The sequence below is a fragment of the Kocuria sp. 2SI genome (genome assembly GCF_005502825.1).
GTDB classification, from domain to species: domain Bacteria; phylum Actinomycetota; class Actinomycetes; order Actinomycetales; family Micrococcaceae; genus Kocuria; species Kocuria palustris.
Genome location: NZ_SCNB01000008.1, coordinates 1 through 57,671, shown reverse-complemented (window position 1 = coordinate 57,671; position 57,671 = coordinate 1). Strand labels below are relative to the sequence as shown.

The following is a 57,671-nucleotide window of genomic DNA, read 5'->3' as shown; positions in this document are numbered from 1 at the left end:
CCGCCGCTGCCGTCACATGGCCTTTGCGGGAGGGCAACAATACCCTGCTGCCTCGGCCCCGCTCAGACCAGGCGGCGCCATCGCCTCAGGGGCGCGGTCGCCGGCCGAAGATCGCGCGCCCCGCCCGCACGCAGGTGGCCCCCTCGGCGATCGCCAGCTCGAGGTCGCCGGACATGCCCATGGACAGCTCGCCATCGCCCACGAAACCCGGGCCGTCCTCGCGCGCCCGATCGCGCAGCTGACGCAGGAGCCGGAAGCAGCCGCGCACCCGCTGCTCGTCCTCGGAGTCCATGGCGATGGTCATCAGCCCCGTGACCCGCAGCGTCTCGAACTGCTCCAGCTCGCTCAGCAGCTCGGGCAGCTGCTCCGGGGCCAGCCCGGACTTGGACTCCTCGCCGGAGGTGTTGACCTGGACCATCACCTCGAGGCTGCGCCCCTCTCCCTGCAGGCGGCGCTCGAGTGCCTCTGCGGTGCGCAGGCTGTCCAAGGACTGCAGCTCGTGGGCGAAGGCCGCCACGTCCTTGGCCTTGTTGCGCTGAAGATGCCCGATCACCGACCAGCGCAGCTCCAGGTCGGCGAGCTCGGCGGCCTTGCCCGCGGCCTCCTGGACCTTGTTCTCCCCCAGCTCCCGGCACCCGGCGGCGACGGCGGCGCGCAGCCGCTCGGCGGGCACCGTCTTGGACACCGGCAGCAGGCGGATGCCCTCCGGATCGCGTCCGGCTTCCCGCGCCGCCGCTGCGATGCGCTCGCGCACGCCCTCGAGGCCGGCGGCGATCTCGCGGGCCTGTTCCTCCGCGGAGGAGTCGTGCGTCCGGTGAGGTTGCTGAGTCGTCGAATCCATGAGCCCCACGGTAGGCCAGCATCGGTCGAGCCGCTTCCCCGACCCATGAGTCGGCCAGCGTCACATCCGATCCATCTGCATCGGATCGTGACGACGCGACCGTCCCCGCTCACCTGGGGACAGATTTCGGCCCAGATGTGATCGACAACACCCGGCAACTCGCCTTGTCCCAGTTCAATACACACCCGTTCGGGGACGTCGAGGTCACTGCTCCCTCTCTGTAATGCCGCGTCACGCACTCTGACCTAAGGCATTGATTGCTTTTCAAGCGTTTCGACATGCCGTGCACAGCGCGGCTCGAGCGGCCTTGCCGTGCGCTTCCCGCATCGAGTGGCTCCGCAGTGTCGTCTCCCCTATCGAGTGGCATGGTGGTGTGCGTTTCGATGTCGAAACGCACACCACCACGCCACTCGATGACAGCGGGTCCTCGATCGCACGCCGCGACGCCACTCGATGGGGCGAGCGCCGAAGCGGCGGCGCATCAGACAGCGTCAGCGGCCTGCGGATGACGACGGGACGGGTCAGCTGAGGGTCCGGGTGACCACGTCGACGACGGCGGAGCCGTAGCGGTCCAGCTTCCTCGCGCCGATGCCGCTGACGCCGTGGAGCTCGGAGGTGGTCTCCGGGCGGCGCTGGGCGATCGCGATCAGGGTGGCGTCGGCGAACACGACGTAGGCGGGGACCTCCTGCTCCTTCGCCTGGGCCGTGCGCCACTTGCGCAGCGCCTCGAAGATCTCCATCTCCTCCGGCGTGAGCTCGCTGCGTGCTGCGGCGGCCGTCGTCCGCGATCCGCGCGCAGCCGAACCACGACTGCGCTCCGAATCCTTGCGCAGCTCCAGGGTGGTCCGCCCGCGCAGGACGCCGTCGGCCTCGGGTCCCAGCGCCAAGGTGGCGTAGTCGCCCACCGCGGCCAGGACGTCACGGGCCAGCAGCTGCCGGACCAGGCCCTTCCACTGCTGCGGGCTCAGGTCCTGCCCGATGCCCCACACGCTCAGGGCCTCGTGATTCGACTCGGTGGAGCGCGGGTTCGGCTTGCCGCGCAGGATGTCGATGAGCTGCCCCGAGCCGAAGTGCTGGCGTCGTTCGCGGTCCAGGCGGATGATCGCCGAGAGGATCTTCTGCGCGGGGACGGTGGCGTCCCAGCCCTGGGGCGGGTTCAGGCAGTTGTCGCAGTTGCCGCAGGGCTCACCGGTCTGACCGAAATAGCTGAGGATCTGCACGCGGCGGCACGTCATCGTCTCGCACAGCGCCAGCATGGCGTCCAGGTGCTGGCGCTGCGAGCGCTGGTGCTCGGCGGTGCCCTCGGACTGATCGATCATCCGCCGCAGCTGCACGACGTCCTGCAGCCCGTAGGCCAGCCAGGCGGTCGAGGGCAGCCCGTCACGGCCTGCGCGCCCGGTCTCCTGGTAGTAGCCCTCGATCGACTTGGGCAGGTCCAGGTGGGCCACGAAGCGGACGTCGGGCTTGTCGATGCCCATGCCGAAGGCGATCGTGGCGACCATGACCACGCCGTCCTCGCGCAGGAAGCGTGCCTGGCGCTGCGAGCGCTCGGATTCGGTGAGACCCGCGTGGTAGGCCTCGGCGTCGATCCCCTGCTTGGACAGGAACGCGGCGGTCTGCTCCACGGACTTGCGGGACAGGCAGTAGACGATGCCGGCGTCTCCGGGGTGCTCGTTGCGGATCAGGGACAGCAGCTGCTGGCGCGGCTGGTCCTTCTCGACGATCCGGTACTGGATGTTGGGCCGGTCGAAGCTGGCCACGAAGTGCTGGGCATCCTGCAGGGACAGCCGCTGCGTGAGCTCCTCATGGGTGGCCTGCGTGGCCGTGGCGGTCAGGGCGATCCGGGGGACGTCGGGGAAGCGCTCGGCCAGCACGGACAGTCCCAGGTAGTCCTTGCGGAAGTCGTGGCCCCACTGGGACACGCAGTGCGCCTCGTCGATCGCGAACAGCGAGACCTGCACCCGCGAGAGCAGCTGCAGGGTGCGCGGCTGCACGAGCCGCTCGGGGGCCATGTAGACCATGTCGAGCTCACCGGCCAGCAGCCTCCGCTCGATCTCGTCGGCCTCCTCGAAGGACAGCGACGAGTTCAGGTACGCAGCGTTCACCCCTACCGCAGCCAGGGCGTCGACCTGGTTCTCCATCAGGGCGATCAGCGGGGAGATGACCACGCCCGTGCCCAGCCGCATCAGCGCGGGGATCTGGTAGCACAGCGACTTGCCGCCGCCGGTGGGCATCAGCACGACGGCGTCGCCGCCCGCGGCCACATGCTCCACGATCTCCGCCTGCTTGCCGCGGAAGGACTCGTAGCCGAAGACCGATTCGAGGATCCGCAGGGCCTGGGTCTCGAGCTTCGGTGATGCGGAGGTCGTCACGCGGAACCCGGCCTGCCTCTCGTGCTCGCGGATCGGTGTCGTCGGGTCCGGACCCGACGAGATGCCCGAGCAGTCTAGCCCTCGGTCCTGCCACGCAGGGTGGCTGCGGGTTCAGCGACGACGCCGCGGGTCGGCCCGCGTGCGGTCCTTCCAGTAGCCGTGGATATCGAGCTGGTGCTTGTTCAGCCGCACCCGCTCGGCGATCCGCCCGCGCAGGGCCTTCATGGCGTGCGACTCCCCCGCCGCGAAGACGAAGAGCTCCTCGGGATCCCCGAGATCGAGCTCGTCCACGGTCGGCTCCAGGAGACTGAGGCAGCCGTCGGGAAGGGGTGTGGAGTCGCGGTGCATCCACCGGATCTGCACGTCGGCCCCGGTGCGGGAGGCCAGCTGCTGCTCCTCGGCGGCGTCGGCCACCTCGATCACAGCGCTCACCCGAGACTCAGCCGGCGCCTCCTCGATCAGCCGGGAGATGGCCGGCAGGGCGGTCTCATCGCCCAGGGCCACGTAATGCGCAGCAGCTGGGAGCTGACGGGCGCCCTTGGGGCCGAGCACACCCAGTTCGTCACCCGGAGCCGCGCGGATGGCCCAGCTGCCGGCGATCCCGTGGTCGTGGAGCACGAACTCGATCAGCAGCTCGGCCTTCTCTGGGTCGAAGCCGCGCACGGTGTAGCTGCGGGTCTCGGGCTTGCGACCGCCGGGCCAGCGCAGGCCCTTCTCCGTGGACTCCGGCATGGGCAGCACGCCGGTGGACGGATCCGGGAAGAGCAGCTTGACCTTGTCCGAGGGCGCGAACTCCCGGAACGGGAAGCCGTCGAGGTCCTCCCCCGTCAGCACGATCCGACGCAGCCTCGGGGTGATGTCCTCGACGCGGACCACGCGCAGACGGCGGATGCCGATGCCCTCGCGCTTGCGCTCCGGGCGCTCCTCACGACGATCGCGCGTGCTCTCGGACATCGACCCGCGACGGTGCTTCGACATGACGGCCTCCTGGGAACGAGATCAGACTCGCCACGCTAGCCATGGGATGGGGTATGCGCCACACGCAGCAGGTCTGCGACAGGCGCCGTCGTCGTCCCGGATGCTGAGCGGCGACCGCACCCCGGCTCACAGCTGCAGGGCCGAGCCCTCCCCTGCCGCGGCTTCGCCGGCGGGCCCGTCGGCCTGAGAACCGGGCAGCGTCTCGCCCGGGCAGGTCGCGGAGAACGCGGCCAGCAGGGCGGCATTGGCGTCCGGGGCCGGGCCGCCCGGAACCCACGAGCGGCCGGACCAGGACATCGCCATCCGGCGGGAGGCGTCGACCGTGGAGAACGACAGCGTCTGGGTGCCGAACCCGGCACCGTCATGGCCGATCAGCCGCTCGGGCTGCCCCGAGCTGTCCAGACAGGGGCTCATGGCGACATAGAGGCCGAAGCCCATCCCGAACTGAGCTGCCGCCCCCTGCGGCGTGATCATCTGCTCCACCAGCTCGGGGTTTACCAGCTCCCCGCGCAGCAGCGCTCCTGAGAAGCTCGTGAGGTCCTCGGCCGTGGCGTAGACGCCGCCGGCGCCGGAGAAGATCGACGGATCGATCGTCTCCAGCGCCACGAGCCCCTCCTGGAACCGTCCGTAGGGCATGAGGTGTCGCCCGCGCACGACCGTGGAGTCCTCCAGCCGGGAATGGTGCATGCCTGCAGGCCGGAGCACCCGGTCTCGGATCAGGCCCTCGATCCGGGTGCCGGAGACCTCCTCCAGCATGATCGACAGCACGACGTAGCCGGTGTTCGAGTAGGCGAGCCCCTCCCCTGGCTCGAACAGCCAGTCCAGTTCGCGAGCCGCGCGCACGATCTCGCGCTCGGGGTAGTGCCGGGCGATCGCGGCCTTCAGCTGCTGAGAGGTGACGGCCTCCTGACCATCCCCGACGCCGAGCAGGGTGTAGATCCCGTCGGGCATCCCGGAGGTGTGGTTCATCAGCTGGGCCACGGTGACGTAGCCGTGGCCCGGGTACAGCCCCGGCACGACGTCGTCGATCGTGGTGTCCAGGCTCCAGCGCCCGGCCTCGATCTCCTGCATGACCATGGTGGCGACCATGCCCTTGGTCACCGAGGCGACCCGTGCCCGGTCCTGGGGCTTGGCAGAGTCCCGTCCGATCTGCCGCAGGCCGGCCGCCGTCTGGAAGCCTCCGGAAGCGCCGACGACGGAGGCGACGACGCCCACCGCGCCGTCGTCCACCATGGCCTCGAGCGCGTCCTGGATCGCATCACGGCGGAAGCCGATGTCCTTCGCCTTGCCCTTGCCTCCGGGGGCGGCCTGCGCGGGTGCGGCGACGGCGGCGGAGGCCAGAAGGGCTCCGGTGATCAGCTGACGACGGGACGGGCGAACGAGGTGCGACGGCGAGGTCATGGCGGAAGCCTTCCAGTGGCGGCAGGCACCGGCGACGGACCGAAGCATGCTCGGGTGGTCAGGTGAGCACGACCCTATCGCCCGCTCCGAGGGCGCCTCAGGACGACGCCCCCCCTGCCCGGATGCGGCGAATCCCACGACGTTGTTGAATGGAGATGCTGCGGAAGCCCCATCGGCCGCCCCTTCCTCCGGCCGAGATCCGCGCAGATGACAGGAGATCCATGAAGCTCGCACCCCGTCACCTCGCCCTCACCGCGGCGCTCGCCCTGACACTGACCGCCTGCGGCTCCGACGACGACAGCGCTGAGGCCACGACGCCGGCCGAGGAGACCTCGCAGGCTGCGAGCTCCCCGGAGGCCGCCCCCTCGACGGAGTCCGAGCGGCCAGCTGAGTCCGGGCAGTCGTCGGGACCGGCGGAGGCGACGGCCGAGTCCACGAGCTCCCCCGCACCGCACTCCGCCCCGGTCCAGGAAGGCGTCGTGCCCGCCAATCCGGGGCCCGCAGACATCCCCGGCTTCACCGAGGAGCCGGGGGCCGGTCAGGCCCCGGTGCAGCAGGGCCAGGCCGATCAGCCTGCCTCAGGAGGCCAGCCTGGCCAGACGGGCGCCACCGGACAGGACCAGAGCGCCCAGAACCCCGTGGGGCTCTCCGACGAGGCCTTCGCCCACTTCCAGGCAGGCGGCGCCTGCTACTCGGATTTCTTCCCCGCCGGCATCCCCAGCGCCTCGGCCCTGCAGGAGATCAAGGACTACTGCGCCACCACCGACCCGGCGGACTGGGATGTCACCGATGGCGTCCCCAACCCGTTCGGGGTGCCCGACCCCGTCATGTGATCCGCTCCTGCTGGCCCAGGCGCTCGCGGATCAGTGCCATCGTCGCCGCGGCGCGCGCGGTCGGCTCCGCATCGGGCGACCAGGCCAGGACCACGGGCTCCACGACGGCGTCGCGGGCCAGCGGCACCGTCACGATCGGCAGCCCCTCGCGGCTCAGCGGCACGGGGCCGGCAGGTACTGGATGCTGAACCCGATGCCGCGTGCGACCAGCGAGCGCATGAGCTCGAAATCGGCCGTGCGGCGGGCGATCCGCGGACTGAGCCCGAGCCGCCGCAGCTGCGTGAGCGTGGACTGACCGCTGGGCGGCTGATCGAAGAGCACCAGCGGCTCCTCGGCCAGCTCCGAGGCCTCGATCCGCTGCCGATCCGCCAGCCGGTGGCTTCCGGCGAGTGCGACCATCGGCTGCGCCAGGAACAGCTGTCGCCGGGGCAGGTCGGCAGGAAGGGCCAGCTCGTAGGCGATCAGCATGTCCAGGGATCCGTCGCGCACCAGCTGGGCGAGCTCGGTCCCGGAGCCCTCCCGCACGGACAGCTCCAGCTCCGGATGCCGCTGCGCCAGTGCCGTCCACAGCTCGGGGACCGCGGTGGGTGCGAGCGTGGTGTAGCAGCCCACTGAGACCGGCCCGCTCAGCGCGTCCCCGCTCAGGCCGCGTGGCAGCTCGCCGGCACGACGCAGCCGCGGCCATCCCGACGCACGACGCGGCCCGCGCCTGGGCGCAGGGCGCGGTCGAGGAGCTGACGGGGGTCGCGCTGGGCTGAGGGTGAGGGTGGGAGTGAGAGGATGCCTGCTGTCTCTCGCCCGGAAGGATCCCCATGGCCCCGCGCTCAGCCGTCCCCTCGCCCGCTGCTGCCCCGCGGCCTGCGCACCTGCGGGCGGGCGCGATCGCCCTGGTGCTGGTGGGCGGGACGCTGGGCACGGCCGCCCGCGAGGGTGTCTCCCTGATCCTCGGCACGGACTCGGAATTCCCGCTGGGCGCCCTGGCCGTCAACCTGCTCGGCGCCTTCCTGCTCGGGCTGCTGCTGGAAGCGCTGGCCCGCTGCGGGGCCAACGAGGCGCCGCTGAGACACCTGCGCCTCCTGCTGGGCACCGGATTCATGGGCGGGTTCACGACCTACAGCACGCTGGCCCTGGACGGGGCGCAGATGCTCGGCTCCGGGGCACCCGCGCTGGGTGCGGTCTATCCGCTGGGCAGCGTGATCGCCGGCGGCATCGCGGCATTGGCGGGCATCGCGGTGGCCGCGGCTCTGCGGCCTGACGCAGGCGCGGAATCCTGCCCTGAGGCCGACTCTGACCTCATGGCCACATCCGACGCGGGCCCCGCAACCCACCCCAGCACCGACCCTCGTTCGGGTGAGGCCCGATGATGACGCCGCTGCTTTTCGTGGCGATCGCCGCGGCCGGCGGCGTGGGAGCGGCCGGCCGCTTCGTGCTCGACGGACTCCTGACGTCCCTCTCAGAGGCCGACTTCCCCTGGCCCACCGTCCTGATCAACATCACGGGCTCGCTGCTGCTGGGCCTGATCACGGGATTCGCCGTGAGCGGGCTGCTGCCCGAGGCCTGGCGCCTCGTGCTCGGCACGGGGTTCCTGGGCGGCTACACCACGTTCTCCACGGCCAGCGTGGACACCGTCCGACTGCTGCAGCAGCGGCGCTGGGCGGCAGGCATGGTGCACGGGTTGGGGACGCTGGTGATCGCGGTCGGTGCGGCAGGGCTCGGGCTGGGCCTGGGCCTGTGGCGCGAGCCAGCGGCCTGACACCGGCCTCAGCCGGTCCCAGGCGGCTTCCCCACTCAGCCGGGAGGGCCGGTCCGGCCGCCCCGCTCAGTCAGCCGAGCCCGTTCGGTCTCCCCTCTCAGTCCGCCGGGTCCGTTCGGCTTGCCGTCTCAGCAGCCCGGTCTGCTCCCCGCTCAGCAGCCCGCGCCAGGATGTTGCGCGCCATGGACGGGAAGATGAACCCGTGGAACGGGTACACGCCCCACCAGTAGGCCTTGCCTGCCGCTCCCTGCGGGAAGAAGATGGCGCGCTGGCGGTACTCTGTGCCCCCTCCGTGCTCAGGCACCGCGGACAGCTCGAGCCAGGCCTGCCCCGGGGCCTTCATCTCGGCGTGCAGCAGCAGGGTCCGGGTTCCGTCGGGCCCGTTGGTGATCGACTCCACGCGCCACCAGTCCACGGCCTCGCCCACGGCCAGGCGGTCGCGGCTGCGCCGGCCCCGAGCCAGTCCCACTCCCCCGGCCAGTTTGTCCATGACCCCGCGCACCGACCAGGCCAGCGGCCACGAGTACCAGCCGTTGTCCGCGCCGATCGCCTGGATCACGGCCCAGACATCGTCCGGTGAGGCCGAGCCGGAGCGGCTGCGTTCATCCACATAGACCCTGCGCCCCGCCCAGTCCGGATCCGAGGGCAGCGGGTCCGAGGGCGGAGTGTTGGCCGCAGAGGCCCAGGTGGTCTCGACCTCGTCGGCTGCCAGTTTGCCCAGCGCCAGGCGCACGGCCCGGCGGTAGCCCGTGAGCCCGTCGGCCGGCGGGGCGATGTGCTGGTCGATGTCGTGGTCATCCGTCACGGCGTCGTGCTGCAGGGACTGCACCAGCGGCACCGCCAGCGGGCGCGGGATCGGCGTGGTGAGCGCGACCCACCAGCCGGCCAGCCGGGGCGCGGGGATCGGCAGGGCGTAGACCCGGCGCTGGGCCAGACCGGCCTCGTGCGCGTAGCCGTACATGATCGCCCCGTAGGTCAGGACCTCGCGCGAGCCGATCCCGAAGCGGCGGTTGGTGCCCTCCGGGATCTCGGGGGCGTGGACCAGGTAGTGCAGCAGGTCCCGCACCGCGATGGGCTCGATCCGGCGCAACACCCAGCTGGGCGCCGGCATGACCGGCAGGTTCTCGGTGAGGTGGCGGATCATCTCGAACGATGCCGAGCCGGAGCCGATCACCACGCCGGCCTCGAAGACCACCGCGGGGACGTCGCCCGCCAGCAGCGCATCGCCTACCGCGGTGCGCGAGCGCATGTGCGGGGAGAGCTCCACGCCCTCCGGGTGCAGCCCTCCCAGGTAGACGATCCGACGCACTCCGGCCCGGGCGGTGGCGGCTGCGACCGTGCGCGCCATGGCCAGCTCCTTCGCCTCGAAGTCCGAGCCCGAGGACATCGAGTGCACGAGGTAGTAGAAGGTCTCCACGCCGCGGGAGGCCCTCTCCACGGTCTCGGCGTCGCCCAGATCGCCCTGGACCACCTCCACATCCTGGCGCCACGGCACCCCCTCAAGGCGCTGCGGCGAGCGCACGAGCACCCGCACCGCATAGCCGGCCTCCAGCAGGCGCGGCACCAGGCGCCCGCCCACATAGCCGGTGGATCCAGTGACGAGCACGCGATGAGTCATGCACCACACACTACGCCGGAGCACCGACGACGCATGCGCCACAGCCCGAGTCGTCCCCGAACGATAGGGTCCCGTGCATGCAACAAAACCCTCAGGCCACTGACGATCTGGCCATGCGCCTGGGCGAGGCCCTGATCCGCTCCGGCGCCAGCTCGGCGAGCACCACCTCGTCCCTGCTAGCGCTCTACCGCAGCTCCGAGCTGCATGACGTCTCCGTGGCGATCACCATGGGCCAGATCACCATCAGTCGGCCGGGACAGGATGGAGCAGCCCCGAGCACGCGCGTCCACGAGACGGCCGCCGGGACGCTCGACATCCATCTGCGCTCCCAGGCCAATCGGATCCTCGAGGACGCGGTCCTGGGGAATCTGGAGGCGACACAGGCTCTCGAGGCCCTGGACGAGCTCGAGACGCAGCGCAGCCTGGCGTCGCACTGGCCCTCCGCCCTCGGGTTCAGCGCGATCGGCGTGGGGTTCAGCATGATCCTCGGAGGAAACGGCATCACCACGATCGCGGCGGGACTCCTGGCCGTCGTCGTCTATGCCTCCTTCGCCGCCCTGGAGCACCTGCGCGCCCCAGGGATCTTCAGCCTGGGCGCCGGCGGCCTGATGGCAGTGGCCGGGGCCAGCGGGCTCGCCGCCGTCGTCGACGGCGCGCAGACGGCGGTGTGCATCGTCGCGGCCCTGGCCGCCTGGCTGGCAGGCGTCGCGGCCTACGGCGCTGTCCAGGACGTCATCACCGGCTGGTACCTCTCCGCGACCGGGCGGCTCATGGACGTGCTGACACGCACTGCGGGCCTGGTGTTCGGCGTGGCGCTGGGAATCCATCTGCTCGAGCCGCTGCTGGGCCGGGACCCCGGCTTCCTGGAGACGCTGCAGACCGACGGCTCACGCTGGGTCCCCTCCATCGTGGGCGCGGTGCTCGTCTCCAGCGGCTTCGCGTTCTCGGCGGGCGGGCGCGGTCGAGTGCTGGCCTCTCTCGCGGTGTTCGGCGGACTGGTCCAGGTGGGCGTGCTCAGCCTGGGCGAAATGGGCGTCAGCTCCTATGCGGCAACGCTGGCGGCGTCGGTGATCACCGGGGGCATGTGCGTGGTGCTGACTCGAGCGCTGGGCGTCTCCTCGAACGCGAGCATGACCGTGGTGCTGCTGCCCCTGTTCCCCGGCATGTACGTCTACCAGGGGGTGCTCGGGATCATCTTCTCCGTCGAAGGCGCCGCGGACGCCCTGCTGCAGGGCGCCATCACGGCCTTCTGCCTGTCCGTGGGAGGCCTGCTCGGGCAGTACCTGGCTTCGGAGGCGCTGTGGGCCACTCGCGCCCGCCAGTTCGCCAGGGCCCACCCCGGGCGCACCTTCCGCAAGGAGATGCCGGTGGAGCAGAACGCCCGCGACATCATGGTGCCGGTCTTCTCCCGGCCGTTCTCCCAGTAGGTCTCCTGGGCCATGAGGCCCTCTTCACGGATGGGGCGCTGAGGTGCGGCGTCTCCGCCTGCCCCCACGCCCCGCCATCCCCCGCGCCTACGTGGCCGCACGCGCATGAGGAGGCACATTGCGCGTTTCCGCACGTAGGCCCGGGCTAGCGCGACAGGCGGGGCGTCGTCAGGAGCGGGAAAGGCGCAGTCCAGACGATTCACACTCCGCCCGCCGGTGCTGAGCACCGCTGGCCCAGCCCCTGCGCCGGGGGCGTCGCTAGCGTCCTGGCCATGCCTTCACGAGACGACGACGCCTTCCGCCTGGCCGTGCTGCTGGGCGAGGCGCTGATCCGCGGCGGGGCCAGCTCCGCCGCCACGACCACGTGCCTGCAGCGTGCACTGCGCAGCGCCGGAGTGGACGACGCCACCGTCGGGGTGACCATGGGCCAGATCATCCTCAGCCGCCCCGGTCGCGGCACGAGTGCTGCGATCACCCACGTCTCCGAGGCGCCGCCGGGCTCCCTTGACCTCGAGCTGCGTCGGCGCATCACGGCCATGCTCGACGACCTCGCCCAGGGCCGGCGCACCGTGCGCGAGTGCCTGGCCGAGCTCGAGTCCCGGGAGGCCGACGGCCCCGGCAGCGCTCAGCACACCGGTGCCCGGCATGCGATCCCCGCAGCCGGGCTCAGCCTCCTGGGCGTGGGGTTCTGCCTGCTCATGGGCGGCACCGCGGCCACGACGCTGTGCGCCGGCATGCTGTCGGTGGCCGCCTATGCCGCCTTCGCCGCGATGCAGCACCTGCGCTCCCCCGGCATCTTCTCCCTGGCCGCCGCGGGTCTCACCGCAGTGCTCGGGGCCACCGCCGCGACCGCGGTGATCGACGACGCCCAGACGGCCCTGTGCATCGTGGCCGCACTCGCGGCGTGGCTGGCCGGGATCACCGCCTACGGCGCGGCCCAGGACATGATCACCGGCTGGTACCTCTCCGCCGCCGGACGCGTCATGGACATCGCCTCGCGCACCGCCGGGCTCGTGGCCGGCGTGGCGCTGGGGATCCACCTGATGGCGCCGTTCGTCGGGGAGTCGGTGGCCTACATCGAGGCTCTGCGCCCCGACGGCGTCACCTGGGCCACCGCCATCTCCGGCGCCGTGCTGGTATCCGGCGGCTACGGGCTGGCCAGCAGCGGGCGAGGAATCCGCTTGGTCGCGCTCGCGGCGCTCGGCGGTCTCGTGCAGCTGATCGTGCTGATCGCTCAAGCGGTCGGGCTGAGCTCCTTCGTGGCGATCCTGGCTGCCGCTGTGGTGGTGGGGGCGATCTGCGTGCGCGTCGCTCCTTCACTGGGGCTGCCGTCGAACGCGTCCATGATGATCGCGCTGCTGCCGCTGTTCCCGGGGTCGTACATCTACCAGGGGATGCTCGGCACGATCTTCGGCGTGGACGGTTCCGGGGACCAGCTGATCGCCGGAGCCGTCACCGCCTTCTGCCTGTCGATGGGCGGGCTGCTCGGCCAGTTCCTGGCCTCGCGCTCGCTGACCGCCGCACGTGCGCTCGGGCTCGACGATCACCCCGACGACGACCCGCACGACGATCCCGCCGGTGCCCGCCCCGAGGCGCGTCAGCTTCCCGCGGACACCCTGCAGCACGTGCGGCTGTGAGGCCTCACCGCGAGCGCACGTCCCCTCACCGGCTCAGCAGCAGCGCGTCGCCCTGCCCGCCGCCGCCGCACAGGGACACCGCAGCCTTGCCTTCGCCGCGTCTGCTCAGCTCGTAGGCGGCTGTCAGCGCCAGGCGCGCGCCCGAGGCGCCGATGGGGTGGCCCAGGGCGATCGCCCCGCCGTGGATGTTGGTCTTCTCGAGCGGGTAGTCGAGATCTGCCAGCGACTGGCACACGACGGCGCCGAAGGCCTCGTTGATCTCGATGAAGTCCAGCTCCTCTGCGGTCCACCCGGCCTTGGACAGCGCGGCCTTGATGGCGTTCGAGGGCTGGGAGTGCAGCGAGGTATCCGGTCCGGCCACCTGTCCGGCCCCGGAGATCGAGGCCAGGATCTGCAGTCCGTGCTCCTCCGCGTAGGCCCGCGAGGTCACGAGCACCACGGCCGCCCCGTCCGTCAGCGGCGAGGAGTTGCCGGCGGTGACGGAGGCGTCCTCGTCCTTCGAGAAGGCCGGGCGCAGCTTGCCCAGCGACTCGGCGGTGGCATCGGCGCGCACGCCCTCATCGGCGCTCACCTTGACCGGATCGCCCTTGCGCTGCGGGATCTCGGTGGGGACGATCTCGTCGTCGAAGATCCCGTCCGCCTGGGCGGCAGCTGCCCGCTGGTGCGAGGCTGCCGCAGCCTGATCCTGCTCGGCGCGCTTGAGGCCGCGTTGCACGTTGCCCTGCTCGGTCAGCAGGCCCATGGACTCGCCGGTGTCGGCGTCGGTGAGGCCGTCGTGGGCCACGGAGTCCAGCAGCCCCACGGTCCCGTACTTGTGCCCGGTGCGAGAGCCCGGCAGCAGGTGCGGAGCGTTGGTCATGGACTCCTGGCCGCCGGCGACCACCACCGAGGCCTCCCCCAGGCGCACCAGGCGGGCGGCGTCGATGATCGCGGCAAGTCCCGAGAGGCAGACCTTGTTGATGGTCATGGCGGGCACGTCCCGGCCGATGCCCGCGGCGATCGCGGACTGGCGCGCCGGGTTCTGACCGGCGCCGGCCTGGACGACCTGGCCCATGAGCACCGTGTCCACGGACTCGGCCCCTACCCCGGAACGCTCGAGCGCCCCGCGGATCGCGGCGGTCCCGAGCTCGACGGCGCTCAGCGAAGCCTGTGCCCCGAGCAGCCGGGTGAACGGCGTGCGAGCGCCTCCGACGATGACGGGGTCGGTGGTGGCGGATGCGGCGGTCATGGGGAGGTCTCCTTCTGCTGTGATTCCTCTCACCATTGTGGAGCGAGGCTCCGACAGCTCAAGCCCTACAGACTCACGTCCACTGAACAGCCGTAGCGTTCCTCGAAGCACCCACCCCGCAGCGAAGGAGCCTGGCCATGAGCGACACCCAGCCCGAGTGGTTCACCGCCCAGCAGATCGCCCAGCGCATCTCCCCCGACCGCGCCCGTCGCCTGATCCGGCAGGCGATCCTCGACGGCTTCGATCCCTCCGAGGACCCGCACCGCATCGGCGTCCCGGCCGGGTCCGGGCACGTGCTGCTGATGCCCTCGACGCTCGACGCCTGGACCGGCGTGAAGGTCGCCAGCGTGTCCCCCAAGAACGAGCAGCTCGGCCTGCCGCGCATCCAGGCGACCTACCTCCTGATGGACACCCGCACCCTCACGCCCACGGCCCTGCTCGACGGTGCTGCGCTGACCACTCTGCGCACCCCGGCCGTCTCGGCGGCCGTCGCCGAGGACCTCGCTCCGGCCGAGGCGAAGCATTTGGTGGTGTTCGGCACCGGCCCGCAGGCCGAGGCGCACGTGCACGCCATGCTGGCGATCCGCCCGCTCGAGCGCGTCACGATCGTCGGGCGGAGCCCGGAGAAGGTCGAGCATCTGGTCGCCGAGCTGGGCCAGCTCGGCCCGCAGGTCGTCGCCGGCACCGCCGATGCGGTGGCCGAGGCGGAGATCGTCGTGTGCGCCACCTCCGCTGCCGAGCCGCTGTTCGACGGCTCCCTGGTGCCCGATGGCGCCTGCGTGATCGCCATGGGCTCGCACGAACCGGATCGCCGCGAGCTCGACTCGTCGCTGATGGGCCGGTCTCTGGTCGTCGTCGAGGATCCGGCGGCGGCACTGCGCGAGGCGGGCGATGTGGTCATGGCCCTCGACGACGGCGCCCTGGCCGAGTCCGACCTCGTCCCCCTGCGCAGCCTCCTCACGGGCGAGGTCGCACGGCGCGACGACCGCCCGAATGTCTTCAAGGGCACGGGCATGTCCTGGGAGGACCTGGCCGTCGCCGTCGGGGTGTTGGAGGACTGAGGGACACAGACGAGCGGGGCGTGCACCGCTGAAGTGCACGCCCCGCCGTCGTCGGGCTGATCAGGCCGCGGAGGCCCGCTCCTCCGGAGCAGCGCTCTCCCGAGCCGCCAGCCGTTCATCCCAGACCTGCAGCACCTCGGGATCCGTTGGCCGGGTGGCCAGCGAGACAGCCACGAACACGACCGCCGAGACCGCCAGGCCGATGTAGATCGGCGCATTGGCCATCACGCCGAAGGCGAGCATCCCGATCACCACGGCGATCGCACCGGCGACCATCGAGCTCGCCGCACCCACCGCATTGCCGCGCCGCCAGGTGAGACCGCCCAGGATCGCGACCAGCAGCCCGCCGACCAGCAGGTCGTAGGCGATCGTCAGCGCGGTGACCACATCGGGGACCAGGACCGTGGAGATCGCGACGCTGGACTGGGTCCACTGGCGGAACACAGGCCGGCTCCACAAAGGACTCGGAGTACCGGACACCGGTCGAGGTCGAGACTGCTTGCACTGAGCCCGCGGTGACCGCGCGCTCGGTGCCCTGACCTCGGAACGAAACCCAGGGCTCTTAATCCGTAAAGAACCGTCAGAGCTTCCACGCTTGGGGCACTGAAACTGCATAGTCCGGCACACCGATCGCCTCGAAGTGTCGCTTCGCAGACTTGATCTTGGCGTTCTCTGTCGGGCGGCGCTTGGTCTCGTCTTCCGTGCTCTTTGTCTCGCGGATCATGTAGACGCGTTCCTCACCGTCCTCCTGCTTCACGATCGCCCAGTCCGGGTTGTACGGGCCGACCGGGGTGTCGATCTTGAACTTGTCCGGCAGCTTCATGAAGAACTTGACGTCCTCGCGCCCGTCGAGCAGTTCCGCGAACTGGCGCTCGGGGTCGGAGTCGTAAACGACGTAGTCGAAGTTCGACTTATCCGCGTTCTCCAGCTTGTACATCTGGTCGAGGAAGCGTTCCTTCTCCTCCTCGCCGTCCTTGCGCAGCTCACGTAGCTCGTAGACGGAACCTGCGATCCTCTCGTACTGCACGCCGTCGACGACAAGCTTCGCGAGCTCGGTCTGCATGAGGCGCTTCGCCATGACGATGAAGTCGTTCGGGTTCGCGATGAAATCGCCCAGCCGGCCACTACCGACGAGGACGTCGACGATGGTCTTGCGGGTGAGGGATGTGGCCTCCTGCAGCTCTCCGATGATGTCGGGTAGGTCGTAGCTACCGCGGAGGCCCTGCTGACGGGACCCAAGCTCCTGACCCTTCGCGCCACCGCGGAGCACCTTCACGCCCGCGCGGGTGACCTGGATGCGCAGCGGATCGATGTATGGTGCTTCCTTGATCGCCTTGACCGAGTTTTCGATGATTGTTTCGCGCTCGACCTCGACGCGGTACGTCGTGCGACGATTGATCGTCTCCCAGAACTTTTCGAACTCCGGGTTCGCGAACAACTCCTTGTTGAGCTTGCGCGAGCGGCGTTTGCTCTTCGGCTTGACGTGCTTGTCGATGTTGGCGCGGCCGGCCAGTTCGATAACGAGCGGCTCGGTCCATACGAGGTCGACCGGAAGGTTGAGGCTGAATCCCTGAGTGTTGGGTTGAAACTTCGACTGTACGGCGCCCTCCGTGTCGATAAATTCTTGCGCCAACAGTTGCTCCCAGATCCTCACAGATCTCTCGTAGCCAAGGTTCTCATCGGCGAGAGACCCGTCCGGGTTCTGCATCGGAATTTTCGAGAACTCCGCTTTGCGTACACGCCCGATCTCGATACCCGCTTCCTTGTACTCCTTTTGGAGCGCGTCAGCAAACTGCTTGTACGACTCGTTCGCCACGACGGTTAGCGTTGCGATGCCGCGGTCGGCCACACGCTCGTAGCCACCCTCGCGCTTCGCGACCGGAAGGCGCAGGCCACGCCCGAGCGTCTGGCGTCGCTCTGTCTCGGCACCCACCTCGCGCAGGGTGCAGATCTGGAAGACGTTCGGGTTGTCCCAGCCCTCGCGCAGGGCAGAGTGGCTGAACACGAACCGCGTCGGCTCGTTCTCGTCGAGCAGGCGTTCCTTCTGCTGCATGATCAGTTCATAGGCGTCGTCATCGGCCTTGGTGGTGCCGGACGTGTCCTGGAACTTGTCCGCCGCGCCCTTCTTGCCCTTGAGGACAGAGAAGTAGCCGCGACGCAGCTCAGCCGGGTCCTGCGGAAGCAGCTCCTGCCACTGCGGTGACTTGGCACGCTCTTCACGGAACAGCTCGTCGAACCACTGCACGAACTGCCCGTTCGCATCGTTGTTGTTCGAGCCGTCACCGAGGAAGCTCTCGACCTTGTCGATGAAGAACAGGCTGAGCACCTTGATGCCCTTGGCGCGCAACTGCGTTTCCTTGCGCAGGTGCTCTTTGATCGTCTCGCGGATCATCTCCTTGTAAATCGCGCCCGACGATCCGCCGATGCTCTCGCCCTGATACAGGTAGCCGTGCAGCGTCAGGTCGACGTACGCGGGTTCGATGCCCATCTCGTTGACGCGCCAGCCGTCGTAATTCGCGTTGTTCGTCAGGCGAGGATCGGACAGTTCCTGGTTCTGCTTGACGTTCACCACGCGCCGCTCGAGCGAACCGTCCGCCTTCCGGCAGGACAGCTCCAGCCGGGCGACCCAGCCCTTGTCGTTCTTGACCTCGACCAGCTTGATGTACGGCGTCGCGTCCGCTCCTTGCTGCTGCACGTCGGCCACCACGATCTGCTTCACCAGACCGAGGTCGTGTGCGTCGACCGGGTCGAGCCGGTAGACGACGTTCCGGAGCTTCTTGTGGGTCGCGCTGTAGCGCAGCGTAAACACGGGGTCGAGTTCGCTCACGGCCGACTGAGAGAGCAGGGACTCCATGTTCTGCGGCTCGTCCATGATGACGACCGGGTGCGTCGCCTTCAGGTAGTCGATCGGCTTGAGACCGTTCAGCTTGTCCCGCGTCTGGTGGATGATGCGCGTCGCCGCGTTGCCACGGATCGAGTCGATCGTCATGACCATGATCTGCACGTTGGTCGACGTCGCGAACGACTGCACCTCCTCGGCCGTCTTACCGCTGTAGACCGACGAGTCGAAGGTGATGTTGCGCTTCTTGTACAGGTCCTCGAAGTGCGAGCGCATGAGCCGGATGCTCGTGTTCACGCCCTCACGGATCGCGACGCTCGGCACCAGGATGACGAACTTCGTGAAGTTGTACTGTGCGGCCAGCTCGAAGATGGTGCGGAGGTACACGTACGTCTTACCTGTACCCGTCTCCATCTCGATATCGAAGTCGAGCGCCGAGTCATCAAACAGCTTCGAGGCGACCTCGAGGCCGTTCTTGTCCTGCACGCGCTGCAAGTTGGCAAGCACCGTGTCGCGGTCGAGCACCAGGCGGTTTCCGACGGCGCCGACCTCCTGCGAAAGGTCGAGGTCGAGCGCGGCGTTCTCCGTCTCGTCGAAAGCGGCTACCTGGCCGCGCAGCGTCGTCTCGAGCTTCTCGGCATCCCTCGGCTGCCCGTCGAACAACTCGACGACCGAGTTGATCGCGTCGAGCTGGTACGGCTGACTGGCGTCGAACCTGAATCCGCTCCTCGCTGTGTTGTCTCCCATGATCAGGCCGTCCAGAGCTCGATGCCCTTGCTCTTACAGAGCTGAGCCAGGTTGGTCTTGAGCTGGTCATCGCCTTGGAACGCATCCTCCAGGACGATCAAGCGAGCAGGGTCCTCATCCACGACGGCGCGCAGCTGCTCGAGCGTCGGCTTGAAGTGCTCGTTCAGGTAGGCGAGCACGATGCCGTCACCCACCGAGCGCAGATTGAGGCCGGCCACATCGACAGGAGCGATCTGCTCAGTCAGCGAGTAGCCCTGCTTCAGGAGGATCTCTGAAAGGAGGTCATCGGCAGAGGCTTCGTCGGCACTGCTCGACTCGCGCAGATCGAAGAGGTGCTGTTCGAGTTCAGTCCGATCGACGTCGCTCGAGACCTTCCACTTCGAGAAGTTGGTATCGGCAAGCGTGTAAGCGCGATAGCCCAAATCTACGGGCCCCCCGGATTCTGCCAACGCCCTCTCAACTTCATCTATTCGCGCGCGACTAATATCCGCGATAGTTCTAAACCCCGCACTCCACGCCTCACTTTGCGTCGCCAGCGGCTCAGGCAACTGAACCTGAATTACTCGACGACGCGCACCGTCTTCAGCGTTCAACGCCATAACAGCATGTGCTGTCGTGGCCGACCCTGCGAAAAAGTCGAGAACAATGTCGTCTGCAGATGTCGTCGTAAGCAATAGTTGGCGAATCAATTTCGTAGGCTTCGGATAGTCTACGAAGACTCCAGCGCCGAGGAGGTCATCAACTTCTCGCTTCGCCGTGGCGGTGTCCCCGGCGACCATCCGCGATAGCAACGTCACTGGGACCAGGCCCGATTGAACTTCGGACAAGTACCTCTTCACCATCGGAAGCGAATCACCGGCGCCCCAGACGACTGCCCCCTCAGCAACCTTTGCGTTCCAAGACGCCTCGCTGAACACCCAGTACCGATCCTTCGGACGCTTGAGGATGGTTCCGTCCGGCTTCGTAATGGCATAATCAGCGGAGTAAAAGTTGTGCGCAGTGACAGGATCCAGCTTCCACGGCCCCTTGGGGTCATTGTCCGGATTCTTGTAGGCGTCGGCCGCCGCGCCATCACGAGGAAGCAAATGCCGGTCCCACGACTCCTTTCGCTTCGCGAACGCGACAATGTACTCGTGCTGACTACTGAAGTACTTTGAGGAGTTCTTGCGCGTGTGAACCTTCTCCCAAGCGAGGTTCGCAAGGTGGTTTGATTCGCCGAATAGCTCCTTCATGAGCCTGACTAGTGAATCGACTTCATTATCATCGATGCTGACGAAGATCGCTCCATCCTCGGTCAACAAGTTCCGCGCCAGCTTCAACCGCGGGTACATCATGTTGAGCCAATTGGAGTGGTAACGCCCCTCGGTGTCCGCGTTGGTAGAGAGCTTCTTGCCCTCCTCGTTGACCTGGCGCGTCCACTCGAGGTAGGTGTCAAGACCCTCCTTGTAGTTGTCCGGGTAGACGAAGTCCTTGCCGGTGTTGTACGGAGGATCGATGTAGATCATCTTGATCTTGGCGTGGTAGTGCTTCTGCAGGATCTTGAGCACCTCGAGGTTGTCGCCCTCGATGAACACGTTCTTGGTGGTGTCCCAGTCCTTCGAGTTCTCGAAGTCGGGGCGCAGTGTCGCCGTGGTCGGCTCCTGCGCGGCACGCAGGGCGCGCTTCTTGCCGGGCCAGAACAGGCCGAAGCGCTCGCTGGTGTCGGCGGCGTCGCCGTCCAGCAGTTCCTTGAGCTTCTCCACGTCCACCTTGCCGTCGGCAATGACCTCGGGCATCAGCTCAGCAAGCTGCGCTGCCAGTTCGGTCTGGAAGTTCGGTGTGGTGGAAGGTGTTTCGTGGATTTCTTCGCTCATCGGGTATTTCTCTTTCCTCAGTTTAACAATTTTGATGTCTTTTGTGAACGCTGACCGTTACGCGACGATGCGCCAACGGATCGCGAACAGGTGCTCGGTGTCCTGGGTGCCTTGCAGGGATTGCTCGATCATGTCGAGCTTCTCGTCGATCTCTGCCTGCAGCTTGCGGCGTGCATCACGGAAGTCGTCGTCGGCCTCGTCCGCCCGGCGCTCCCACTTGCGGGCCTCACGCTTGAGTTTGAGCTGCTCCATAGGGTCGTCCGCTTGCTTCGCCGCCTTGCGGGCTTCTTTTTCCTTGGTGCGGTACTCGCGGATCTTGCCTTCGTGCTCGGCCTTTCGGTCCTGCTGGTTGCGGTAGAGCAGTTCCTCCTGCTGGTCGTAGTAGCGAGAGTTGCGCCCCTGGACTTCTTTCTCCAGCTCACCGAGCCGCGCTTTGAGCTGTGGCTCGACCTTGGCGACGTCGACCGCGACGGGTTGTTCACCCACGCCTTGGCAGGCGAGGTCGAGGATGTCAGCGACGTACTCCTCGTCCAGGTACTGGCCGTCGTCGGTCATGCCACCGGCGAGCATGTACGACTCGGAGATGTCCTCGTCGCGTGCTCGCATCGTGAAGGTCAGCAGGTTGACCGTCAGCTCGCCGCTCTTGCCTTCGAGCGCCTTGACAGCGTTGCTGGCCCGCTTCGATTGGCCGAGCGAGAAGGTCAGTTCGCGCTGCGGCGTCTCGTGCGCCTTCGCGGTGTCTGCGACGTGCTGCGCGAGCGGGCTAGCGTAGCGATACTGGTGCGCGTTCGGGAGCGGTTTGGACTTGAAGAAGTAGCGGCCCGTCGGCGCGTCCTTGGTAGGAGCATGGTTTAGCACGAACGTGCGGCCGTCGCCCTCGAACGTCGCGACATCGCGGAGTTCGTGCTGGGTGATCGCAAGCAGGAGACGCTCGAACTTATTGAGAACGTCGCCCGACTGCTCGTCGTACGCCTTGAGACGATCCTGCACGTGCGGGTCGAGGTGGTCGAAGACCTTGGCCTTGGCGCTGGCCATCTCTTTCGAGATCTCGCCTGCGAACTGATCCTCGAGCTTCTTGAACGCTGTTTCGATCTCGTCGGCCGTCTTGCAGCGGGTGAGGATGTCGCTGATCCGCTTCTCGAAGTCGAGGCCGTCCTCCACCGCGCCAAGCACCTCATCGGAGGCGCCGAACACGCTCGAGAACAGTTGGAACTTGTTCGTCAGCAGCTCCAGGATGCGCTGCTCGGCGACGTTGCCCTTGTTGCTGAAGTTCACGACAACGACGTTGTGCTTCTGGCCGAAGCGGTGCACACGACCGATGCGCTGCTCGACGCGCTGCGGGTTCCACGGCAGGTCGTAGTTGACCAGCATCGAGCAGAACTGCAGGTTGATGCCCTCAGCCGCCGCCTCGGTGGCGATCATGATCGTGCCTTGCTCGCGGAAGTAGTCAACGAGCGCTTTTCGACGATCGACCGCCGGAATGCCCGTGATCAGATCGCCGTCCTTGTTGGCGGTCAGCCACGCCTGGTAGATCGCCGTCTGCTCAGGTGAGGTGTTCGATCCGTTGAACAGCACGATGCCCTCGCCGCGACCAGCGTCGGCCAGCGTGCGGGCGATGTACTCCTGCGTCTTCGTCGAGTCAGTGAAGATGATCGCCTTCTCGGCGGCACCCAGCTCACGCAGGCGCTCAAAGCCCATATCGAGGGCCTCGTTGAGCTTCACGGCCTTCTGGTTGACGGTGATCGAACGAGCAAGTGCCGCATACTCGCGGAGCTCATCCACCTCGGCGCGCATGCGCTTGAGGGTCTCGGCATCGAGCTGCGCGCTCGACGACTGAGCCGTCGTCTCCTCGGCCTCCTCGACGATCTCTTCCTCGAGTTCGTCACCAGACTCAAAGTCGGCCAGGAACAGCCCACCTCGGTTGTCACGGAGCTTGCCAGCGGCCACCTCGTCTGCCAGGCGGTTGGCGATGTTGTCCAGGGTGCTCGCCACGGCATATGTCGACGAACCGAGGCGCTTACGAATGATGAGCGCCGAGAGATGGCGCTGCGATCCCGCGAACGCGAACAGCTCATCGCGCTGCAGGTAGTCGTTGACCAGGTCGTACAGGCGCACCTCGTCGGGCGACGGCGTGAACTCCACCGTCAGCGGCATGCGCTTGGTGAACCGGATGTACTTGTTAGCGTCCTTGCGGAGCGTGCGCTTAGAGATCGCCGCTACACGCTCGACCAGGTCGTCGTCGCCGGTCAGGTCGCGGCTCTTGATGTAGCGCTCACGGAACGCGTCGAGCGAGTAGAAGTCGTCGGGGTCGAAAATCGACACGAGCCCGTACAGCTCCTCGAGCTTGTTCTGCAGCGGTGTCGCCGTGAGCAGCACCGTTTTGTGCGCGCTGCGGGCGACGTGCGAGACAGCCTCCGCCACCTTGGCCTTGCCGTTCCAGTAGCTGCGCAGGCGGTGCGCCTCGTCGGCCACCACCAGGTCCCACGACTTCAGCAGTGCGGTCTCGTGGCGGAGGGCGAACTCATACGAGCAGATGAGCACCTCAGCGGCGCGGGTGTCCGTCCTCGCGAGCAGCGCGTCTTTCGACCTGGCGTCGAGGATCGTGGATGGGGTCAGGAACTTTTCGTACAGCTCCTGCTTCCACTGCTGGCGCAAACTCGAGGGCGCAATGATCAGGACGCGCCGCTTGCGCTCGGCCCAGTACTGCGAGATGACGATGCCCGCCTCGATCGTCTTTCCGAGGCCGACCTCGTCGGCCAGGATCACGCCTGGCAGAAACGGGGTCTGTAGCGCGAACAGAGCCGCATCGATCTGGTGGGGCTTAGGCTCGACCTGCGCGTCGAACAGCAGACCAGCGAGCTTGCCCACGTGGTCGTTGGCGAAACTGCGCTGTAACTCATGCGCAAAGTACTTCGCCTGGTAGTCAGTGAGGGATTGAATCAACGGGAATCACCGCATACGGTCGCAGGCAAATGCCTCGGTTTCCGATTCCCCGCTGACGACCTGCAACAGGTCTGCATCTCCATCCCACACCTCATTCCGTCACGCTCCTCTGCGCTCGGGACGCACCTCGCAGTGTATTCATACTACTTGAACGGGGCCTCGAGAAGGTCCCACCTCGCTAGGTGACGTTGAGTCCTGGGTCTACTGTGCTTCGCAGTCCACGTCCACCAAGCCCCGTTGCGCTGAACCTATGTCCCGACCGGAATACCCTACGGCCTTGACGGAGATAACGACCCATACGAAAAAAGCCTGAGTCGCGACATCGTTTGTCAACGATGTCGCGACTCAGGACAAAAAGTCGGGATGACAGGATTTGAACCTGCGACCCCCTGACCCCCAGTCAGGTGCGCTACCAAGCTGCGCCACATCCCGTGGACGTCGCCGTCCACTGCACCCGGATCGCTCCGAGCACTCGCAGTACTGTACCCCACCGCCGGGCCAAGTTCACATCGACGCACCCGGCGACGTCGGCCGCAGGAAGTACTCGTAGAGACTGTCGTCCAGCGGCGCCTCGAGGTCCAGCTTCATGGTCACCACCGGCAGCATGGCCCCGGACCCGCCGGGCATCTGCGTCTGCTCGGCCTCCCGAGGGGCGGCCTGGCCCAGGTAGAAGAAGTCGGTGCCCTCGGCATCGTCCTTCTTGGCGAACACGTGCAGCGGGACCTCCTCGGCGGCGATCCGCCGCTCATCCACCGAGTTCAGCGTCTTGCGGCTGCGCGTGAACCAGCGCACCGTCGACGGATCGAGCAGCTCATCCTCGTACTTGGTGGACGCGGAGACGTCGTCGTCCTTGTGGTAGGTGATGAAGATCGGGCAGGTCTGCGTGGCGGCGTCGATCTTGTACCCGAAGATCACGCCCTGCTGGTTCGACTCCCACCCCAGCAGCCGGCACACGTCCTTGCGCGAGTACCGCTGGCCCTGCTGCAGCTCGCTGCGCCAGCCGTGACGATGCCGGGCCAGGTATAGACCTGTCTCGATCGCATCATTCACGTGGGCGCGGAACGTCTCGTCGTCTCCCCATTCGGCCAGGAACGCCTCCGAGAGCCGGTACCGCTCCCTCGTCGTCTCGACGACGCCCGCGCCGCCGTACTTCGTCGTCTCCTGCTGCGTGAAGAACCGGTAGGACAGCACCCGTTCGCTCGACAGCACCGTGCGGGCGTCGTCGGCCAAGTCCTGGGAGCGCAGCAGGTCACGGAACTCAGGGCGAGTCAGGGATTGACCATCGAGCAGCGTCTGCAGCAGCAGGAGCTCGTGCGGGCGCTTGCCGGGCAGCAGCTCGTGGTCCAGGAACGCCAGGAACCCGCGCTGCTGCCGGGTGGGTGCCGCATCGGCGGCTTTGGCCTTCACCAGGAAGTCCCAGTACGACGTCGCCCGGGCCGTCGCCAGCACCACCGGGTCCACGGTCTCGAACCGGGCGAAGTCCATGAGCCACGGCTGCTGCCCCAGCCGCTGATGCATCTCGCGGTACGCGGTCTTGAGGTTGGCCAGCGAATCGAGGTTGGTGTCGGAGATGGAGCGCAGGATGGCGTCGCGGGAGATCTCGTCGAAGTTCACGGACGACAGCCCGGAAATCGCCCCAGCTGTCTGCGCCCCCAGTACCTGACGCCGCAGCTGGTCCTTGCTCAGCGACGAGTCCCCGAACAGCGCCATGGGGATCATGTAGTTGTTCGTGTAGTTGCCGATGAAGTCGATGACCCGCAGATGGTCCTTGCCCTCGGCCAGCCGCAGCCCGCGCCCGAGCTGCTGGGTGAAGATGATCCGCGACTGCGTCTGGCGCATCATCACCACCTGATTCACGGACGGGATGTCGATGCCCTCGTTGAAGATGTCGACCGTCAGGACGTAGTCGAGCTCGCCGCCTTCCAGGCGTTCGACGACGGCCGTCCTCTCCTGCTGCGACTGCGCACCCGTGAGTGCTTCCGTCCTCAGCCGCTTGCCGTTGACCGCGGAGAGATTGAGCAGCTCGTTGAGCTCGTTTGCTTCTTCCACGCGGCTGCAGAAGATCAGCCCGCGCACCGGTCCCTTCTGCCCGTAGGTCTCGATCATCCGCAGCAGGTGGTGCACGCGTTCGGGAGCCACGAGCCGGGAGAGCTGCGCGGTCTCGTCGACGGTCGTGCCGTCCTCGTACTGGAAGTCCTGCACGCCGTAGTAGTGGAACGGCACGAGCATGTCGGCTTCCAGCGCTGCCTGTAGGCGGATCTCGTAGGCCACGTTGTGATCGAAGAGCTCGAAGACATCGACGGCATCCGTGCGCTCCGGAGTGGCGGTGAGCCCCAGGAGGAAATCCGGGGTGAGCCGATCGATCATCTCCCGGTAGGTGCGCGAGCCGGAGCGATGCACCTCATCGATCATCACGTAGTCGAAGCCGGCGGCCTCGATCTCCTCCAGCGCCCCAGGACGGGAGATCGACTGGATCGTGGCGAAGACATATCGCCGGTCCAGTTCCCGTCGTTGCGCCACGAACTTGCCGAACTGATCGGCAGGCTCTTCGAGCACGCGTCGGAACTCGCTGAGCGCCTTGTCCACGATCTGCTCGCGGTGCACCACGAACAGCATCTTCCGTGGTTTAGCCTGGCGCACTTCCAGCGCGCCCAGGATCGTCTTGCCGGTGCCCGTCGCGGAGATGACCAGGGCCCGCCGCTCCCCCGCCAGGCGAAGCCGCTCGATCCGCTCGAGCGCTTCCTCCTGCATGGAGTTGGGCACGATCGTCGTCGGGATCCCCGACGACGCCGGTGGGAGGAAGCCGTCGACGGGTGCGGCCACGAGCTGCGGACGCTGCGCATACTCGATCGCGTAGGCGTCGATGAGCTCGTGGGTGAGCACGACGGCCTCGTCGATCTGCCGGTCCACCGCCGTGCGCAGCTGCTCGGCGATATCGCCCTCGGGCAGCGCGGAGAAGCGCAGGTTCCACTCGCGATTGCGCAGCAGCGCGTTCGACGTCAGGTTCGAGCTGCCGATGATGGCGGTGGTGCCCAGGTCCTGGTCGAAGACGTAGCCCTTGGAGTGGAAACCGCGCTTGGGATCCAGGTGGGCATAGACCTCGATGCCGGGCAGGGCGAGCAACTCGCGCAGGGCGTCCGGGGCATTGAAGTTGAGGTAGGTGGAGGTGACGATCCGCCCGGTGCCGCCGGCGGCCACGAAGTCGAGCAACGGCTGCTTGAGCATCGCCAGGGCATCGGTGGTCACGAACGCGACGGAGAACAGGAAGCTGCCGGAGCGGCGCAGCTCGTCGAGAATGCCGCGCAGCATCGTGTTCTCGTCGTCGTTGGAGATCAGCACCGGGTGGTGCAGCTGCTCCGAGGCGGTCTGCCTGTCCAGGAAACCGAACGCGGTGTCGGCGCGAAGCGCCTGGCGTTTCATGCCTGCAAGTCCTGGATCACGCGCTCGACGGCCGGGATGTCCGCCGGCGCCCAGTTCAGCTCGCGCAGCTCGGCCGCCGGCACCCATCGGATCTCGGAGTGCTCGGTCAAGCGGGGCGTGCCTTCGCGCAGTGTGCAGTAGTAGGTCGCCAGGGAGACGATGATCTTCTCGTACTCGAAGACCGTCGTCTCCACGTGCTCGCCAATCTCGGCGGTGCACTGCAGCTCCTCGACGAGCTCGCGAGCCAGCGCCTCCTCGGGCGTCTCTCCCGCCTCGATCTTCCCACCGGGGAACTCCCACATGCCGGGCAGGCTCATCTGCTCGCTGCGCCGCGCGGCCAGCACCGTCTGCCCATCCACCAGCACTGCGCCTACGACCTCGACCTGCTTCTTCACACTCGCTCCTGCTCCGCTCGACTGCATCGAGCCAGCCTGGCTCGATGATTGCAGCCTACGAGGTGAGGCCGCCGTCAGATGACACCTACGGCATTATGGCCCTCGACCCGGACTTGAATTGGCGCTTCTCAAATGAGGGGTGAATATAGCTTGGTTGCCACGACGCCACCTACCACGCACCGAACTATCGGAGACCGTCACTGCGGATTGATCGGGCAATGAAAAATTAGATCGTCATCAGGGTCCAATATTATTGAGCATAGAGCAAGTATATTCTATTTGAGCACGAAATTTACTTCAATAAATAGTCAATGCTCACATATTTCTAACCATCAACCCGTTCTGACCTGTTCTCGGCATATCTAGCACCACCTCTAATAACACCAATAACGCTGAAGACCAGCATTGCGCACGTTACTACCGATTCAAGTTTCGATGGTTGTGTAATTTCTCCTTCGATATCGAAACTCGGTCTTATGCCACCCCAATCCGGCATGCCACTCACATTCCAGATATCGGGTATTTTTGCTCCGATCGGAGGGCCAAAGTTTGCCACAAACTCGTCCACGTATGCCATTTTTAAATTTCTACCGCCGCGCATATCCGCCCACGATTCAAGGCCCTTGACGTGATCACTTCTCAAATATTTTTCAAAGGTTGCAATTATTATCCATGGGTTTGAGTTTACCAGTCGCTGGTGCCCAAATTCTGATGCTGACGCAAGCACAGATAAATACTTTCGCCTTAGGTCTGCGGATATCAGCGCAGCAACCTGAAAAAAGAACATACAAAAAATCGCGAAACCAATGAGCACCGCCGAAGCAGAGAGCGCCATGAGGATGAGAGCTAAAACTAGGAAAAATGAAAAATATGCCCAGTTTGTCCGGCGACCATCTGCCCCCATTAGCTTAATAGCACCGAAAGCATTAAGGTAATTTTGAGCAACCACCGCTCTCTCGATCAGTGATCTTGATATTTCGACATCTTCTACCGAGGACAGCCGGCCCAGGTCTGTATTCAATCTCTTTTCCCAATATTTCCTAGACTCCGGAGACCCCTCCCCTCCGTTCCAGCGATCTTTCACTCTCTTGGCTGCTAAGAAAAGAAATGACACTACAGGGACTACCCACCCCCATCCAATATTTCCGATTATATCGCCGGCGACCCTTAAGGCGTCCAAGTGTGCTCCATATTGCTAAAAACGGACAAACTTTCAAAACCGAGATGACACTGAGAGCCATTCGTCCCAATTACAATTCTTACAGGATCACTCCGTCTCGATCTCCACCACCAGATCCCCGCCGGCGACCTGCGCCGGCCCCTGGACGACCACGCGCTTGACGGTGCCGCCCACGGGAGTGGTGACCGAGGCCTCCATCTTCATGGCCTCGATCGTCGCGATCTTGTCGCCGGCCTCGACCTTGTCGCCCTCGGAGACCGTCGGCGTCACCGCACCCGCGAAGGGCGCAGCCACGTGCCCCGGGTTGGACTTGTCCGCCTTCTCGGCCTCCACGAAGTCCGTGGCCACCGAGTTGTCGCGGACCTCGAGCATGCGCATCTGCCCGTTGAGGGTGACCATGACGGTGCGCATGCCCTTCTCGTCGGCCTCGGAGATGGCCTGCAGGGTGACCAGCAGGCGCACGCCGCGGCCCAGGGAGACGATGTGCTCCTTGTCCGGCAGCAGGCCGTAGAGGAAGTCGCGGGTGTGCAGCACGGACATGTCGCCGTACTCCGCCTGACGCGACTCGAACTCCTGGGTGGGGCCGGGGAACAGCAGCCGGTTCAGGGTCGAGCGGCGCACAGCGGCATCATCCGACTGCAGACCGGCGCGGTCCTCCTCCGACAGCGGAGTATCGGCCGGCGTCTCGTGCCGCCCCTCGAGCGCCTTGGAGCGGAACGGCTCGGGCCAGCCGGCCGGCGGAGTGCCGAGCTCGCCGTTGAGGAAGCCGATCACCGAATCGGGGATGTCAAAGCTCTGCGGGTTGGCCTCGAACTCGGCCGGGTCCACGTCCATCCCCACGAGCTGCAGGGCCAGATCGCCCACGACCTTGGACGACGGCGTCACCTTGACCAGGTGCCCCAGCATCCGGTCGGCCGCGGCGTACATGTCCTCGACCTTCTCGAATTTCTCTCCCAGCCCGAGCGCGATCGCCTGCTGGCGCAGGTTGGACAGCTGCCCGCCCGGGATCTCGTGGCGGTACACGCGCCCGGTGGGCCCGGCCAGCCCGGACTCGAACGGCGAGTAGATCCCGCGCACGATCTCCCAGTACGGCTCCAGGTCGAAGACCGCGTCCAGGGACAGTTCGGTCTCGCGCTCCGTGTGCTTCAGCGCGGCCACCAGGGCCGAGGCCGACGGCTGAGACGTGGTCCCGGCCATCGAGGCTGCGGCGACGTCCACGGCATCCACCCCGGCCTCGACGGCGGCCAGCAGCGTGGCCACCTGCCCGCCGGCGGTGTCGTGGGTGTGCAGGTGCACGGGGAGGTCGAACTTCTCGCGCAGCGCGGTGACCAGACGGCGCGCGGCCTCCGGGCGCAGCAGACCGGCCATGTCCTTGATCGCCAGGATGTGCGCCCCGGCGTCGACGCACTGCTGAGCCAGGTCCAGGTAGTAGTCCAGCGTGTAGACGGTCTCGTCCGGATCCAGCAGATCGGAGGTGTAGCACAGTGCCACCTCGGCCACGGCGGTCCCGGTCTCGCGCACGGCCTTGATCGCCGGCTCCATCTGGGACACGTCGTTGAGGGCATCGAAGATGCGGAAGATGTCCACGCCGGTGGCCGCGGCCTCCTTGACGAAGGCGTCGGTCACCTCCACCGGGTACGGGGTGTAGCCCACGGTGTTGCGCCCGCGCAGCAGCATCTGGATCGGGATGTTCGGCATGGCCGCGCGCAGGCGGGCCAGCCGGTCCCAGGGGTCCTCGCCCAGGAAGCGCAGCGCCACGTCGTAGGTCGCCCCGCCCCAGGCCTCGACGGAGAACAGCTGCGGGACGGTGTGCGCGTAGGCGGGAGCGGCGGCCAGCAGGTCGCGGGTGCGGATGCGGGTGGCCAGCAGGGACTGGTGGGCGTCGCGGAACGTGGTGTCGGTGACGGCCACCGAGGTCTTGGAGCGCAGGTGCGCCGCGAACTCCTCCGGGCCGTGCTCGAGCAGGTAGTTGCGCCACCCTTCCGGGTACGGCGCCTCGGAGGGCCCGTCGAACGGCGAGCGGTCCGGCTCCTCCGTCTTGTCGCCGGGGTGGCGCGGCAGCTTCTCGCGGGGATCGATGCCCTCCACGCGCGGGCCGTTGGGCTGGTTGACGGTGACCTCTGCCAGGTACTGCAGCGCGCGCGTGCCGCGATCGGCGGAGCCGCGGGCCTCGAGCAGCTCCGGGTGGCGCTCGATGAAGTCGGTGGTGATCTGCCCATCCAGGAACTCGGGATCCTGCAGCACCGACTGCAGGAACGGGATGTTGGTGGCCACGCCGCGGATGCGGAACTCGGCGAGCGCGCGCGAGGCGCGGTGCACGGCGGTCTGGTAGTCGCGGCCTCGGCAGGTCAGCTTGACCAGCATGGAGTCGAAGTGCGGGGAGATCTCCGCACCGGCGTAGATCGTGCCGCCGTCCAGGCGCACACCCGAACCGCCTGCGGAGCGGTAGGCCGAGACCTTCCCGACGTCCGGGCGGAACCCATTGGCCGGATCCTCCGTGGTGATGCGGCACTGCATGGCGAAGCCGCGGACGTACAGGTCCTTCTGGCGGATGCCGATCTGCTCCAGGGTCTCGCCGGCGGCGATGCGCATCTGGGCCTGGACCAGGTCGACGTCCGTGACCTCCTCGGTCACGGTGTGCTCCACCTGGATGCGCGGGTTCATCTCGATGAACACGTGCTGCCCGGCCCGCTCGCCCACGGTGTCCACCAGGAACTCGACGGTGCCGGCGTTGAGGTATCCCAGCTCCTTCGCGAACGCGACGGCGTCCTTGTGCAGAGCCTGGCGGATGTCCTCGTCGAGGTTCGGCGCGGGCGCCATCTCGATGACCTTCTGGTGGCGGCGCTGCAGCGAGCAGTCGCGCTCGAACAGGTGCACGGTCTCGCCCGTGGCATCGGCCAGGACCTGGACCTCGATGTGCCGCGGCTTGAGCACAGCCTGCTCCAGGAACACGGTGGGATCGCCGAACGCGGTGCCGGCCTCGCGCATGGCCGCATCGAGTGCGTCCTCGAGCTTGTCCTCGGACTCCACGCGACGCATGCCGCGCCCGCCGCCGCCGGCCACGGCCTTCACGAAGACCGGGAAGCCGATCTCCTTGCCCCACTCGAGCAGCTGCTGCTTGTCGTCCGAGGGCTCGGAGCTGGCCAGCGTGGGGATCCCGGCCTTCTTGGCGGCCTTGAGTGCTGCGACCTTGTCTCCAGCCAGGCTCAGGACGTCTGCTGCGGGGCCGATGAACGTGATGCCGTTGTCGGCGCACTTCTGAGCCAGATCGGCATTCTCGGACAGGAAGCCGTAGCCGGGGTAGATCGCATCCGCGCCGCACTCCAGCGCCACGCGGATGATCTCGCCCACGTCCAGGTACGCCTTGACCGGGTGGCCCTCCTCCCCGATCCGGTAGGCCTCATCGGCCTTCTGCCGGTGGATCGAGTTGCGATCCTCGTAGGGGAACACGGCCACTGTCTTGGCCCCGAGCTCGTACGCCGCGCGGAAGGCGCGCACCGCGATCTCACCGCGGTTGGCCACCAGGATCTTCGAGAACACAGAGACTCCATCTCCGGGAGCGCGACGCGAGCCGCTGCCCCCTTTGGGGTACTAGCAGTTGTGGGCCAGCTTACGCACTCGATGTGGTCTGACCACATTTTTCGGGGGCGCGTCCGTCACTGAGCCCCGCGGCAGAGGCCCCGTGGACACTCACCGAGCGGCCGTCGGGGCGCCGGGCACGACGACGGCCCCGATCCCTGTCGCGCAGAGGGGATCGGGGCCGTCGTGGAGAGTTCGGGGCTCAGCGCTTGCGGGAGCGGCGCTCGCGCACGCGCATGGTCACCTCGATCGGGGTGCCCTCGAAGCCGAAGGTCTCGCGCAGCCGTCGGGCGATGAACCGTCGATAGCCGGGATCCAAGAAGCCCGTGGTGAACAGGACGAACTTGGGCGGGCGCGTGGAGGCCTGCGTGCCGAACAGGATGCGCGGCTGCTTGCCGCCGCGCAGCGGGTGCGGGTGCGCGGCCACGAGCTCGCCCAGGAACGCGTTGAGGCGCCCGGTGGGGATGCGGGTGTCCCAGGACTCCAGCGCGGTCTCCAGGGCGGGGACCAGCTTGTCCTTGTGCCAGCCGGTCTTGGCCGAGACGTTCACGCGCGGGGCCCAGGCCACGTGCGCCAGGTCCTTCTCGATCTCGCGCTCCAGGTAGTACCGGCGCTCCTCGTCGAGCAGGTCCCACTTGTTGAAGGCCAGCACGATCGCACGGCCCGAGTCGATCGAGGTCTGCACGATCCGCACGTCCTGCTCGGCAAGCGGCTCATCGACCGCCAGCAGGATCAGCGCGACCTCGGCGCGCTCGATCGCCGACTGCGTGCGCAGCGAGGCGTAGTACTCCGCGCCCTTGGCCATGTGCTGACGACGACGGATGCCCGCCGTGTCCACGAACCGCCAGGTCTTCCCGCCGAGCTCGATGTTCTCGTCCACGGGATCGCGGGTGGTGCCCGCCAGCTCGTTGACGACCACGCGCTCGGAACCGGCCAGCTTGTTGAGCATCGAGGACTTGCCCACGTTGGGGCGGCCCACGAGTGCCACGCGGCGCGGTCCGCCGACCAGCTCGGGCTCGGCCACCTCGGAGAACTCGGGCAGGATCTCGAACAGTGCGTCCAGCAGATCCGCGGCACCCTTGCCGTGCAGGGCGGAGACCGGGAACGGCTCCCCCATGCCCAGCGACCACAGCGCGGTGGCCTCCAGCTCCATGGCCTGCGAATCCGCCTTGTTGGCCACCACGATCACGGGCTTATTGGCCCGGCGCAGCATGCCCACGATGGCCTCGTCGGTGGCGGTCACGCCCACGGTGGTGTCCAGGACCAGCAGCACGGCGTCGGCCTGCTCCACGGCCAGCTCGGCCTGCTCGGCCACGGAGTGATCGATGCCGGAGGCATCGGCCTCCCAGCCGCCGGTGTCGACCATGGTGAAGGGCCGGTCCATCCACTCGGCGGAATACCGCACACGGTCGCGGGTCACGCCTGGGACGTCCTCCACGACGGCCTCGCGGCGGCCGATCACGCGGTTGACCAGCGTGGACTTGCCGACGTTCGGGCGACCGACCACGGCGACCACCGGGGCCGGCTTGCGGTACAGGTCCGCGACGTCGTCGCCGGCCCACTCTGCGAGCAGGGCCAGGTCCTCCTCGTCGAGGTCGTAGTCCTCCAGGCCCTCGCGCAGGGCCTCGGCACGAAGCTCGGCCTCCTCGTCGTCGATCGCGGCCAGGCGCTCCGAGATGTCCTGATCGCCGCCGCCGAGGATCTTCTCCTCGTACTGATCATGCGGGCGCTGCGGTGCGCCCTCGGGTCCGGGGCCGGACCACTCGGAGTCGTGGTTCGTGTTCTCGGGGGTCTCGGGCATCGGAGCCCCTCCTTCTGAGGTATCTGGGAAAAGTTTGCGGGAGCTTCAGGCGAGCTCGGGGACCGCGCGCAGGACCAGGTCCATCACGGCGGTGACGGTCTGCTCGATGCTCAGCTCCGAGGAGTCCAGGTGCGTGACGCCGTCGGCGGCGTCGGTGAAGTTCACCAGCTTGGAGTCCTTGGCATCGCGGCCGGTGACCTGCGCGGCCAGAGCCTCCTTGGACTGCGAGGAGCCCAGCTGCGCGCCTCGGCGGGAGAGCCGGGCCGCCTCGGAGGCGGTGAGCAGCACGCGGACGTCGGCGTCGGGGGCCACCACGGTGGTGATGTCGCGGCCCTCGGCCACGATCCGTCGGCCGGAGGCCTCGATCATCTCGCGCTGGCGCTGGACCAGGATCTCGCGCGCCTCCGGAACGGTGGAGACCGAGGAGACCGCGCCGGTCACTTCGGTCGAGCGGATGGCCGCGGTGACGTCCTGGCCGTCCACGCGGACCTGCTGCTGATCGGGATCGGTCGAGACCTCGATCGGTGCGGTGCGGGCGGCTTCCACCACGGCATCGCCGTCGCCCAGGTCGATGCCGCAGTGCACGGCCCACCAGGCCACGGCGCGGTACATGGCACCGGTGTCCAGGTAGCCCAGGTCCAGCCGGCGGGCGATCTCCTTGGAGACCGTGGACTTGCCGGACCCGGAGGGTCCGTCGATGGCCACCACGGCCTGGGTGCTGTGCTCGGTCACTGGACCACCTTCCATCCGCGCTGCTCGAGCGCCTCCACCAATTCGTCCCGACGGTTCGGGTCCACGGAGATCTCCGCCAGGCCGACGCGCCGGCCCAGGGAGTGCTCCAGGCGCAAGTCTTCCAGGTTGATCCCGGTCTCGCCGACCGCGCTGAACAGCTCGCCCAGCTTGCCGGGCTTGTCATCCACCAGGACGGTGAGCTGGGCGAAGGCCTTGGGGGCTCCGCCATGCTTGCCCGGGATCCGGGCCTGACCCGCATTGCCCTCGGCGATCAGCTCGGCCATGTCCAGGCGCGCGCCGGGGCCCGTGGGCTCCTCCAGCGTGGAGATCAGCCGGTCCAGGTCCTCGCGCACGCCGTGCAGCGACGGCACGATCGAGCCGGCATTGGCCGAGAGGATCTGCACCCACAGCCCCGGATCGGAGGCGGCGATGCGCGTGGTGTCGCGCAGCCCCTGCCCCGCCAGGGACAGATGGTGCAGCGGCGTGTCCTGCAGGCGCGAGGCCAGCAGCGAGGACATCACCTGGGGGACGTGCGAGATCAGGGCCACGGCGGCGTCGTGCTCATCCGCCTCCAGCTCCGTGATGTGCGCGCCCAGGTCCTGTGCCAGCGAGCGCACGCGCTTCACGGCCGCCGGATCGGTCTCCGGCGCTGCGCACAGCACCCACGGCATGGTCGTGAACAGCTCGCCGCGCGCGGCCACCGGCCCGGAGCGCTCGCGCCCGGCCATGGGGTGGGAGCCCACGTAGCGGCGCAGATCCGCACCGCGTGCGCGCAGACCCTCCTGGATCGCGGACTTGACCGAGGCCACGTCCGTGACGATCGCCTGCGGGTGCTCCGCCAGGGTCTGCGCCACGGTCTCCACGACGACGTCCGGAGGCGTGGCGACCACGATCAGGCTCGGCTCGGGGACGGTCTCTCCCGCAGCCAGGGCCAGGCGCTCGGAGCTGCCGGCGCCGATGTCCGCGCCGATGGCCTCGGCGGTCGGGGAGGCATCCCGCAGCCAGGTGGACACACCCAGATGCCGCAGGCCTAGGCCCACCGAGGCGCCGAGCAGGCCCGCGCCGATGATCAGCACGGGCCCCTCGGCAGCGGTCTCAGCGGCCACCCTCAGCCTTCCAGGCCCACGGAGGCCAGCAGGTGCCCGACCTCGGTGTTGGACAGATCGCGCACCACGCCCTGCTTCTGATCGCCGATGCGGATGGGGCCCACCTGGGTGCGCACCAGGCGCTCCACGGGGTAGCCCACGGCGTCGAAGAGGCGGCGGATGATGCGGTTGCGGCCCGAGTGCAGCACGACCTCGACCAGGATGTGGCCGGGCACGGAGTCGACCAGGCGGAACTCGTCCACCTTGGCCACGCCGTCCTCGAGCTCCACGCCGGCCTTCATGATGTCGCCGATGCCCTTCTCCATGGGCCCGCGCACCTGCACCAGGTAGGTCTTGGGCACCTCGTAGGAGGGGTGGGTCAGGCGGTTGGTGAGCTCGCCGTCGTTGGTCAGCAGCAGCAGGCCCTCGGTCTCCGAGTCCAGGCGGCCCACGTGGAAGACGCGGTGCTGGAGGTGCTTGGAGGAGGTGAGGAAGTCCGAGATGCACGGACGCCCCTCCTGGTCCTCCATCGAGGACACGACGCCCTCGGGCTTGTTGAAGGCGAAGTAGACGAGCTTGTCATCGAGCTGGATGGGCAGCCCGTCGACCGTGATCTCCACGGTCTTGGGGTCCACGCGCACGCCGAGTTCGGTGACCTTCTGGCCGTCGACCGTCACGCGGCCCTCGGCGATCATCTCCTCGCACACCCGCCGCGAGGCGACTCCGGCGTTGGCCAGCAGCTTCTGCAGGCGCACGCCCTCGGAGTCGTGGACCTCCAGGCGGTCCACCGGCGGGTTCTTGGGACGACGACGGCGGTGCGGTCCGTAGATCGCCACCTTGTCCGGCATCTTGCGCTCGTAGCGCTCCGACTTGGCGAAGGGCTTGGGGCCCTTCTGGCCCTTGGGCGCCTTGGGGCCGACGGCATTCGCCTTGGTGGCGGGCTTGCCGGGACGGCCCTTGGGGCCTCCGGCTGCTGCACCGCGGGGGCCGGCGCCCTTGGGGCCGGTCTTGGGGCCGCTCTTCGGGCCCTTGCCGGGGCCGCCGGAGCGTCCCGGTGCGCCGGAGCGGCCGCCCGAGCCCTTGCCGGGGCGGGACGGGCCGCTGCCGCGGCTCTGGGAGGGGCGCTTGCCCCGGGAGTTCGAATGGTTCTCAGCCATGTCGCACTGTCCTTTGCAGGTCTGTGGTGGTCTGTCGGTGCCGCCGGGCACGACGCTGACTCGCATGCTGGGCAGCGGCAGCGCCGGGATCGTTCGCGTGCCGGGCCTGACGTCCTGTGGGAGTCGGCTCAGCACGCACCGAGCCGCCGCGAGGGCGGGCGTCGGTCGGCGGTCGTCGTCGCTCGATCGGTGCGGACCCTCGTTCGGGTCCCGCTGTGCCGGTCGGCGTGATGTGCGGGGATTCCCGCGCGGACGACAGGCCATCCTATCCGCTGAGCACCCGCCGGCGCAGTACCCGGGATCACGCGCGGCGCAGGGAGCCCGCCGCTTGGCAACACCCCTCAGCCGCGAGGGGCGGCGGCTCAGCCGTCGTAGTCGCCGACGTCCTCGACGCCGGGCAGGTACGGCGAGATCTGCGGCAGCTCGGAGATCGAGTCCAGGCCGAGCTTCTCCAGGAAATACGGGGTGGTGCCGTAGAGCAGCGCGCCGGTCAGCGGATCGCGCTCCATCTCCTGCACGAGCCCGCGGGCCACCAGGGTGCGCACCACGCCGTCGACGTTCACGCCGCGGATCGCCGAGACGCGCGCCCGGCTGACCGGCTGGCGATAGGCGATCACGGCCAGGGTCTCCATCGCGGCCTGCGACAGCCGCGAGGTCTGTCCCTCGAGCACGAAGGCCTGCACCACCGGGGCGAACTCCGCGCGCGAGTAGAAGCGCCAGCCCCCGCCCACCTTCCGCAGCTCGAAACCGCGCGGCACGGCCGGGTCGTCGTCATCGCCGGTGAGGCCGTCGTACTCGGCGCGCAGCGAATCCAGGGTCGCGCGGATCTCGTCGACGGGCTGACTGAGGACCTCGGCCAGGTCGAACTCGGAGACGGGGCGCTCGGCGACCATGAGCACGGCCTCGATCGCGGCGGCCAGTCCCCCGGGCAGGGTGTCGACGTCGACGACGCCGGCGGAGATCTCCTGCGCCGGGGACGACGCGGCCGCCTCGTCCGCGCTGCCGTCGGGGGCGGGCTCGTGCTGCTCAGTCATGGGGCCGTGCCTTGTGCCGCGGGGCCCTCGGCGGCGGGATCGGTCGGGGCGGGGACGTCGTGCTCGTCGGAGAGCCGCTCGGGGCTCCAGTCCTCGGGGGCGGTCCAGGTGATCCAGACATCGGCCAGCGGCTCGTCCTGGCGGACGTCGATCGCGCGGTCGCGGAACAGCTCCAGGACCGACAGGAAGCGCACGACGACCACCAGCACCGTCTCGGCGTCGGCGATCAGCTCGGCGAAGGCGTGCTCCTGGCCGTCGGCGAGCATCAGGCGCAGCTGATCGGCCTCCTCGCGCACGGTGACCTCGGAGCCGTGGAGGTGATCCACGCCGACCTCGGTGGGCGCGGCCTCCTTGGGCGTGAGCGCCCGGATCGCGATCTGGGCGAACTCCTCGGGGGTGGTGCGCCAGATCAGCTCGGGCATGAGCTTCGCGAACTGCGGCTCCAGCGGCACGGAGCGGGCCTGGCGGGCGGACTCGGTGCGCATGGTCTGGGCCATGAGCCGGGACATGTCCTTGAACGCCTTGTACTGCAGCAGCCGGGCGAAGAGGAGGTCGCGGGCCTCCAGCACGGCCAGGTCGGCCTCGTCGTCGACCTCGCCGCGCGGCAGCAGCCGGGCCGCCTTCAGATCCAGCAGCGTGGCGGCCACGACCAGGAACTCGCTGGCGGCGTCCAGGGCCGCCAGCGAGTTCGTCTCGCGCAGGGCGCGGACGTAGTCCAGGAACTCGTCGGTGACCATCGACAGCGAGACCGTGGTGATGTCGAGCTCGTGCTTGCCGATCAGCCCCAGCAGGACCTCGAACGGCCCGGCGAAGTTCTCGAGCTCGACCGCGAAGCCGCCCTCGGACCCGGCCAGGCCCGAGGACTCGATCTCCGGGACGAGTGCGCTCATGCGCGAATCACGGAGCGCCGCCGCGCGAGATCAGCTCCCGGGCCAGCTGGCGGTAGGCATCCGCGCCCGCGTGGTTGGTCGCGAACGACGTGATCGGCTCGGCGGCGACCGTGGCGTCCGGGAACTTCACGGTGCGCTTGATGACGGTGTCGAAGACCTTGTCGCCGAAGGCCTCCACGATCCGGTCCAGCACCTCGCGCGAATGCAGGGTGCGGGAGTCGAACATGGTGGCCAGGACGCCGTCGATCTGCAGCTTGGGGTTCAGCCGGTCCTGGACCTTCTCGATCGAGTCCACCAGCAGGGCCACCGCGCGCAGGGCGAAGAACTCGCAGATCAGCGGGATGATCACGCCGTGGGCGGCGGTCAGCGCGTTGACGGTCAGCAGCCCGAGCGAGGGCTGGCAGTCGATGAGGATGACGTCGTAGTGGTCCTCGACCTTGCGCAGCGCCGAGGCCAGGACCTGCTCGCGGGCCACCTCTGAGACCAGCTGGACCTCGGCGGCCGAGAGGTCGATGTTGGCGGGCATGAGGTCGATGCCCTCGGTCTCGGTCTCCAGGATCACGTCCCAGGGGTCGACCCCGCGCTCCATCATCACGTTGTAGATGGTCTGGTCGAGCTCGTGGGGGTTCGCGCCGAAGCCCGCCGACAGCGCGCCCTGCGGATCGAAGTCCACCATGAGGACCTTGCGCCCGGTCTCGGCCAGGGCCGCGCCCAGGTTGATGGTCGACGTCGTCTTGCCCACGCCGCCCTTCTGGTTGACCATCGCGATGATCCGCGCCGGCCCATGCGAGTCGAGCTCGGGCGGGTTCGGGAAGCGACGCAGCGGGCGCCCGGTGGGGCCGACCTTGTCGGTCTCGGCGTCGCCGAGCTCGGGGAACCGATCCTCGTTCTTGCTGCTCACTGTGGGAACCACTCCTGGTCTGGGGACGGCGTGCGAGCCGCGCCGACGCGCGCCCGCCTTCTCTGGCCAGTCACCCTACCGCCGCGGGGCGGGACCTGCATGGACGCGCCGCCTGGCCGAGCGCTTCCGCGGCAAGGGCCAGGCGGCGCATGCAGTGCCTGCCGGAACCTCAGGCGAGCTTCGACTGCTCGTGGCCCTCGAGTGCCTGCTCGGGGGCGGTCGGCGAGGCGTGCGGGTCCACAGCCATCTGCGCCTCGTCGAAGGGCAGCTTCCCGGACAGCACCTGGCTCACCCGGTCCCGGTCGATCTCACGGACCCAGGTGCCCAGCACCAGCGTGGCCACGGCATTGCCGGAGAAGTTGGTCAGCGCACGAGCCTCGGACATGAACCGGTCGATGCCCACGATCAGCCCCACGCCGTCGACGAGATCAGGACGGTGCGACTGCAGGCCGGCCGCCAGGGTGGCGATGCCCGCACCGGAGACGCCGGCCGCGCCCTTCGAGGCGATGATCATGAACAGCAGCAGGGTGATCTGCTCGCCCAGTGCCAGCGGAGTGCCCATGGCATCGGCCACGAACAGGGCACCCATGGTCAGGTAGATGGCCGTGCCGTCGAGATTGAACGAGTAGCCGGTGGGCACAACGACGCCCACGACCGGCTTGGAGACACCCAGGTGCTCCATCTTGGCGATCAGCCGCGGCAGTGCCGCCTCGGACGACGAGGTCGAGAAGATCAGCAGGTACTCGCGGGCCAGGTACTTCATGAGCGAGAAGATGTTCACCCCGGTCACGATCTTCAGCATCAGGCCGAGGATCACGATGATGAAAAGAGCGCAGGTGATGTAGAACGCGAGCATCAGCACCAGCATCGACGTGATGGCCTGCACGCCGGTGGCGCCCACCACGGCTGCGATCGCGCCGAACGCGCCGAGCGGTGCCAGCCACATGACCATCATCAGCAGTCGGAACACGACGGCCTGGATGTAGGTCACCGCCTTGAGCACGGGCCGACCGGATTCTCCCATCGCCTGCAGCGCGAAGCCCACGAGCAGTGCGACGAACAGGGTCTGCAGGATGTTGCCGGAGGTCAACGATGACACCAGCGTGGTGGGGATGATCGCCAGGAGGAACCCGACGGTCCCCTCCTCGGCACCGGCGCCATGGGAAGCGTCGGCGGGGACCTCGTACGTCGCGTTGCTCATGTCCAGGCCGGAGCCGGGCTGGACGATGTTGCCCACCACCAGGCCGATGGCCAGGGCGAAGGTCGACATGGCGATGAAGTAGGCCAGAGCCATGCCCCCGACCTTGCCGACCGTGGCCGCCTTGGCGATCGAGCCGACGCCCAGCACGATCGTGCAGAAGATGACCGGAGCGATCATCATCTTGATCAGCGCGATGAACCCGGTGCCGACGGGCTTCAGCGCCACTCCGACCTCCGGAGCGACCAGTCCCAGGACGGCACCGGCGACCACAGCGATGATCACGGCGATGTAGAGGGTGTGCGTGCGGTCCTTCTTCTTCCGGGGCGCTGTCGACGACGTCGGGCCCGGCTGCTCGGCTGCTGCCATGTGCTGCTCCTGAACGATGCGACGCCGGACGATGCCGGCGGTGGGCGGTGCTGCGCCTCGCTCGGCGCCGCAACCAGCTTGACGGGATCTGTGATGCACGTCTCGTTGTGGTCGTTGTGGTCGTGAGCGGGACCACAAGCGGTCAGCGAGGTGGGAGACTTCCGGACACCCCGATCCGCACGAGGAGCTCCTATGTCCCTGGCCCGCCGCATCCTGGTCCTGCAGCTGCTGCTGGTCCTTGTCCTAGCAGCCGTCTTCGGCGCCGTGCTCATCCACCGAGCCGCCCAGGATGCTGACGAGCGAGCCCGCGAGATCAGCCGCACCATGTCCATAGCCCTGGCTGACGATCCGTTCGTGATCGAGCAGTCGGGTGCTGACGACCCCCACGCCCAGCTGCAGCCCCTGGCGGATGACCTCGTGCGCAGCACCGAGCTCGACTGGATCACCATCATGTCGCCAGAGGGCATCCGATGGACCCACCCTCGGCCGGAGATGATCGGGCAGCGATTCCGCGGCTCGATCGAGGAAGCGCGCAGCGGGCAGGTCAGGACCTCGACGGAACAGGGGCAGCTCGGCCTGTCGGCCCGCACCACCGCGCCGGTGCGCGACGAGGACGGAGAGATCGTCGCTCTGGTCTCCACGGGGGTGCTGGTCGAGCACACCGCCGACGAGGTCTGGGCCGAGGCCCCGTTGCTGCTCGGGATGGCGCTGGCGCTGCTCGCAGCCGGGGCTGCGGCCCATCTTCCCCTGGCCCGCTACCTCTCCCAGCGCACCGGGGGACGGACTCCGGAGGAGCTGGCCGAGGCCGTCTCGGTTCAGGACGCCGTGCTCGAGCAGGCGGCCCAGGGCCTTCTGCTGATCGAGGACGGCAGACTCATGCTCGCCAACGCTCGAGCTCGTGAGCTGCTGGGCCTGACCGAGCCTGCCCTGGAAGCCCTCCAGCAGCCGGACGGGCGCAGCCTTGTCTACCGATGGGCCGATCGGCGACGTCGTCGAGGCATCCCCCTGGAGGAAGCGAGTCTGCCCCCGCAGCTGCAGGACCTGCTCACCGGGCAGCAGGAGGTCCGCGAGCAGTGGATCATGCACGGCGAGCGCACCCTGATCGTCTCCCTGCTGCGCGCGTCGGAGCCCTCGACCGGAATGGTCGCGATCCTGCGCGATCACACCGAGCTCACCCGGCTGTCCGGCCAGCTGCGTGCGACCACCACGATGGCCCAGGCGCTGCGCTCGCAGACCCACGAGCACGCGAACCGGATGCACACGATCGTCGCACTGCTGGAGCTCGGCGAGTCCGAGCAGGCGAGGCGCTTCGCCGCCGCGGATCAGCAGCGGACCTTGAGTCTGGCCGGGGACGTCGGGGCAGGGATCGAGGATCCCGTGCTCACGGCCCTGCTGCTGGGCAAGGCCTCCGCGGCCCAGGAGCGCGGAGTCCGACTGGAGGTCCATGTGGCGGACGGAGCCCCCGGACTTCCGCTGAGTGCATCGGAGACCGTGACCGTCGTGGGCAATCTCATCGACAACGCAATCGAAGCAGCCGTCGCCGCATCCGGTGCCGAAGGGCCGCTGGTGGAAGTCGAGATCGCGCACGATGATGACGGCGCCGCGATCCTCAGCGTCGCGGATTCGGGGCCGGGCATCGAGGCGTCGGTGCGGGAGCGGATCTTCCAGCGCGGCGCCTCCACGAAGTATTCGGACACCGTGGGCGGCCACGGTGTGGGACTTGCACTCGTGAGCGAGATCGTCCACCGCCATCGCGGTGCGATCGAGGTGATCGACGACGGCGGCACGGCCTTCGTGCTCAGCTTCCCCCTGGTCTCGAAGGAGGTTCGATCATGAGCAGAGAGCTGCGGGTGGTCGTCGTGGAAGACGAGCCGCTGACCCGGGACGCGCACCTGCGGTTCGTTCAGCAGGTACCGGGATTCGAGGCGGCGGGCAGTGCGGCCACAGCCGCAGAAGCCCTGCGAGCCGTGAGTTCGCTGCGTCGCGAAGGCCGCCCCGCGGACCTTCTGCTGCTGGATGTGAATCTCCCCGACGCCACCGGCATCGACGTCGCACGCCGGCTGCGCGCCGCCGGAGAGGACGTGGACATCCTCGCGGTGACAGCCCACAGGGATGTGGAGACGGTTCGAGCAGCTGCCTCGCTCGGAGTCGTCGGCTACCTCGTGAAGCCCTTCACCCGCGAGCAGCTGCTGCATCGCCTGGCCGCCTATCAGCAGTACCGCACCAGTCTGCGGGGAGAGCAGCCGCTCGATCAGGAGGCGATCGATCGAGCACTCGATGGGCTTCGGCCATTCGCAGCCTCGGGCAGCCCCAAGGGCCTGTCCCCTGAGACGCTGGAGCGCGTGGCCCAGGAGCTGGCGGCACTGCCGTGGCAGTCGGCGGCCGAGGTCGCGGCGCGGACGGGCATCTCCCGCGTGACGGCTCGGCGCTATCTGGAGCACCTGACCGAGGTCGACCGCGCACAGCGCCGGGCACGCCGCGGCACGGTGGGCCGACCCGAGATGGAGTATCGGTCCTGCGGCGATTGAGGGCCCCGTTCGACGGCACCCGTGGCACCGAAGGAGCGAAGACTCCCTGGTGGTCGATCGCACGCCCGGATAGCCGGTGGCGCACACCACCTCGAGGGCGTGCGGCAGGCCGCACCGAGGGAGGACTTCAGCATGGACGGCACCACGGCCCCGGAGTGCATCACCCCTCCCCTCGGGCAGCCCCCGGCCGGAGACACGATCCGGGATCTCACCGGGCGATCGGGTTGCCGCCTTCGGCGCGAACTACGACGCCTTCGCGATCCTCTTCCTGGCCTGCGCGTCCATGGCCGCGGTGCACGTGCCGGTGAACTTCGCCCTCAAGGGCGAGGAGCTGCGCCACATCCTGCGCGATGCGGACGTCGCCCTGATCGCCGCGGATCCCGCCCTGCTGGGCCTGGCCGAGGAAACGGCAGCCGATCTGACCCGCGAGCGCGGCGCGGAGGCGCTGGCCGTGTGGCCCCTGCTGCCCGCCGACGAGCAGCGGGAGGCCTCGGTGCTCGAGACGGCTTCGGAGGCCTCCCTCGGCGAGGAGGCGCCGTCGGTCGAGATCGCGCCGGAGGACCTGGCGCAGGTGCTCTACACCTCCGGGACCACCTCGGCCCCCAGGGGCGCCATGATGACCCACCGGGCGCTGGTCGCCGAATACCTCTCGGCCATCATCGCCCTGGACCTCTGCGCCGAGGACCGGCCGCTGGTGGCCATGCCGCCCGACGAGCGCTGGGGCGAGGCCATCACGGCGGTGATCGTAGTGCATCCCGACCAGCAGCTCACCGCGGAGACGGTCCGCCGGCACGCCCGCGAGCGCCTGGCCGACTACAAGGTGCCCAAGCACGTGGAGTGCGTGGCCGAGCTGCCGCGCAACCAGTCCGGCAAGCTGCTCAAGCGCGAGCTGCGCGCTCAGCGCACGGCTCCGCGCGACTGACAGCGGCGGGGCGATCCGCCCGGCAGGATCGCCCCGCCGCGCACTCACCGGCCCCGCAGCACGGGCTCCAGCGCCTCCAGCACGGCCGGATCCTCGATGGTCGAGGGCACCGGCGCCTCCTGGCCATCGGCCATCTGGCGCATGGTCTTGCGCAGGATCTTCCCGGAGCGGGTCTTGGGCAGAGCCTCGACCACCGCGATCTGCTTGAGGTCGGCGACCGCGCCGATCTCCCGGCGCACGAGCTGCACGAGCTCCTCGCTGAGCTGCTCCTGCGAGGTCTCGATGCCCTGCTTGACCACCACGTATCCGCACGGGCGCTGGCCCTTGAGCTCATCGGCCACGCCGATCACGGCGCACTCGGCCACCGCGGGGTGCTGGGCCAGGGCCTGCTCGAGCGCACCGGTGGAGAGCCGGTGTCCGGAGACGTTGATGACATCGTCGGTGCGGCCCATCACGAAGACGTAGCCGTCCTCGTCGATCCGCCCGGAGTCGCCCGTGACGTAGTACCCGGGGAAGGCCTCCAGGTAGGCGCTGCGGAAGCGGTCGTCGCTGCCCCACAGGGTGGCCAGCGTGCCCGGCGGCAGCGGCAGGCGCACGGCGATGTTGCCCTCCTCCCCCTGTGGCACCGGCTCGCCCAGCGGATCCAGGATCTCGATCTCGTAGCCCGGGATCGGCACCGTGGAGGAGCCGGACTTCAGCGGCAGCCGCTCCAGGCCCACCGGGTTGCCGGTGATGGCCCAGCCGGTCTCGGTCTGCCACCAGTGATCGACCACGGGGATATCCAGCGCCCTGCCCGCCCAGCTCCAGGTCTCCGGGTCCAGGCGCTCGCCGGCCACGAACAGCGTGTCCAGGCTCGACAGGTCGTGCTCGGCCACCAGCTCGCCCTCGGGGTCCTGCCTGCGGATGGCCCGCAGCGCGGTGGGGGCGGTGAAGAAGGCCTTCACGCGGTGCTCGGCCACCAGCCGCCAGAACGCACCGGCATCCGGGGTGCCCACCGGCTTGCCCTCGTAGAGCACGGTCGTGGCCCCGGCCAGCAGCGGCGCGTAGACGATGTAGGAGTGGCCCACGACCCAGCCCACGTCCGAGGCGGTGCACATGACCTCGCCGGGGCCGATGTCGTAGATGTTGGCCATGGACCAGCTCAGCGCCACGGCGTGGCCGCCGTTGTCCCGCACGACGCCCTTGGGGCTGCCGGTCGTGCCGGAGGTGTAGAGGATGTAGAGCGGATCGGTGGCAGCGACCTCGACCGGCTCGGCAGGCTCGGCGGCCTCGACCGCCTCCTGCCAGTCCACCCACTCCAGGCCGTCGACGGCCGCGCGCTCGCGCATGCCCGCGACGTCGTGCTCGAAGCCCTCACGCCCGACCACCAGCACCGCAGACGGCTTATGCTCGGCCATCTGCACCGCCTCCTCCACGGAGGGCAGGTACTCGATGCGTCGCTTGGGCTCCACTCCGCCGGAGGCCGTGATGACGGCGCGCGGGGCGCAGTCGTCGATCCGCACGGCGAGCTCGCGCGGGGCGAAGCCGCCGAAGACCACCGAGTGCACCGCGCCCAGCCGGGCGCAGGCCAGCATGGAGATCAGCGCCTCCGGGATCATCGGGAGGTAGATGAGCACCCGATCGCCCTTCTGCACGCCCAGCTCCCGCAGGGCCCCGGCGGCCTGCGCCACCCGGTCCTGCAGCTGGGCATAGGTGATCGTCTCCTGCCACTCGAGCACGGCGGAGTCGTAGATGATGGCCGCCTGATCCCCGCGACCGGCCGCGACGTGGCGGTCCACCGCATTGGCGCACGTGTTGAGCGTGGCCTCCGGGAACCAGCGGAAGATCGGGTCGCCGGAACCATCCAGCGCCCGGCTGGGCGGCGTCATCCAGTCGATGCCCTGGGCTGCCTCCAGCCAGAAGCCCTCCCGATCCTCGACGCTGCGCCGCCACGCCCCGGAGTAGGTGCCGTCGCCGGGCAGCGTGCGCTCGGCGGTTGTGGTGGGGCGGGGCTGGTCCGCGCTGTGCTGGCTCATGGATGCTCCTTGTCCGTGCTGTGCGTGGCTCGTGGGCCGGTCCGGTCCGGGGCGCCGCGCAGGCGATGCACGCGGTGCGCCGCCGCCGGGCCCCGCCCGGTTCCATGTCCGCCACAGTAGTGACTCAGCTCACTCAGCACCACCCCTGTGTATACATTGATGCCCATCGCCTGCTCGGCGGCGTGACAGGAACCACAGTCCGTGGCAGGGTGTGTATACACAGCAGGCGCCGCGAGCACGTCGGGCGCCCACCGAGCCCCCCGGGCGGAGAGGAGCACCATGCGAGCAGGTCAGCGCGTGCACCTCCAGCTGCGCACGGAGATCCTCAACGGAGATCTCACCCCCGGGGCACCCCTGGGGGAAGTCGAGCTCTCCGAGCGCTTCGGGACCTCCCGCACGCCGGTGCGCGAGGCCCTGGGCCTGCTGGCCGCCGACGGCCTGGCCGAGCAGATCGGAGGCCGCGGCACGGCGGTCAGCCGGATCAGCGCCGCGGACATCGAGCCGCTGTTCGAGCTCCGCGAGGCCCTCGAGGTCAAGGCCGCTCGCCTGGCGGCGGTGCGCTGCACGCCGGGCGACTTCGTGCATCTGGCCGAGCAGCTGCAGGGCATCTCGATCCAGCTGGACCAAGACCCCATCCCGGACGAGTACTACGAGCTCGTCGCCCGCATGGACCAGATGATCGACGACGCCGCGGCCAACCCCTGGCTCGTCACCGCCCTGGAGACCGTGCGCACCCAGCTCATCCGGGTGCGCCGGCTCTCGTCCCACGACCCGTCCCGGCTGGTCAGCGCCGCCCAGGAGCACGCCGCGATCGCCCGGGCCATCGCCTCCGGCTCCGAGCAGCTGGCCGAGGCCGCCGTGCGCCTGCACCTGCACCAGGCCCTGAGCGCAGCCCTCGAGAAGACCGAAACCACCGCATCAGAGAGGACGTCATGACCGTCAACCACACCGTGAAGGTCCACCCGTCATCGGCGCAGCTGCCCCGCGAGGAGCAGCTGGCCTGGAAGATCGCCGAGGTCGCCGCCGACCCGGTGGAGGTCTCCCCCGAGGTCACCGACATGGTGATCAACCGCGTGCTGGACAACGCCTCGGTCGCCATGGCCTCGATCAACCGCGCCCCCATCGTCTCGGCCCGCGACCAGGCCCTGCGCCACCGCCCGGCCTCGGACGCCCGCGGCGCGCAGGTCTTCGGCGTGGACTCGGCCACCGCGGTCTCCCCCGAGTGGGCTGCCTGGGCCAACGGCGTGGCCGTGCGCGAGCTCGACTTCCACGACACCTTCCTGGCCGCCGAGTACTCCCACCCCGGCGACAACATCCCGCCGATCCTCGCGGTGGCCCAGCACACCGGCGCCAGCGGCGCGGACCTGGTCCGCGGCATCGCCACCGGCTACGAGATCCAGGTCGATCTGACCAAGGCCATCTGCCTGCACGCCCACAAGATCGACCACGTGGCCCACCTGGGCCCCTCCGCGGCAGCCGGCATCGGCACGCTGCTGCACCTGGACCCGTCCGTGATCTTCCACGCGATCGGCCAGGCCCTGCACACCACCACGGCCACCCGCCAGTCCCGCAAGGGCGAGATCTCCACCTGGAAGGCCCACGCCCCGGCCTTCGCCGGCAAGATGGCCGTGGAGGCCGTCGATCGCGCCATGCGCGGGCAGACTTCCCCCACTCCCATCTGGGAGGGCGAGGACGGCGTGATCGCCTGGCTGCTGGACGGCAAGGACGCCTCCTACGAGGTCCCGCTGCCGGGCCCGAGCGAGGCCAAGCGCGCCATCCTGGACACCTATACCAAGGAGCACTCCGCCGAGTACCAGGCCCAGGCCTGGATCGACCTGGCGCGGCGCCTGCACTCCGAGCACCCGGAGATCACGAACGCGGACAACGTCGACTCGATCGTGCTGCACACGTCGCACCACACCCACTACGTCATCGGCTCCGGCGCCAACGATCCGCAGAAGTACGACCCCAAGGCCTCTCGCGAGACCCTGGATCACTCGATCCCGTACATCTTCACCGTGGCGCTGCAGGACGGCGAATGGAACCACTCGGCCTCCTACGCCCCGGAGCGCGCGGGCCGTCCGGAGACGGTCGCCCTGTGGAACAAGGTCACCACGCAGGAGGATCCGGAGTGGACCCGCCGCTACCACTCCCTGGACATCTCCGAGAAGGCCTTCGGCGGCCGTGCGGAGATCACCCTCACCGACGGCACCCGGATCGTCGAGGAGATCGCCGTGGCGGACGCCCACCCGCTCGGCGCCCGTCCGTTCGCCCGCGAGCAGTACCTGACCAAGCTTCGCTCGCTGGCCGAGGGCGTCGTGGCGGAATCCGAGCTCGAGCGCTTCATCCAGGCGGCCGAGGAGCTGCCCAGCCTGGAGGCGGGCGATCTCGGCGCGCTGAACATCCTGGCCTCCGTCGACCTGGCCACCGGACCCGAGGGGATCTTCTGATGCTGTACTCCCACGTCACCGCCCAGCAGAAGCGCAAGCGCTTCCGCGAGCTGCTCGCCGAGGACCGCTGCGTCCAGTTCCCCGGCACGTTCACGCCGCTGGCCACGTCGATGATCCAGGAGAAGGGCTTCGACGGCGTCTACATCTCCGGCGGCGTCCTGGCCAACGAACTCGGCCTTCCGGACATCGGGCTGACCACGCTCACCGAGGTGGCGACCCGCGGCGGGCAGATCGCCCGCACCACGGACCTGCCCACCCTGATCGACGCCGACACCGGGTTCGGCGAGGCCATGAACGTAGCCCGCACCATCCAGGAGCTCGAGAACGCCGGGCTGTCCGGGTGCCACCTGGAGGACCAGGTCAACCCCAAGCGCTGCGGGCACCTGGACGGCAAGGCCGTCGTGGACCAGGACACCGCCGTGCAGAGACTGCAGGCCGCCGCCAAGGCACGGCGCGATCCGGATTTCGTGCTCATGGCCCGCACCGACATCCGCGCAGTGGACACCCTCGAGGCCACGATCGAGCGTGCCCAGGCGCTGGTCGAGGCCGGTGCGGACGCGATCTTCCCGGAGGCGATGAAGGACCTCTCCGAGTTCGAGGCCGTCGCCGCAGCACTCGACGTGCCGATGCTGGCGAACATGACGGAGTTCGGCAAGTCCGAGCTGTTCACGGTCCAGCAGCTGCAGGACGCCGGGGTCTCCATGGTCATCTACCCCGTCTCCGCACAGCGCGCAGCCATGGGTGCGGTCGAGCGCCTGCTCGACACCATCCGGCAGGACGGCACCCAGCAGGCCGCTGTGCCCCAGATGCAGACGCGAGCGCGTCTGTACGAGACCGTCGACTACGACGGCTACAACCAGTTCGACAGCCAGGTCTTCGCATTCGACGTACCAGGAGGCAAGTGATGAGCACTGCAGATCAGTCCACCCAGGAGCCCGAGGTCCACAAGGGCCTGGCCGGCGTCGTCGCCGACGTCACGGCGGTCTCGAAGGTCAACCCCGAGTCCAACTCCCTGCTCTACCGCGGCTATCCCGTCCAGGAGCTGGCGGCCTCGCGCACGATCGAGGAGGTCGCGCTGCTGCTGTGGAACGGCGAGCTGCCCACCGCGCAGGAGCTGACGGAGTTCGAGGAGTTCGAGCGGGCGCACCGCGACCTGAGCCCCGAGCTCAAGGCCGTGATCGACGCCCTGCCCACGGACTGCCACCCCATGGACGTGTGCCGCACCGCGGTCTCCGTCCTGGGCGCCCAGCACCCCAAGGCCGAGGACGCCTCCCCCGAGGCGGAGCTGGAGAAGTCCAAGGCGCTGTTCGCGGCCATGCCCGCGGTGGTCTGCTACGACCAGCGCCGCCGCCACGGCAAGGGCCCGATCTCCGCCCGCGATGACCTCAGCTACAGCGAGAACCTGCTGTGGATGGCCTTCGGCGAGGAGGCCGATCCGGAGGTCGTCGACGCCTTCAACGTGTCGATGATCCTGTACGCCGAGCACTCCTTCAACGCCTCGACCTTCACGGCGCGCGTGATCACCTCCACGCTGGCGGACCTGCACAGCGCCGTGGTCGGTGCGGTCGGCGCGCTCAAGGGCCCGCTGCACGGCGGCGCCAACGAGGCCGTCATGCACACCTTCCAGGAGCTCGGCATCCGCAACGACGAGTCGGAGGAAGACGCCGAGAAGCGGGCCAAGGAGTGGATGGACCAGGCCCTGGCCGAGAAGAAGAAGGTCATGGGCTTCGGCCACCGCGTGTACAAGAACGGCGACTCGCGCGTGCCGACCATGCAGGACGCCCTGTTCCGCATGCTCGATCACTACGACCGCCGCGAGATCCTGGGCCTCTACAACGGCCTGGCCCGGTCCATGGACGAGGCCAAGCAGATCAAGCCCAACCTGGACTACCCGGCCGGGCCCACGTACTGGCTCATGGGCTTCGACATTCCCACGTTCACCCCGCTGTTCGTGTGCGCCCGCCTCACCGGCTGGACCGCGCACATCATGGAGCAGCGTGCCGCGAACTCGCTGATCCGTCCGCTGTCGGCCTACAACGGCCCCGACGAGCGCCACCTGGACTGATCCTCGATCCGTCCCGACCGGGCCCCGCCGATCCCCAGCGATCGGCGGGGCCCGGTGCGTCCGAGGACTTGCTCGTCGGGACCCGACGACAGCGCCTCGCCTCCGGCTCCCACAGAACACGGCGACGGGACGCCGTCCGGATCTTCGTAGACTCTTCGTCATGCTCGAACTGCACCGCGCCACCGCCGACGACCTGACCGACCCGGTGCTGGAGTCCCTCACCCGCATGATCGGCGGCCTCGTCAGCGACGGCGCAGCCCTCGGCTGGACCGACCCACCCGCGAGGGAAGTGCTCGAGGACCTGCTGCGCGGCATCGGCGACGGCACCCGCTGCGCCGAGATCTTCATGGTCCGCTCCTTCGCGTGATCGTGAAGAGCCACCTCCAGGACTTCCTCCATGTCCCCTCCGGGCGCGGTCACCGCGGGCCTGCCGCGCGCGTCGGGATCGGCATCGCGCTGCCCCTTCTGGCCGTCGTCCTGCTCGGGCGACTGGATCTGTGCGTGCACGTGATCTTCGGATCGCTCACGGGTGTGTTCGGACGCGCGGATGCACCGCGCCTGCGCTTCCAGCACCTGGCGATCGCAGGGGCGCTCATGAGCGGCAGCGTCATCGCCGGGGCGGCCTCGGCCAGCGCCGGGCTCGGCCCCTGGGCTGTGACGTTCGCAGCCGTCGTCGAGGCCGCCGTGCTGTCCGTCGTCTCGGACCGGCTGCAGCTGCGCCCAGCGGGACCCTTCTTCTTCCTGTACGCCTTCACCACCACCGCCGGGGTGCCCGAGCAGGGCCAGCTGTGGGAGTCGGCGCTGGCGGCTGGGGGGAGCGCGGCCACCATCGTGGCCCTGGGCTTCCTCTCGAGGCGCTCCTCCCCCGGCTCCACCACCCGTGCTCCCAGGCCGCAGCCCGAGCGGGTGGACTGGCCGGAGGCGCTGGCGCGGGCCTCACGCTACGCCGTCGCCGTCGGTGCGGCAGGCTCGGTGGCCATCGCCAGCGGCCAGGGCCATCAACACTGGGCGATCCTGGCGGCGACGGCTCCGATCGCCGCGGCGGATCTCGCCGGAGCCGCGAACCGGGTCGTGCACAGCATCATCGGGACCTTCGCCGGCGTGGCCCTGACCGGAGCGCTCCTGCAGGTCGACTGGAGCCCGCTGGGGCTGGCCCTGCTGCTGGCGGCGCTGCAGTTCGCCAATGAGCTGTACGCGGTCCGCCACTACAGCCTGGCCCTGGTGTTCCTCACGCCGGTGGCGCTGATGATGACGAGCTTCGTAGTCGCCACCCCCGCCCGCGAACTCATCGGCGATCGCGTCGTGGAGACGGGCATTGGTGCCGCCCTTGCCCTGCTGCTGGTCGGTGCCACCAGCGGGATGCGCAGCCTCAGCGGGCGCGCGGGTGGGCCATGGCCCAGACTTCGCGCAGGGAGTCTGCGGTGACCAGCGTGTAGACCTGCGTGGTCGTCACCGACGCATGCCCCAGCAGCTCCTGGACCACCCGCAGGCCGGCTCTTCCAGCCGGCGGTCTCGTCCTCCGGCATGCGCTGGGCTGTCCCACGCCGGTCTGCGGTGGCAGTCTGAGGCCGCCTCCGCGTACCCGGAGGCGCTGGTGCGCAGACTGATCATCGGGTCTGCTGCACTTATCAGGCAGCGAAGCCGCAATGAGCTGCCACCAGGCGAACGTGCTGAAGCACGTACCGCGACCGGCTCAGACCAGGTCATCCGTAGTCGTGGCGGTCTCCAGCGCGTGAAGCGAAACATAGCGCTGACGCTGTGTGAAAGCGGAACCCCGGCCGGTTGCTCGATGGGGAAGAACGCCGGGCAGCTCCCGGTGATTCGGGTCCTGGGGACGCGTCAGCAGAAAGACCTGATAAACGCCCGCCGTCCATTCCATGCGCCGCGACGCACGGATGACCCTGGCGATCTTGCGATCGTCCCTATCGCCTGCCTCAAGCTCTTTCGCGTGCTCCTCAGTCCACTCCACGTTGTCCCGACGATGACGGATCAAGGGCACATCTGTCTTGATCTCCTGGTCCGCGTAGAAGGCAAGACGCCTCACAGGTCGGAACCAGCGTCCCGCCTGGCATACGTAGGCTCGCTCCTGCTCATAGAGAGGCCATGCGTGCCTCGCTGCGACGACGACCGTGTCGACCCTCGTCACCGGCCGATCGCCATAGACTCTGGTTGCGCGGTCCGTTGCCCGCAGCCATTCAGCCTTTTCGTTTCCCAGGAGCGCCGCCAGTGCGTGGACGCGTTGCAACTCGAAGGGGATGTCGAGTCCGAGTATCGAATCGTGGTGGGCCAGGCGATTGCGGAACTTGCGGATGGCGTCGACGAGTAGGACTGCTTGCTTGCGCGTCCCGTCGCCGCCGGGAAAGGCATGGCGGAGAGACACCCGCCACTCTTCTTCGTATTTGGAACCGAGCATCCCAGCCCAGAAGCCGAACGACAGGCCGGCGAGGATCTGGTGCCGTGACTCGCGATTCTGAGCGCGCAAGCGCTCACGCACCTCTGCCACGCGTCGCATCGCTTCGGCATCGAGAGGCGGCTCACGCAGGAACCAGGGAATGCCGCACTCCTCATCCTGGTATCGCTGCGCCAAAGCCAGGTCGATGGCATTGCGCATGAACACCTCGACATGGGCGATGAGCTCGTACGCAGCGGACGACATCTCAGCGCTCCACTTGTACAGCTTGAGGGCTGCTTCCACGTCGTCGCCGGCCTCGCGCAGGTACGGTGCGAATCGCGGCTCGGAGACGGCCGAGCGGATGTCAGGAAGGGCGGCATCGTCAGTCACGACTTGATGCTATCCTGGCCTAGAACGCCCCGGTGTCGCCTCTGCCTTGCACGCGCCCGGGGCTTCTTACGCGCTCGCGCTCGTTACGTCAGTGGGCGCGCGGGTGGGCCATGGCCCAGACCTCGCGCAGGGAGTCTGCGGTGACCAGCGTGTAGACCTGCGTGGTCGTCACCGACGCATGCCCCAGCAGCTCCTGGACCACCCGCAGGTCCGCTCCTCCCTCGAGCAGGTGCGTGGCGAATGAATGGCGCAGCGTGTGAGGGCTGACCTCCACGCCCTCGGCGCTCAGCCCGGAGCCGTCGGCGGCCTGGGTCACCGTGTTCCACACCGTCTGACGTGAGATCCGCCCGCCGCGCTGATTGAGGAAGACCGCGGCATCGGCCTTGCCCTTGGCCGCCAGCTCCGGCCGCCCGCGCACCATCCACGCGTCCAGCGCCGCCACGGCCGGTCGGCCCAGCGGCACCATCCGCTGCTTCGATCCCTTGCCGAACAGCCGCAGGAACGGCAGCCCCGACGACTGCTCCCCCGACCTCAGCGCCGCCGACAGGTCGTCGACGTCCAGGCCGATGACCTCGGAGGCGCGCGCCCCCGTGGAGTAGAGGACCTCGAGCAGCGCCCGATCGCGCAGCCCGGCAGGCGTGGACGGATCCGGCGCCTCGAGCAGCCGCGTGATCCGCTCGGCGGAGATCGCCTTGGGCAGCCGCATCCCCGGCGTGGGCGGCGGGACCTGGGCGGCGGGATCGTGCTCGGTGAGATCCTCGAGCAGCCAGAAGCGATGCGCACCGCGCACCGCCACCACGACCCGGGCGGCGCTGCGAGCGCTCAGCCCCGCGCCGTCAGCACCGCCGTCGGCCGCCTCCTTCGGCGGTGCCGGGCGCTGCAGCCAGCGCACGAAGCCGGTGACATGGGCGACCGTGATCTCCCGCGGATCACCGACCGGTGGTGCCTGCGCGCCGTCGCCGACCTCCGTCAGGAATCGGACGTAGCGCGCCAGATCCCGTCGATAGGCGCTCAGCGTGTTGGCGGCCAGCCCCCGCTCCACGGCAAGGTGCTGCAGATAGCGCTCGACCGCCCGCTGCACCGCTGACGAAGCAGCAGAGGATTCAGCGGGCGGTCGGGACGCGCGGGACACCGGAGACACCTGGATGCCGAGGCCGACGCGTCAGCGGGCGTCCGGCGGCGTGATGGTCGCGGGAGTCAGCCCGTCGGTGCCGCGCAGCCCGGGATGGGCAGGCCACGCGGCATCGGCCGGGCGCAGCGAGGACCAGCCCGCGGCGCGCGAGGCGTGGGCGGCCAGCACGCCGGTGACCAGGTTGGGGTTGTGCAGGCTGCCGTCGAGCACGGCCGCCACGGCGTCGTCGAGCGGGACCCAGGTGGCCACGATCTCGGACTCCTCGTCCTCGCGCTCGAACTCCTGCTCCAGGGTGGTGAGCTCGCGGGCCAGGTAGATCCGCAGAGACTCCGCTGAGGAGCCGGGGCTGTTGTGGAACTCGACCAGGGTGTCGAGGCGCCCGGCGGACAGGTCCGCCTCCTCCCCCAGCTCGCGAGCGGCGGCCTTGGCCGGGTGCTCGCCCTCCACATCGAGGATGCCTGCGGGGATCTCCCACTGCGTCATCCCCACGGGGTGGCGGTACTGGCGGATGAGCAGGACGCGATCCTGATCGTCCAGCGCCAGGATCGCCACAGCACCGGGGTGGGTGATGAAGTCGCGGGTCATCCGGGGGCCGCCCTCGGAGAGCTCCACCTGCTCCGAGACGACGTCCCAGATCCGGCCCTCGTAGACCGTCTCGGAAGCCAGGACGCGCCGCGGATCCACGCGATCCGTCAGCTCGCCTGCTCCTAGCTCCACGAACTCCATGCGGCTCAGCGCTCCTGGGACTCGTCCGTGCGGGAGGCCTGGCGCTCCAGACCGGCCTTGACCAGCCCGGCGAACAGCGGGTGGGCCTTGGTGGGACGCGAGAGCAGCTCCGGGTGGGCCTGCGTGGAGACGTAGTACGGGTGAGTCTCCCGCGGCAGCTCCACGAACTCGACCAGGGTGCCGTCGGGCGAGGTGCCCGAGATGACCAGACCGGCCTCGGTGAGCTGATCGCGGTACTCGTTGCCGACCTCGTAGCGGTGGCGGTGGCGCTCCTGGACCTCGGTGGCGCCGTAGGCCTCGGCCACGACCGAGCCCTCCGTGAGCCTGGCCGGGTACAGGCCCAGTCGCATGGTGCCGCCCAGATCGCCGGCGCCCTCCACGAACTGCTCCTGCTCGGCCATCGTGGCGATCACGGGAGTGGCCGTGTCCGGGTCGAACTCGGTCGAGGAGGCGTCGTGCAGGCCCACGACGGAGCGGGCGTACTCGATGACCATCGACTGCAGGCCCAGGCACAGGCCCAGGGTGGGCAGGCCCGTGGTGCGCGCGTAGGTCAGCGCGCCGAGCTTGCCCTCCAGGCCGCGGATTCCGAAGCCGCCGGGCACGCAGATGGCGTCGACGTCGCCGAGCTCCCGCGCTGCGCCCTCGGGGGTCTGGCACAGGTCCGAGGCCACCCACTTGATCTTCACGCGGGCGTCGTTGGCGAAGCCGCCGGCGCGCAGCGCCTCGGAGACCGACAGGTAGGCGTCCGGCAGGTCGATGTACTTCCCGACCAGCCCGATCGTCAGGTAGTGCTTGGGCTCGTGGACGGCGCTGAGCAGCTTGTTCCAGTGCGAGAAGTCGGCCTCGGTGCGCTCCATCCCGAAGTAGTCGAGGATGGAGCCGTCCAGGTCCTGGCCGTGCAGGGTCTTGGGGATGTCGTAGATGCTCGGGGCATCGGCGCAGGAGATCACGGAGTCGATGTCGACGTCGCAGGCGTCGGCGATCTTGGCCCGCATGGAGTCCGGCAGGTCGCGATCGCAGCGCAGCACCAGGCCGTCGGGCTGGATGCCGAGGTTGCGCAGCGCAGCCACCGAGTGCTGGGTGGGCTTGGTCTTCAGCTCCTTGGCCGGGCCGATGTACGGGATCAGCGACACGTGCAGGTAGAAGACGTTGCGTCGGCCGATGTCGCGGCGGACCTGGCGGGCGGCCTCGATGAACGGCTGCGACTCGATGTCGCCCACGGTGCCGCCGATCTCGGTGATGATCACGTCCGGGGCCTCCTCGCCCTCCGGCACGTGATCGGCGTGCCAGCGCATGCGCGCCTTGAGCTCGTCCGTGATGTGCGGGATGACCTGCACGGTCTGGCCCAGGTACTCGCCGCGGCGCTCCTTGGCGATCACGGAGGAGTACACCTGGCCGGTGGTCACGTTGGAGGAGGCGTCGAGGTCCTCGTCGAGGAAGCGCTCGTAGTGCCCGATGTCCAGGTCGGTCTCGGCACCGTCGTCGGTCACGAAGACCTCGCCGTGCTGGAACGGGTTCATGGTGCCCGGATCCACGTTGAGGTAGGGATCGAGCTTCTGCATCGTGACCTTGAGGCCGCGGGCCTTGAGGATCATCCCGAGCGAGGAGGCCGTCAGCCCCTTGCCCAGGGACGAGACCACACCGCCCGTCACGAAGATCTGCCGGGTGACCTTGCCGGTGGAGCCGGAGGTCTCTGTCTGCGTATCGCCAGCCGTTGCGGCGGCATTCTGAGCGTTCACCACGGGGTTCGAGCCTATCACTGGACGGTCGGGGGGTCTG

The 57,671-nt window shown here is 68.6% G+C and carries 44 protein-coding genes, 1 tRNA gene and 1 pseudogene; 15 read left to right on the top strand and 31 right to left on the bottom strand.

From position 1 onward, the window contains the following. Positions 1-85: 85 nt before the first annotated feature. The 4 genes from FFS25_RS06355 to FFS25_RS06340 form a co-directional block, all read right to left on the bottom strand. A complete protein-coding gene (locus tag FFS25_RS06355; protein ID WP_058872159.1) occupies positions 86-841 on the bottom strand; it encodes a YggS family pyridoxal phosphate-dependent enzyme in 756 nt (251 codons plus the stop codon). 521 nt (positions 842-1,362) lie between these two features. Next, positions 1,363-3,213 (bottom strand): DNA helicase RecQ, encoded by a 1,851-nt coding sequence (recQ, locus tag FFS25_RS06350; RefSeq protein ID WP_058872158.1) that lies wholly within the window; start codon positions 3,211-3,213, stop codon positions 1,363-1,365. 111 nt (positions 3,214-3,324) lie between these two features. Then, a complete protein-coding gene (locus FFS25_RS06345; protein ID WP_137802295.1) occupies positions 3,325-4,191 on the bottom strand; it encodes a siderophore-interacting protein in 867 nt (288 codons plus the stop codon). Between the two features lie 126 nt (positions 4,192-4,317). Continuing rightward, a complete protein-coding gene (locus FFS25_RS06340; protein ID WP_171004116.1) occupies positions 4,318-5,592 on the bottom strand; it encodes a serine hydrolase domain-containing protein in 1,275 nt (424 codons plus the stop codon). Between the two features lie 221 nt (positions 5,593-5,813). Here FFS25_RS06340 and FFS25_RS06335 point away from each other — a divergent pair, with 221 nt between their 5' ends. Next, positions 5,814-6,425, top strand: a complete 612-nt coding sequence (locus tag FFS25_RS06335; protein ID WP_137802293.1) for a hypothetical protein — start codon at positions 5,814-5,816, stop codon at positions 6,423-6,425. Here the strand turns inward: FFS25_RS06335 and FFS25_RS13385 are convergent. Together FFS25_RS13385 and FFS25_RS06330 are read right to left on the bottom strand one after the other, a co-directional pair. Beyond that, positions 6,418-6,588, bottom strand: a complete 171-nt coding sequence (locus FFS25_RS13385) for a type 2 periplasmic-binding domain-containing protein (RefSeq protein ID WP_171004115.1) — start codon at positions 6,586-6,588, stop codon at positions 6,418-6,420. The two genes, FFS25_RS06335 and FFS25_RS13385, sit on opposite strands and share 8 nt — an antisense overlap. Further along, positions 6,579-7,055 carry a LysR substrate-binding domain-containing protein gene (locus FFS25_RS06330; RefSeq protein WP_283957207.1) on the bottom strand — a complete coding sequence of 159 codons (477 nt, stop codon included), beginning with the start codon at positions 7,053-7,055 and terminating at the stop codon, positions 6,579-6,581. The genes FFS25_RS13385 and FFS25_RS06330 overlap by 10 nt, the downstream gene beginning before the upstream one ends. A gap of 182 nt (positions 7,056-7,237) precedes the next feature. On the opposite strand from FFS25_RS06330, the gene FFS25_RS06325 reads away from it, so the two are divergent. Together FFS25_RS06325 and crcB are read left to right on the top strand one after the other, a co-directional pair. Further along, on the top strand, positions 7,238-7,789 hold the full coding sequence (locus FFS25_RS06325; RefSeq protein ID WP_137802291.1) for a fluoride efflux transporter FluC: 552 nt from the start codon (positions 7,238-7,240) through the stop codon (positions 7,787-7,789). Then, positions 7,789-8,178, top strand: coding sequence for a fluoride efflux transporter CrcB (gene crcB / locus FFS25_RS06320; RefSeq protein ID WP_137802325.1), 390 nt, complete (start codon positions 7,789-7,791; stop codon positions 8,176-8,178). The genes FFS25_RS06325 and crcB overlap by 1 nt, the downstream gene beginning before the upstream one ends. Positions 8,179-8,275: 97 nt before the next feature. Here crcB and FFS25_RS06315 read toward each other — a convergent pair whose 3' ends face one another. After that, the gene (locus FFS25_RS06315) at positions 8,276-9,796 is read right to left on the bottom strand and encodes an SDR family oxidoreductase (RefSeq protein WP_137802290.1); all 1,521 of its coding nucleotides are present in this window, start codon (positions 9,794-9,796) and stop codon (positions 8,276-8,278) included. A 77-nt stretch (positions 9,797-9,873) separates the two neighbouring features. Between FFS25_RS06315 and FFS25_RS06310 the strand changes: the two genes are divergently transcribed. Next, positions 9,874-11,223 carry a threonine/serine exporter family protein gene (locus FFS25_RS06310; protein WP_239546396.1) on the top strand — a complete coding sequence of 450 codons (1,350 nt, stop codon included), beginning with the start codon at positions 9,874-9,876 and terminating at the stop codon, positions 11,221-11,223. A gap of 272 nt (positions 11,224-11,495) precedes the next feature. Continuing rightward, a complete protein-coding gene (locus tag FFS25_RS06305) occupies positions 11,496-12,860 on the top strand; it encodes a threonine/serine exporter family protein (protein WP_137802289.1) in 1,365 nt (454 codons plus the stop codon). Positions 12,861-12,885: 25 nt separating this feature from the next. Here FFS25_RS06305 and FFS25_RS06300 read toward each other — a convergent pair whose 3' ends face one another. Continuing rightward, positions 12,886-14,088 (bottom strand): acetyl-CoA C-acetyltransferase, encoded by a 1,203-nt coding sequence (locus FFS25_RS06300; protein ID WP_137802288.1) that lies wholly within the window; start codon positions 14,086-14,088, stop codon positions 12,886-12,888. 137 nt (positions 14,089-14,225) lie between these two features. Between FFS25_RS06300 and FFS25_RS06295 the strand changes: the two genes are divergently transcribed. Further along, the gene (locus FFS25_RS06295; protein ID WP_137802287.1) at positions 14,226-15,149 is read left to right on the top strand and encodes an ornithine cyclodeaminase family protein; all 924 of its coding nucleotides are present in this window, start codon (positions 14,226-14,228) and stop codon (positions 15,147-15,149) included. A gap of 60 nt (positions 15,150-15,209) precedes the next feature. Here FFS25_RS06295 and FFS25_RS06290 read toward each other — a convergent pair whose 3' ends face one another. From FFS25_RS06290 to FFS25_RS06210, 17 genes are all read right to left on the bottom strand, one after another. Beyond that, positions 15,210-15,593: an SLC5/6 family protein gene (locus FFS25_RS06290; protein ID WP_212742725.1), complete on the bottom strand. Its 384-nt coding sequence runs from the start codon at positions 15,591-15,593 to the stop codon at positions 15,210-15,212. A 136-nt stretch (positions 15,594-15,729) separates the two neighbouring features. Next, the gene (locus FFS25_RS06285; protein ID WP_137802286.1) at positions 15,730-18,735 is read right to left on the bottom strand and encodes a restriction endonuclease; all 3,006 of its coding nucleotides are present in this window, start codon (positions 18,733-18,735) and stop codon (positions 15,730-15,732) included. A 2-nt stretch (positions 18,736-18,737) separates the two neighbouring features. Then, positions 18,738-20,588 carry a site-specific DNA-methyltransferase gene (locus FFS25_RS06280; RefSeq protein ID WP_137802285.1) on the bottom strand — a complete coding sequence of 617 codons (1,851 nt, stop codon included), beginning with the start codon at positions 20,586-20,588 and terminating at the stop codon, positions 18,738-18,740. Positions 20,589-20,645: 57 nt separating this feature from the next. Next, positions 20,646-23,531 carry an SNF2-related protein gene (locus FFS25_RS06275; protein ID WP_137802284.1) on the bottom strand — a complete coding sequence of 962 codons (2,886 nt, stop codon included), beginning with the start codon at positions 23,529-23,531 and terminating at the stop codon, positions 20,646-20,648. A gap of 358 nt (positions 23,532-23,889) precedes the next feature. Continuing rightward, positions 23,890-23,963 (bottom strand) — tRNA-Pro (locus tag FFS25_RS06270). 72 nt (positions 23,964-24,035) lie between these two features. Further along, entirely contained in the window at positions 24,036-26,951 is a 2,916-nt protein-coding gene (locus FFS25_RS06265; protein ID WP_137802283.1) for a DEAD/DEAH box helicase, read from the bottom strand. Beyond that, the gene (locus FFS25_RS06260) at positions 26,948-27,346 is read right to left on the bottom strand and encodes a (deoxy)nucleoside triphosphate pyrophosphohydrolase (RefSeq protein ID WP_137802282.1); all 399 of its coding nucleotides are present in this window, start codon (positions 27,344-27,346) and stop codon (positions 26,948-26,950) included. The genes FFS25_RS06265 and FFS25_RS06260 overlap by 4 nt, the downstream gene beginning before the upstream one ends. A 325-nt stretch (positions 27,347-27,671) precedes the next feature. Then, a complete protein-coding gene (locus tag FFS25_RS06255; protein WP_137802281.1) occupies positions 27,672-28,526 on the bottom strand; it encodes a hypothetical protein in 855 nt (284 codons plus the stop codon). 87 nt (positions 28,527-28,613) lie between these two features. Then, on the bottom strand, positions 28,614-32,066 hold the full coding sequence (locus FFS25_RS06250) for a pyruvate carboxylase (RefSeq protein ID WP_137802280.1): 3,453 nt from the start codon (positions 32,064-32,066) through the stop codon (positions 28,614-28,616). Between the two features lie 241 nt (positions 32,067-32,307). Next, entirely contained in the window at positions 32,308-33,906 is a 1,599-nt protein-coding gene (der, locus tag FFS25_RS06245) for a ribosome biogenesis GTPase Der (protein WP_249933800.1), read from the bottom strand. A gap of 45 nt (positions 33,907-33,951) precedes the next feature. Next, positions 33,952-34,653: a (d)CMP kinase gene (gene cmk, locus FFS25_RS06240; RefSeq protein WP_137802279.1), complete on the bottom strand. Its 702-nt coding sequence runs from the start codon at positions 34,651-34,653 to the stop codon at positions 33,952-33,954. After that, a complete protein-coding gene (locus tag FFS25_RS06235; RefSeq protein ID WP_137802278.1) occupies positions 34,635-35,744 on the bottom strand; it encodes a prephenate dehydrogenase in 1,110 nt (369 codons plus the stop codon). The genes cmk and FFS25_RS06235 overlap by 19 nt, the downstream gene beginning before the upstream one ends. Before the next feature lie 2 nt (positions 35,745-35,746). Continuing rightward, entirely contained in the window at positions 35,747-36,880 is a 1,134-nt protein-coding gene (locus FFS25_RS06230; protein WP_137802277.1) for a pseudouridine synthase, read from the bottom strand. Positions 36,881-37,242: 362 nt separating this feature from the next. Then, complete coding sequence (gene scpB / locus FFS25_RS06225) at positions 37,243-37,914, bottom strand: SMC-Scp complex subunit ScpB (protein WP_137802276.1); 672 nt, start codon at positions 37,912-37,914, stop codon at positions 37,243-37,245. Continuing rightward, the gene (locus FFS25_RS06220; RefSeq protein WP_137802275.1) at positions 37,911-38,804 is read right to left on the bottom strand and encodes a segregation and condensation protein A; all 894 of its coding nucleotides are present in this window, start codon (positions 38,802-38,804) and stop codon (positions 37,911-37,913) included. The genes scpB and FFS25_RS06220 overlap by 4 nt, the downstream gene beginning before the upstream one ends. 7 nt (positions 38,805-38,811) lie before the next feature. Then, positions 38,812-39,705, bottom strand: a complete 894-nt coding sequence (locus FFS25_RS06215) for a ParA family protein (protein ID WP_137802274.1) — start codon at positions 39,703-39,705, stop codon at positions 38,812-38,814. A gap of 169 nt (positions 39,706-39,874) precedes the next feature. Continuing rightward, positions 39,875-41,272 carry a cation:dicarboxylate symporter family transporter gene (locus FFS25_RS06210; RefSeq protein ID WP_024290219.1) on the bottom strand — a complete coding sequence of 466 codons (1,398 nt, stop codon included), beginning with the start codon at positions 41,270-41,272 and terminating at the stop codon, positions 39,875-39,877. A 192-nt stretch (positions 41,273-41,464) separates the two neighbouring features. Here FFS25_RS06210 and FFS25_RS06205 point away from each other — a divergent pair, with 192 nt between their 5' ends. From FFS25_RS06205 to FFS25_RS06195, 3 genes are all read left to right on the top strand, one after another. Then, positions 41,465-43,108 carry a sensor histidine kinase gene (locus tag FFS25_RS06205; protein ID WP_137802273.1) on the top strand — a complete coding sequence of 548 codons (1,644 nt, stop codon included), beginning with the start codon at positions 41,465-41,467 and terminating at the stop codon, positions 43,106-43,108. Continuing rightward, a complete protein-coding gene (locus FFS25_RS06200) occupies positions 43,105-43,800 on the top strand; it encodes a response regulator (RefSeq protein WP_053447573.1) in 696 nt (231 codons plus the stop codon). Before FFS25_RS06205 ends, FFS25_RS06200 begins: the two co-directional genes overlap by 4 nt. Before the next feature lie 76 nt (positions 43,801-43,876). Beyond that, complete coding sequence (locus FFS25_RS06195) at positions 43,877-44,722, top strand: AMP-binding protein (RefSeq protein WP_137802272.1); 846 nt, start codon at positions 43,877-43,879, stop codon at positions 44,720-44,722. 44 nt (positions 44,723-44,766) lie between these two features. Here FFS25_RS06195 and FFS25_RS06190 read toward each other — a convergent pair whose 3' ends face one another. Beyond that, the gene (locus tag FFS25_RS06190) at positions 44,767-46,737 is read right to left on the bottom strand and encodes an acetate--CoA ligase (protein WP_137802271.1); all 1,971 of its coding nucleotides are present in this window, start codon (positions 46,735-46,737) and stop codon (positions 44,767-44,769) included. Positions 46,738-47,016: 279 nt separating this feature from the next. Here FFS25_RS06190 and FFS25_RS06185 point away from each other — a divergent pair, with 279 nt between their 5' ends. The 6 genes from FFS25_RS06185 to FFS25_RS06160 all read left to right on the top strand — a co-directional run bounded on the left by FFS25_RS06185 (position 47,017) and on the right by FFS25_RS06160 (position 52,677). Beyond that, the gene (locus tag FFS25_RS06185) at positions 47,017-47,673 is read left to right on the top strand and encodes a GntR family transcriptional regulator (protein WP_137802270.1); all 657 of its coding nucleotides are present in this window, start codon (positions 47,017-47,019) and stop codon (positions 47,671-47,673) included. After that, positions 47,670-49,187: an MmgE/PrpD family protein gene (locus FFS25_RS06180; protein WP_137802269.1), complete on the top strand. Its 1,518-nt coding sequence runs from the start codon at positions 47,670-47,672 to the stop codon at positions 49,185-49,187. The genes FFS25_RS06185 and FFS25_RS06180 overlap by 4 nt, the downstream gene beginning before the upstream one ends. After that, positions 49,187-50,092, top strand: coding sequence for a methylisocitrate lyase (gene prpB / locus FFS25_RS06175; protein ID WP_137802268.1), 906 nt, complete (start codon positions 49,187-49,189; stop codon positions 50,090-50,092). Before FFS25_RS06180 ends, prpB begins: the two co-directional genes overlap by 1 nt. Further along, complete coding sequence (locus tag FFS25_RS06170; RefSeq protein ID WP_137802267.1) at positions 50,092-51,252, top strand: bifunctional 2-methylcitrate synthase/citrate synthase; 1,161 nt, start codon at positions 50,092-50,094, stop codon at positions 51,250-51,252. The genes prpB and FFS25_RS06170 overlap by 1 nt, the downstream gene beginning before the upstream one ends. A 160-nt stretch (positions 51,253-51,412) precedes the next feature. Then, the gene (locus FFS25_RS06165) at positions 51,413-51,619 is read left to right on the top strand and encodes a hypothetical protein (RefSeq protein WP_137802266.1); all 207 of its coding nucleotides are present in this window, start codon (positions 51,413-51,415) and stop codon (positions 51,617-51,619) included. Beyond that, on the top strand, positions 51,616-52,677 hold the full coding sequence (locus tag FFS25_RS06160; protein WP_137802265.1) for an FUSC family protein: 1,062 nt from the start codon (positions 51,616-51,618) through the stop codon (positions 52,675-52,677). Before FFS25_RS06165 ends, FFS25_RS06160 begins: the two co-directional genes overlap by 4 nt. Here FFS25_RS06160 and FFS25_RS13745 read toward each other — a convergent pair. From FFS25_RS13745 to pyrG, 5 genes and pseudogenes are all read right to left on the bottom strand, one after another. Beyond that, positions 52,622-52,753: pseudogene (locus tag FFS25_RS13745) on the bottom strand (site-specific tyrosine recombinase XerD); the annotation flags it as partial. The gene FFS25_RS06160 and the pseudogene FFS25_RS13745 sit on opposite strands and share 56 nt — an antisense overlap. A 192-nt stretch (positions 52,754-52,945) precedes the next feature. Then, positions 52,946-54,034 carry a hypothetical protein gene (locus tag FFS25_RS06150; RefSeq protein WP_249933799.1) on the bottom strand — a complete coding sequence of 363 codons (1,089 nt, stop codon included), beginning with the start codon at positions 54,032-54,034 and terminating at the stop codon, positions 52,946-52,948. A gap of 88 nt (positions 54,035-54,122) precedes the next feature. Next, positions 54,123-55,115 (bottom strand): site-specific tyrosine recombinase XerD, encoded by a 993-nt coding sequence (locus tag FFS25_RS06145; RefSeq protein ID WP_137802264.1) that lies wholly within the window; start codon positions 55,113-55,115, stop codon positions 54,123-54,125. An 81-nt stretch (positions 55,116-55,196) separates the two neighbouring features. Then, positions 55,197-55,892: an NUDIX domain-containing protein gene (locus FFS25_RS06140; protein ID WP_137802263.1), complete on the bottom strand. Its 696-nt coding sequence runs from the start codon at positions 55,890-55,892 to the stop codon at positions 55,197-55,199. 5 nt (positions 55,893-55,897) lie between these two features. After that, entirely contained in the window at positions 55,898-57,652 is a 1,755-nt protein-coding gene (pyrG, locus tag FFS25_RS06135; RefSeq protein WP_137802262.1) for a CTP synthase, read from the bottom strand. Positions 57,653-57,671: the final 19 nt, after the last annotated feature.

Excerpts from the sequence above, each read along its gene's own strand:
- FFS25_RS06355 (WP_058872159.1), bottom strand. The coding sequence starts at position 841 with ATGGATTCGACGACTCAGCAACCTCACCGGACGCACGACTCCTCCGCG.
- FFS25_RS06345 (WP_137802295.1), bottom strand. The coding sequence starts at position 4,191 with ATGTCGAAGCACCGTCGCGGGTCGATGTCCGAGAGCACGCGCGATCGT.
- FFS25_RS06340 (WP_171004116.1), bottom strand. The coding sequence starts at position 5,592 with ATGACCTCGCCGTCGCACCTCGTTCGCCCGTCCCGTCGTCAGCTGATC.
- FFS25_RS06335 (WP_137802293.1), top strand. The coding sequence starts at position 5,814 with ATGAAGCTCGCACCCCGTCACCTCGCCCTCACCGCGGCGCTCGCCCTG.
- FFS25_RS06325 (WP_137802291.1), top strand. The coding sequence starts at position 7,238 with ATGGCCCCGCGCTCAGCCGTCCCCTCGCCCGCTGCTGCCCCGCGGCCT.
- crcB (WP_137802325.1), top strand. The coding sequence starts at position 7,789 with ATGACGCCGCTGCTTTTCGTGGCGATCGCCGCGGCCGGCGGCGTGGGA.
- FFS25_RS06315 (WP_137802290.1), bottom strand. The coding sequence starts at position 9,796 with ATGACTCATCGCGTGCTCGTCACTGGATCCACCGGCTATGTGGGCGGG.
- FFS25_RS06310 (WP_239546396.1), top strand. The coding sequence starts at position 9,874 with ATGCAACAAAACCCTCAGGCCACTGACGATCTGGCCATGCGCCTGGGC.
- FFS25_RS06305 (WP_137802289.1), top strand. The coding sequence starts at position 11,496 with ATGCCTTCACGAGACGACGACGCCTTCCGCCTGGCCGTGCTGCTGGGC.
- FFS25_RS06300 (WP_137802288.1), bottom strand. The coding sequence starts at position 14,088 with ATGACCGCCGCATCCGCCACCACCGACCCCGTCATCGTCGGAGGCGCT.
- FFS25_RS06295 (WP_137802287.1), top strand. The coding sequence starts at position 14,226 with ATGAGCGACACCCAGCCCGAGTGGTTCACCGCCCAGCAGATCGCCCAG.
- FFS25_RS06285 (WP_137802286.1), bottom strand. The coding sequence starts at position 18,735 with ATGGGAGACAACACAGCGAGGAGCGGATTCAGGTTCGACGCCAGTCAG.
- FFS25_RS06280 (WP_137802285.1), bottom strand. The coding sequence starts at position 20,588 with ATGAGCGAAGAAATCCACGAAACACCTTCCACCACACCGAACTTCCAG.
- FFS25_RS06265 (WP_137802283.1), bottom strand. The coding sequence starts at position 26,951 with ATGAAACGCCAGGCGCTTCGCGCCGACACCGCGTTCGGTTTCCTGGAC.
- der (WP_249933800.1), bottom strand. The coding sequence starts at position 33,906 with ATGCCCGAGACCCCCGAGAACACGAACCACGACTCCGAGTGGTCCGGC.
- cmk (WP_137802279.1), bottom strand. The coding sequence starts at position 34,653 with ATGGAAGGTGGTCCAGTGACCGAGCACAGCACCCAGGCCGTGGTGGCC.
- FFS25_RS06230 (WP_137802277.1), bottom strand. The coding sequence starts at position 36,880 with ATGGCTGAGAACCATTCGAACTCCCGGGGCAAGCGCCCCTCCCAGAGC.
- scpB (WP_137802276.1), bottom strand. The coding sequence starts at position 37,914 with ATGACTGAGCAGCACGAGCCCGCCCCCGACGGCAGCGCGGACGAGGCG.
- FFS25_RS06220 (WP_137802275.1), bottom strand. The coding sequence starts at position 38,804 with ATGAGCGCACTCGTCCCGGAGATCGAGTCCTCGGGCCTGGCCGGGTCC.
- FFS25_RS06210 (WP_024290219.1), bottom strand. The coding sequence starts at position 41,272 with ATGGCAGCAGCCGAGCAGCCGGGCCCGACGTCGTCGACAGCGCCCCGG.
- FFS25_RS06205 (WP_137802273.1), top strand. The coding sequence starts at position 41,465 with ATGTCCCTGGCCCGCCGCATCCTGGTCCTGCAGCTGCTGCTGGTCCTT.
- FFS25_RS06200 (WP_053447573.1), top strand. The coding sequence starts at position 43,105 with ATGAGCAGAGAGCTGCGGGTGGTCGTCGTGGAAGACGAGCCGCTGACC.
- FFS25_RS06190 (WP_137802271.1), bottom strand. The coding sequence starts at position 46,737 with ATGAGCCAGCACAGCGCGGACCAGCCCCGCCCCACCACAACCGCCGAG.
- FFS25_RS06185 (WP_137802270.1), top strand. The coding sequence starts at position 47,017 with ATGCGAGCAGGTCAGCGCGTGCACCTCCAGCTGCGCACGGAGATCCTC.
- FFS25_RS06180 (WP_137802269.1), top strand. The coding sequence starts at position 47,670 with ATGACCGTCAACCACACCGTGAAGGTCCACCCGTCATCGGCGCAGCTG.
- prpB (WP_137802268.1), top strand. The coding sequence starts at position 49,187 with ATGCTGTACTCCCACGTCACCGCCCAGCAGAAGCGCAAGCGCTTCCGC.
- FFS25_RS06170 (WP_137802267.1), top strand. The coding sequence starts at position 50,092 with ATGAGCACTGCAGATCAGTCCACCCAGGAGCCCGAGGTCCACAAGGGC.
- FFS25_RS06165 (WP_137802266.1), top strand. The coding sequence starts at position 51,413 with ATGCTCGAACTGCACCGCGCCACCGCCGACGACCTGACCGACCCGGTG.
- FFS25_RS06140 (WP_137802263.1), bottom strand. The coding sequence starts at position 55,892 with ATGGAGTTCGTGGAGCTAGGAGCAGGCGAGCTGACGGATCGCGTGGAT.